Here is a 57,015-nt window from a genome sequence, read left to right as displayed (position 1 = left end):
CCCATGGTCAACATCGAAGGATTATCCGCTGCGGGCAAGGGCTCGGCAGGCGGCTGCTCGGCTTCCTGTTTGTTGCGGCGTCTGCGCTGGGCCAGCAACAGGCCGGACAAACCGATTACCGCTGCACCACCCGCCAGGGCGGCGGTGTTGTCATGCAAGACTGCCAGCACATCATCCACCAGGAAGCTGGCTGGTTTTTCCGCCTCAGGCGCCTTGCTGACGACAGGCTTGGCTGGCGTGGCTGCCTTGCTGGCTTCGGCATGCGGCGCCGAAGCGACTACGGGCTGCGCTACGGCTTGCGGCGCAGATGCGCTTGCATGACTGACCGCAGGCTCGGCCATTGCCTGACTGGCAACCGGTTTGTTCTGGGCTGCAATGGCTGCAGCACTGGCCTCTGCAGCCTTGGCCAGTTGCATGATGCGGATCTTTTGTTCCAGTTCCTGCGCTTTTTGTTGTGCCTGCTGCAAGACCTGATCCTGACGTTGCAGGATATTTTTCAGCCGTGCCTCCTGCTCATTGATTGCAGCACCCGGACTGACGCCCTTGATGGCGGAAACCTGTGGTGCCGATGCTGCGGAGGCCGATGCAGCTGGCTTGGCCGTTGCTGCCGGTACTTTCACCATGGGCTTGAGACTTACCGCATCGGGCGGCACAACCGGCTTGGCCGGAGCCTCATGCGGCGTGACTGCGGACGTGGCCACCGGTGCCGCTGGCGCAGCCGCCGCCACCGGCTTGCCAAGAGGCTTTTCTTCCCCCTCGGCCTGCTTTAGCGGATGACTGGCCGGTGCTGCTGCCAGATGCCATGCCGCCGGATATTTCAACGCGGTACCGGCACGCAGGCGATTGACATCACCGCCGATGAAGGCATCGGGATTCCCCTCGTACAAACGCCCTGCCGTTTCAACGGCCGAACCGCCACCTTTCATGCGGGAGGCAATGCGCGACAGGGTATCGCCATGGCGCACACGATAAACCTTCAAGGGTTGTACCTGAGTGGCGGCAAGCTTGCTGTCCGGCCCAGGCGTGACGGCATGTTCTTCTACCGTGTAGCCATTGGGATCGAGCAACAGGGTATAGCGCTTCTGGGCATGTACATTGGCAGCCCCTACGTCCAGCCGGAAGGCAAGTACAGGCTCATTCAGCGGACGGGTACTGCGCAGCTGCAATACCGACTTGTCAGCCACGCGGGTCAGCTGGTGCGAGATGGAGGCAATCAGCTGGCTCTGCTCGGCACTGGGGCTGCCTTGCAAGCTGTCGGCGGTGAGCGCCACATGGATATTGTCGGTTTGCCTTGCAGCAGTGCCAAACAACTCCAGCTCGGCCACCAGTGGTTCGCCCAGTTTGGAGTTCACTTTCAGTTGCCCCAGGCCCAGGCTGCCCAGCCGCGGCATCTGGTCCGGTGCCACCACCGACTTCTTGACGGTATCGTCGTGAGCCGGCTGCTTGTCCTTGCGCGGCGGACCATCGCGCAGATAGTCCACTTCAAACTCACGCACCAGACGACCGGCCGGCCAGCTCATTTCCACCGCAAAGCGCAACAAGGGCTCATCGAAATGGCTGGGCCCCTTGACCAGAATCTTCTGAATACTGCCGTCAGGCTTGCGAATGGCCGAGAACTTCAGCACCGGTGCCGACTGGCTATAGGTAGAAACCAAGGGATATTTGTTGCGATCAGCCAGGCCCACCAGCACATTCCCTTGCGGATCTTCGTCCATCACCGGGATTTCTGCCTCGAAGGGCTGGCCTTCGGAAGACAGGACGTGAATGGGCCCCAACCCTGCCAGCGCCGATCCTGCGGCACCCATACCGGCCAGCAACAGGGCCAGCAAGGTCATGCGATATGTTGAAGCCATGATGCGGACTTCCCTGATTCCTGCTCTGGCAGGTTTTATTACGAATGAACTACCCGGCTTAAACGTGCGCTTGCATCAGGCAAACGGAAAGTGCCGGGCGGCACCATGGCACCGCCCGCTACACAAACTAACCAGTCAGTACACTGCAGACATCATGCACTGATCTTGGCCAGCAAAGCCTCGGCTTCCTCTTTCAGGCTTCCTTGCGCCTCACCAACCAGGTCCTGCAGTACCTCACGGGCACCATCGCGGTCGCCCATGTCCAGATATACCTTGGCCAGATCAAGCTTGGTGGACAACGGATCATCCAGCAGCATGCCATCAGCGGCTGGAGCAGGCTCCACCACTGGTGCTGGTGCTGCCGGTGCAGGCGTGGCCGCTACCATGTCCTCATACAAGGATTCAAATCCATCGCTGGCAGGCGAGGCTGCCGGAGCCGCAGCCGGCTGCGGCGCAGCCTTGCTGGCTACTGGCTCGCTAGCCACGCTATCCAGATTGAAATCAAAATCGAGCAGATTGGTCTCGGCTTCCGGTTCCGCTGCCGGCTTTTCGGCCGCTGCAGGTGCCGGTGCTGCCAGCTCGGCGTCCAGATCGAAATCCAGCATATTGGAAACTTCGGCTGGTTTTTCCGCTACTGTTTCTTCTTCAAACAGTGCAGCACGCAAAGGATCTTCCACACCTTGCGGGGCAGCAAGCGGCTCGGGTGCCGGGCTGGCTGCAACAGGCTCGGCAGCGCCAAACAATTCCTGATCCAGATCAATCAATCCATCACTGGCAGGTGCGGGGGTTTCGGCAGGCAGCTCATCAGCGGCCAGTTGATACAGCGCATTGGTCGGGTCGATACCCAGCCCCATGGCCGCAACCTTGGCCCAGGCCTGGCCCTTGCCGTCGGTGCTGGCGTGGAATTCCCGTGCCAGCTTCTCGAAGTTGGCGGTATCAGGACGGGCAGCATACAGTTCCAGCAGTTTTTGCCGCACTTCCTGACGGGACGGATCCTTGGCCAGCGCATCCTTCAGGATTTCCTCAGCCTGCGCATCACGGCCATAAGCCATATACACTTCGGCTTCGGCTACCGGGTCCACTTCGGCCGCATCAATCGCACCGGACGACTGGGTAAAATTGGTCATGAAAGAATGACCGCCACTGACCGAGCTGGGTCCACTACCCACAGCAGAACGGCCCAGCACGGCATTGCTGGCCTGGGTGGAAAGCTGCAGGGAGGAACCGGATGCAGCCTTGCGGCGACGGGAGATCAGCACTCCCAGAGCGCCCAGCAGACCGACACCGGCAACCCCGCCGCCAATCAACGGCAGGTTGTCAATCAGGCCATCCAGCCAGGAACGCTCCGGCGGCGGTGGGGGCGGCGCTACCGGCTTGGGTGCAACCACCGGTTTGGGGGCCGGCGCAGCAACCGGTGCCGGGGCAACAGCCGGCGTGCTTGCAGTTGCATCGACGACGGGAGCGGATGCAGCCGGTACCGCAGCAGCAGCTTGCGATGCCATGGGCTTACCGCTTTGCAGCGACTTGAGTTGTTGTTCCAGGGCAGCAATGCGCGCTTCTGCATCTTTCAGCGACTGTTCGCGCGCAGAAACCTGTTGTTCCAATACCGACAGCTTGCCATCAGGCTGTGCACCGGCAGCCTCGGCAGGCACCAGTTTCAGTACATCACCATTCTTGCCCTTGGCTGCAGCCGGCGCTTTGGCCACTGCTGCAGCAGGCGCGGCAGCCGGAGCAGCCGCAGGTGCAGCAGTGCCATCCGCATGCAGGATGCCATTGACTTGCTCGGCGCTCAGCGCCTTGATCTTGCCGGCAGCGGGCACCTTCATGGTGACACCGGCCTTCAGCTTGTTGGGATTGCCATCATTGAACGCATGCGGATTGGCTTGTACCAGGGCCGCCATGGTTTGTTCAGTCGTGGCGCCAGCCGGCTTGATGCGTGCGGCCATGCCACGCAGGGTGGAGCCGGAGCGGGTTTGTACCACACCGGGGGTGGCGGCAGCGGCATGTGCAGCCTTGGCCTGTTTGCCGGCATAGCGACTGGAAAGATTGTCCTCGGCATACTGCGGCATGTCCTGCACGATGGACTTGGCTTGTGGCGCGTTATAGCTGGCCGGGTCCAGCAGCACCGTGTATTCGCGGACCGAACGGCCAGAACTGGTCTTGGCTTCTACCACAAAACGCAGGTAAGGGTCGTTGATGGGTGTGGCAGAGCTTACCCGGATGACTGCACCACGTGCAGAAGGGACAACATGAAAGCGCAGTGCCGACATGCTGCCGCTGTAATCGACATTCAAGTCCCTGAACGTATCCGGACTGGCCAGCCCGATACGGGCCGTTTCCAGCTCGCTTGCGCGCACGCCGGTCAACTCGATATCTGCGTGAAAGGTCTCCCCGAGGTAGGATCGCACATTGATCCTGCCAAGACCGGCCCATACATTTGCCGAACACACCATGGCTACTGCCAGTACGCTCAGCTTGAATTTTGCCTGATTATTCACAGTCTACCTTCCGGCACTCATTTATCTTGATTTTATATCGCCTGCTCTACCCGCACAGGCACAAAACTGGCAACTAGTGCCATATTAGGCCCTAGCCAAGCTTTTAGCTAGATAACATAACAAGAAAACCCCGGATAACCCGGGGCTTTACATTTATTCAAACAGTCCTGCTTTATACAAGGACTCGGCCAGCAGAACACAGTTGAGTGCGGCCCCCACCCGGACATTGTCGGCAGCCAGCCAGAAACTGATGGAATTTCCGGTTTGGCGCAAACGGCTAATCCAGACGCCATCATTACCGGTTGCTTCCATCGGGGTAATGTAACCGCCGTGCTGATCTGCCGAAATCAATTGCAAGCCGGCTGCCAGCAAACGATTACGTACCTGGGCCAGATCAATATCACCCGCCACTTCCAGGTTTACCGACCAGGCATGGCCAAAGAATACCGGCACGCGAATACAACTGGCCTCCACTTGCAGTTCGGGTTGCTGCAGCAGACGGCGCAATTCGGCACTCAATGAGCGTTCTTCATCCGAATGACCATCGGCATCGACATCGCCAATCTGCGGCAACACATTAAAAGCAATGCGCTTGGCAAAAACGGTATTTTCGGAATCCCGCTGTGAAAACAGCGCGGTGGTTTGCTCGGCCAGTTCTTCCAGCGCCTTCTGCCCTGCGCCGGATACCGACTGATAGGTGGAAACAGTCAGACGACGCGGCTGCAATGGCAGCAAGGGTTGCAGCGCCATGGCCAGCGGGGTGACGGTGCAATTGGGCGCAGCCACCAGCGCGCCGGCCTCCAGCCCTTCCAGCTGGCTGCCATTGACCGAGGGCACCACCAGCGGCACTTCCGCATCCAGCCGGTAGGCATCGCTGAAATCAATCACGGTCACGCCTGCGGCGCGGGCTTGCGGGACATACTCGCGCGCAACAGCGCTGCCGGCGACAAAAATGGCCAGCGCCACATTCTCGAAACCGAATTCATCAAGCTGGCGGATGTCCAGTTCCAGATTGCCATAAGCAACGGTAGACGCCTCATGTTCCAGGCCATCAACGGCAAACACACGCTCTGCCGGGAACTGGCGTTCGGCCAGCAGTTCGAGAACAGATTGGCCAACCAGGCCAGCGGCACCTACTACAGCAAGCTGCATCATCCGAATAAATCCTTACATTCCTGAAAAGGCTGATATTACCTCAGCCAATAGCAAAGGGCGCATGAAGCGCCCTTTGCAGTGTAGTCGACAACGGCAGATTACCGTCTGAAAAAAAGCGTTGCGACTATTTTAACCCGAATCAGCGTTCGATGAGGATACGCAACATGCGGCGCAGCGGTTCGGCCGCACCCCACAGCAGCTGGTCACCAATCACGAAAGCGGACAGGTACTCACCACCCATGTTCAGTTTGCGTACACGGCCGACGCCCACTTCCAGGCCACCGGTGATGGCGGCCGGGGTCAGTTCCTTGACGCTGATTTCGCGGTCGTTCGGCACCCATTTCACCCAGTCGTTGCCAGACTTGATGATGGCTTCGATCTCTTCCAGCGGCAGGTCTTTCTTCAGCTTCACGGTCAGTGCCAGGCTATGGCAGCGCATGGCACCGATACGTACGCACAGGCCGTCAACCGGAATGGTGGCGTCGGTACCCAGAATCTTGTTGACCTCAGCCTGACCCTTCCATTCTTCCTTGGACTGGCCGTTGTCCAGCTGCTTGTCGATCCAGGGGATCAGACCACCGGCCAGCGGGGCCCCGAAGAATTCGGTCGGCACATCTTCGCGGATGGCAGCAGCCACCTTGCGGTCGATTTCCAGAATGGCGGACGACGGGGTAGCCAGTTCGTCAGCCACGGCAGCGTGTACCACGCCCATGCCCTTGATCAGTTCGCGCATGTGGTTGGCGCCACCACCGGAAGCAGCCTGGTAGGTCATGGAGGAAACCCACTCCACCAGACCTTCACGGAACAGACCGCCCATGCCCATCAGCATGATGGAGTTGGTACAGTTGCCGCCGATGTAATCCTTCACGCCCTTGGCCAGTGCGCTGTCGATCACATTGCGGTTGACCGGGTCCAGCACGATGACGGCATCGTCAGCCATGCGCAGGGTGGAAGCGGCGTCGATCCAGTAGCCAGTCCAGCCGGCGGCACGCAGTTTCGGATAGATGTCGCTGGTGTAATCGCCGCCCTGACAGGTGACAATGGCGTCCATTGCCTTCAGTTCGTCGATGTTCTTGGCGTCTTTCAGCGCCGGTACATCACGGCCGATGTCCGGGCCTTTGCCGCCGACATTGGAAGTGGTGAAGAACACCGGTTCGTTGATGACAGCGAAATCGTTCTCTTCACGCATACGTTGCATCAGCACGGAACCAACCATGCCACGCCAGCCTACAAAGCCTACTTTCACGGGTTTCTCCTGGGATCTGTCTCTAAAGTTGCGATTGGCCCGTTAACGCAAGCGCCAGCGGGCCAAGTATTTTTATTACCCCATTGTGCAGCGCGATAGCGCAGGTGGCAATGGGGTCAACCCTATCAGGGTGAAGTTTTTTTTACAGCGCTGCCACCACTGCGTCACCCATGCCGGAGCAACTGACTTTCTGGCAGCCTTCCTCATAGATGTCACCGGTACGGTAGCCTTGGGCCAATACTTTCTTGACCGCATTTTCCACGCGCTGGGCTGCTTCTTCCTGGGCAAAGGTGTAGCGCAGCATCATGGCGGCAGACAGGATGGTGGCCAGCGGGTTGGCCAGGTTCTTGCCGGCGATGTCCGGGGCGGAACCATGCGAAGGCTCGTACAGACCCTTGTTGTTCTGGTCCAGCGAGGCCGACGGCAGCATGCCGATGGAGCCGGTGAGCATGGAGGCTTCGTCGGACAGGATGTCGCCAAAGATGTTGCCGGTCACCATCACGTCGAACTGCTTGGGGTTGCGCACCAGCTGCATGGCGGCGTTGTCCACATACATGTGGCTCAGCTCTACCTGCGGGTATTCGCGCGCCACGTCGATCATGATTTCTTTCCAGAACTCGGTGGTTTCCAGCACATTGGCCTTGTCCACCGAACACAGTTTCTTGTTGCGCTTCATGGCAATGCCAAAGGCAACGTGAGCGATGCGGCGCACTTCGCTTTCGCTGTAGCGCATGGTGTTGAAGGCTTCGCGTTCGCCCTGCTCGTTCACACCCATGCCACGCGGCTGACCGAAGTAGATGTCACCGGTAAGTTCGCGCACGATCATGATGTCCAGACCCGACACTACTTCCGGCTTCAGGGTGGAGGCATTGGCCAGTTCCGGGTACAGGATGGCCGGACGCAGGTTGGCAAACAGGTTCAGGTCCTTGCGGATGGCCAGCAGACCGCGCTCGGGACGCAGCGGGCGATCCAGGGTGTCGTATTGCGGGCCGCCTACCGCGCCCAGCAATACGGCGTCGGCTGCACGGCACAGCTTCTGGGTGAATTCCGGATACGGCACGCCATAGGCGTCGTAGCCGGCACCGCCCAGCGGGGCTTCTTCCAGCTCGATCGGCAGGCCGTCCTGACGCAGTACATCCAGCACGCGACGTGCCTGGGCAATGATTTCCGGACCAATGCCGTCACCCGGCAATACGGCGATTTTCATGATTTATCCTTTGCTGTCTCTGATTACTGAGTATTTTGAAATCTTCACGCCGCCCACAGCACAATCACGTCGACGGTAAAGCTGCCATCGGCCTCGATGGCGTAGTAGTCGCGCACTTCCTGCCCCACCGACTGCTGCAACAGGCGAATGGCCTCGCGCAGGGTTTGCGGTGTGCGCATGCGCTCCACCCACACGCCAAATTCCAGCCGCAGCTTTTGCCGCGTCACCTGCTGTACTTGCCAGCCGGCACCGCTTAACGCAGCCAGCCATTCGGCCATGGCGTAGTTGTGGACATGGCTGGTATCGCGCAGCACTTCCACTGCTTGCAGATAGGTATCCAGCAGCGGCTGGCCGGGCGACATCACGTCGATGAAGGCAAGCTTGCCACCGGGTTTGAGTACCCGGCGCGCCTCGCGCAGCGCGAGGCCCAGATCACCCCAGTGGTGGGCGGAGTAGCGGCTGAACACGAAGTCGAACTCACCATCGGCAAACGGGAGTTGTTCGGCCGCGCCTTGCCGGGTGGTGAGCGTGCCCAGGCCACGGGATGCCGCCTCGTCTGCCACTACTTGCAGCATGCTGGCGGACAAGTCGTAGGCCACTACGCTGGCAGCATGTTCGGCCACCTGGAAGCTGACATGGCCGGCACCGCAGCCCAGGTCCAGCACCCGTGCAGCACCGTGCTCGCGCACGGCTTGCTGTAGCTGGGCAAACTCCGCGCCCTGGGCGTGTACCTGGCTGTGCAGGTAGGCTGCCGCCTGGGCACCGAATTGTTGCTGGACGTGTTCTGCGTGTGCGCTCTGGCTCATGTCATTCTCCTGTTCAGGCCTGGTGGAACAACCAGGGCTGGGACTGGCGGCGGGCCGCCTCGTAAGACTTGATTTCTTCCGCGTGCTGCAAGGTGAGGCCGATTTCATCCAGACCACCCAGCAGGCAGTGCTTGCGGTGCTCGGTGATGTCAAAGGCAAACGACTGGCCGGACGGGGTTGTGATGGTCTGCGCTTGCAGATCCACCGTCAGGCGGTAGCCTTCGCTGGCTTCGCATTCGCGGAACAGCTGATCCACCACCTCAGCCGGCTGCACGATGGGCAACAGGCCGTTCTTGTAGCAGTTGTTGAAGAAGATGTCGGCAAAGCTGGGGGCGATCACCACACGGAAGCCTTGGTCGTCCAGTGCCCACGGCGCGTGTTCGCGGCTGGAACCACAGCCGAAGTTTTCACGTGCCAGCAGCACTTGCGCACCGGCGTAGCGCGGGAAGTTGAGCACGAAGTCCGGATTGAGCGGACGTACGCTGTTGTCCATACCCGGTTCGCCATGGTCCAGATAGCGCCACTCGTCGAACAGGTTGGGGCCAAAGCCGGAGCGCTTGATCGACTTGAGAAACTGCTTGGGGATGATCGCGTCGGTATCGACATTGGCGCGATCGAGCGGGCACACCAGCCCGTCAAGTTTGTTGAATGCTTTCATGAGATTCTTTCCGAATCAGGCTGCCCTTACTGGGCAGCGTTTTCGATGGCCTGACCGGCCTTCTGGATGCCATGGCCGACAGCCTGGCCGCCTTGTCTGAGGTCTTCACCCGCGCCGTGTAAGGTATTGCAGGCAGACAGCAGGATGGTCACAAACAGGCTGAGTGCAATTTTTTTCATGGATGAATTCCTTTCGCAGAATTAAAGCTGACGGATGTCAACAAAATGGCCGGTCACCCCTGCCGCTGCTGCCATGGCCGGGCTCACCAGATGGGTACGCCCACCCTGCCCCTGACGGCCTTCGAAGTTGCGGTTGGAGGTGGAGGCGCAGCGCTCGCCCGGTTGCAGACGGTCGGCATTCATGGCCAGACACATGGAGCAACCCGGCTCGCGCCATTCGAAACCTGCCGCGATGAAAATCTTGTCCAGCCCTTCGGCCTCGGCCTGCGCCTTCACCAGACCGGAACCCGGCACCACCAGCACTTGCTTCACACTGGCTGCCTTTTTACGGCCACGCGCTACCGCAGCGGCTTCGCGCAGGTCTTCGATGCGGGAATTGGTACAGGAGCCGATAAACACGATGTCGACCGGAATGTCTTTCACCGGGGTATTGGCAGTCAGACCCATATAGGCCAGCGCGCGTTCAATACTGCCCTTCTTCACCGGGTCGGCTTCGGCAGCCGGGTCCGGCACGATGCCGTCGATATCGGTCACCATTTCCGGCGAGGTGCCCCAGGTCACTTGCGGCTTGATGTCGCTGGCGTCCAGCTCCACCACGGCGTCGAAATGCGCGCCTTCATCGGAATGCAGGGTGTTCCAGTAAGCCACGGCAGCATCCCACTGTGCGCCGGTGGGGGCAAACGGGCGGCCCTTGACGTAGTCGATGGTCTTTTCATCCACCGCCACCATGCCGGAACGGGCACCGGCTTCGATGGCCATATTGCACAAGGTCATGCGGCCTTCCATCGACAGGCTGCGAATAGCCTCGCCACCGAATTCGATGGCATAGCCGGTACCGCCGGCAGTGCCGATTTTTCCAATAATCGCCAGCGCCACGTCCTTGCCGGTAATGCCGGCAGGCAGCGGGCCATTCACCTTCACCAGCATATTCTTGGACTTCTTGGCTACCAGGCACTGGGTGGCCATCACGTGCTCCACTTCCGAAGTGCCGATGCCGTGTGCCAGCGCACCAAAGGCACCGTGGGTGGAGGTGTGGCTGTCACCACAGACCACGGTCATGCCCGGCAGAGTGGCGCCTTGTTCCGGCCCCATCACATGCACAATGCCCTGCCCCTTGTCCTTGAACGGGAAGTAAGCCAGCGCGCCAAAGGACTTGATGTTGGCGTCCAGGGTTTCCACCTGCTGACGGGAGATCGGGTCCTTGATGCCTTCGTCCCAGTGGTCGGTCGGGGTGTTGTGGTCGGCGGTAGATACCACCGAATCCACACGCCACAGGCCGCGACCGGCCAGTTTCAGGCCTTCAAAGGCTTGCGGGCTGGTGACTTCGTGCACCAGATGGCGGTCGATATAAAGAAGAACCGTGCCGTCGGCCTCTTCCCGCACTACATGGCTGGACCAGAGCTTGTCGTAAAGAGTTTGTGCTGTCATGGCTTCCTGCTCGTGAAATGGCGGTTGCAACACCGCCGGTTTGCCGGATACAAGGCAGCCATTCTGTCACGCTGATCATTACCGCCACAAGGCTGTCCTGCTTGCCCTGGCCGTTGTGCGCCACAGTGTTTGGCTGCTGTTGGCACACATCATCGCGCAGCTTTTTTCCTAGTACAAGATAAGCATTTATACTAGTACTGGCACTACCACGTTAAAGTGGAAATTCAATCAGGAATCAACATGAGCCAGAGCAAAACCACCAGCCAGCTGGGCGAATTCATCCGCGCCCATCGCGAACGGGTCAGCCCGCAACAGGCTGGCTTGCCAGCAGGCAGCCGACGCCGCGCCAAAGGCTTGCGGCGCGAAGAAGTGGCCGCACTGTGCGGCATCAGCCCCACTTGGCTGACCTGGATTGAACAGGGACGCAGTCAGTCGGTATCCGCCTCCACCCTGTCACGGCTGGCCGATGCGCTGTTGCTGACCCATGCCGAGCGCGATTACCTGTTCAAGCTGGCTGGACTGAAAAACCCGCAGGACAGGCCTGTCGAGCGCAATCCGCAATCGCGTCAGGCCTTGCGTGACGCGGTAAATGTCATCGGCGCACCGGCTTATGTACTGGATGCCAACTGGGATGCGCTGGCCTGGAATACACTGGCTGCGGAATTGTTCAGCGGCTGGCTGGATCAGCCACTGGCACGGCACAATTTGCTGGATTTCATGTTTTTGCGCGCCGAGTCACGCCAGCTGGTAGAGGACTGGCCGGTACGGGCGCGGCGCATGGTGGCAGAGTTTCGCGCCGATGCGGGTGAGCGGCTGGAGGAAAACAACATCCGGCAATGGCTGGACACCCTGCGTCAGGGCAGTGCGGAATTCGATACGCTGTGGCAGCAGCATGACGTACAAGGCCGCGAAGGCGGCGAGCGCGCCTTCAACCATCCGCAGCGCGGACGACTGGTGTATCAGCAGCTGACGCTGAATCTGGCTGCAGCACCGGAACTGAAGCTGATCATGCTGCTGTAGGCTTGGCGCAGGGTTCCGGCCGCAACCAGCGCAAGCACACCAGCACGCCCAGCACTGCCGCCACTACCGACATGCCAAACGTCGGCAACATGCCGCCATGCGGCCACAACAAGCCGCCGACCAGTCCGCCGGAACTACCGCCCACACCAAACGAGGCGATGATGTACAAGCCCTGCGCCCGGCCCTGGTGCTGCTGGGCAAACAGGCGGTGAATCAGCCCCACCGAAGTGGCATGGTGCAGGCCGAAGGTCAGCGCATGCATGCTTTGCGCCAGCACCGCCAGCACTGGCTGCTCCACCGCGCAGGCAATCAGCACAAAGCGTAATACGGCGGTCAACAGTGAGGCCAGCATCAGCCGCTCCAGCGAAAAGCGGCCCATGATGCGCGGCATCAGCAGGAACACCAGGATTTCGCTGATCACCCCCACCGACCACAACAAGCCGATGGCACCCTTGTCATAACCAGCATGGCGCAGGCCGATGGAATAAAAGGTGTAATAAGGCCCGTGGGCATAAGCCATCAGGAAGCAACAGGCAAACAAGGCCAGCACCCGTGGCTGGCGCAAGGTCTGCCAGATCGGCCCGGCCGCTTGATGATGACGAGGATTGCTGACATCCGGCACGAACCAGCCAGCCAACACGATGAATGCCAGCAGCAGCAACAAGGCCCAGGGCAGATTGGCCAGATGGATCAAGTCCAGCACATAACCACCCACCATGGACAGGCAGACAAAGCCGATGGAGCCCCACACCCGTACCCGACTGTAGCGGCCCGGCTGGGCACGCGTGAGGTAGGCCGTGCTGGCTTCCACCAGCGGCAAGGCCCCGGCCCAGAAGAAATGCGATACCGCCAGACTGGTGAAAATCCACCAGAAGCCATTACCCAGCCCCACCAGCGCAAAGGCCAGCGCCGAACACAATGAAGTACTGATGATGATGGCCCGTCGCCGCCCTTGCCGGTCCGCCAGCCAGCCCCAGAAGCCGGGTGCCACGATACGCGCCAGCGTGGACAGTGCCATCAGCACGGAAATCTGCAGGGCAGAGAAAGACAGGGACTCCAGATACAAGCCCCAGAACGGGCCGAACAAGCCCTGAAAGGCGAAATAGGCAAAATAGAACAGCGCAAAAGGACGCAGGGAGGGCGCAGCAACAGCAGATGAGGCAGACATCAATACACAATCAGATAAAGCTGCCACCGGCCGGCATCAGCAACGGTGGCATGGTCATTACAGGGAGCCCTTGAAGCGGGAAATATCGCGCCGGGCCTTTTTGGTGGGGCGGCCTTCGCCATGCGGGAAGCTGGCATGTTCTGCCTTCAGCAGCAACATGCGCTCTTCGCGCTCAGCCTTGCTCGCCTCGTCTTCCTGATACATCAGCACGGCCTCCTTGGCCGGACGACGCTGGGTGGCCAGTTGCAGCACGGTAATGCGGTATTCCAGCTGGTTGATGCGCAGCAACAGTTCATCCCCCTCGCGCACGATGCGCGAAGCCTTCACCCGCTCGCCATTCACCAGCACCCGGCCCAGTTCCAGCGCCTCGTGGGCCAGCTGACGCGTCTTGTAAAAACGCGCCGCCCACAGCCATTTGTCCAGCCGCACCTTGCCGTCGTCTTCGTCCTGCTCGCGCTGGCGGCTCATGCGCTCACCGTCCAGTCGGCACTTACCACACCGTCCAGTTGCAGATGCAGCACATCCCCCGCGTGCAGGGCTGCCACACCTTGCGGCGTACCGGTGTAGATCAGATCGCCTGCAGTCAGGCCGTAAACCTGCGACAGATAACTGATGATGGTGGCCAGCGGATACAGCATCAGGCTGGTATCACCCTGCTGACGGGTTTCACCATTCACTTGCAGGCTGAAGCTGAAGGGCTGGCCAAGATCCACATGGGAACTGCCGACAAAATCGGACACGCAAGCCGCATGGCGAAAGCCCTTGGCCTTGGTCCACGGCGTGCCGCCTTGCTTCGCCTCGCTTTGCACATCACGCGCGGTCAGGTCCAGGCCGATGCCCACGCCCGCAATGTGCGACAAGGCATCCGCAGCGGGAATATCACTGCCATCCTTGCCGATCAGCAGCACCAGCTCGCACTCATGGTGCACATCAGCAGAATAGGCAGGCAAACGCATGGGCTGCCCGCTCAGCGTAAGCGCCGAAGTGGGCTTCAGGAACACCAGCGGCTCTTCCTCCAGCTGATTGCCCAATTCAGCCACATGTGCCGCGTAATTGCGGCCAATGCAGAAAATATTGCTGACTTGCTGCGCTACGCCATCCAGCATGACAACGGCCATGATGCACTCCTTACGATTCAAGCGTCCGATTATCCCAGATGTAACATGCTTGCGGGAGCTGATTGATGATTATACGTATGTCATCACATGGGCATTCCCTGCTACCATGCCGCCCGCCATGACTGACCTGATGGCCTTTACACGCCAAGGCGGGCGGAACTCGCGTTGGTATTGGGTTAAGGACATGGACATGAATTGTGCATTGCCGCAACAGCCCGACTCCCTGCATGGATTTTTTCATGATGGCTTACCGCCTCCCGGTGAAATTGTCATACAGTCCTGTTACAGTCAGCAGGCATCCCGACGGTGGCAACACCAAGAGGCCACCCGGGCAGCACGTATCCACCCACCTCTCACGGCATGTTAAGGAGATGTACCTTGACTCAGGAAACGACCGCTTCTCTGGAGAGTTTCTTCTCCAGCCTCTCCGAGGCCAACCAGCAGTGGATGCAGCAGTTTGTCAATTCGATGACCGCAGGCATGCCGCTGGACGCAGCAGCCAATCCCATTTCCGGCGCCTGGAACCAGATGGTGAGCAACACCAACCAGATGCTGGCCATGCAAACCAATCTTTACCAGCAGCAAATGAACATGTGGCTGCAATTCCTTGGCCAGAAACCGGCCGAGGCCGCCGCAGCGCCTGCCGCCAGCAGCGATCGCCGTTTTGCCGCACCGGAATGGAACGAGCACCCGTTCTACAGCTTCCTGAAACAAAGCTATCTGCAAACATCGAAGTGGATGACAGAGCTGGTTGACCAGTCGCAACTGGAAGACGAGTCCAAGGAGAAACTGGCATTTGCCACCCGCCAGTATCTGGATGCCATGGCACCGACCAACTTCATGCTGACCAACCCCGAAGTCATCAAGCGGGCGCTGGAAACCAAGGGCGAAAGCCTGGTGGAAGGCATGAAGAACATGGCCGAGGACATCCAGAAAGGCCATATCTCGATGTCGGACGAAAGCAAGTTCGAGATCGGCAAGAACATCGCCACTACACCGGGCGAGGTGGTTTTCCGTAACGAGCTGATCGAACTGATCCAGTACACCCCGACCACCACCGAGGTATACGAAAAGCCGCTGCTCATCGTTCCGCCCTGCATCAACAAGTACTACCTGATGGACTTGCAGCCGGACAACTCCATGGTGCGCCACTTCGTCGCCCAGGGTTACAAGGTATTCCTGATCAGCTGGCGTTCGGCTGTCCCGGAAATGAAGCATTTCACCTGGGAAAGCTATATCGAAAAAGGCGTGATTGCCGCAGCCGAAACCGTCAAGAAAATCACCAAGCAACCGAGCATGAACGCCCTGGGCTTCTGCGTTGGTGGCGTCATCCTCAACACCTCCTTGTGTGTGATGCAGGCCAAGGGCATCAAGCTGATTGACAGCGCCACCTTCATGACCTCGCTGGTTGATCATGCCGATCCGGGCGAAATCAAGGTTTTCATCGACGAAAACCTGGTCAAGAGCCGCGAAGCAAAGATCGCCAGCGGCGGCATTGTCAGCGGCAAGGAAATCGGTCGTACCTTTGCCAGCCTGCGCGCCAACGATCTGGTATGGAACTACGTGGTCAACAACTACCTGCTGGGCAAAACCCCGGCACCGTTCGACCTCCTGTACTGGAACAACGACGCCGTCGATCTTCCGTTGCCGATGCACACTTTCTTCCTGCGCCAGTTCTACCTGAACAATGCGCTGGTGAAGAAAAATGCCATCACCCTGTGTGATGTTCCCATCGACATCAGCAAGCTGGACATACCGCTGTATGTTTTTGCCGCCCGTGAAGACCACATCGTGCCGTGGAAATCGGCCTTCTCCGGCATCAAGTACATGACCGGCGCACCGTCGCGCCGCTTCGTGCTGGGCGCTTCCGGCCACATTGCCGGCTCCATCAACCCGGTCACCAAGGACAAGCGCAACTACTGGGTGAATGAAAACCTGGTGGACGACCCGGAAGTCTGGCTGGAAGGCGCAGAAAGCCGTCCGGGCAGCTGGTGGAAGGACTGGGACAGCTGGCTGGCCCCGCAATCCGGCAAAAAGATTGCCGCGCCCAAAGTGGCTGGCAGCAAGGAGTTCCCGGCGCTGGTAGCCGCACCTGGCACTTATGTCCTGGCCAAAGCCATGCCCAGCACGGTAGCCAGCCTGCAATAATCATCCGATGCCCGGCACACGCATGCCGGGCACATGCTCCTGACAGGGGCCCCCACCGCAGAACCATAACGGAGAGTTAGCTATGCAAGAAATCGTGATTGTTGCCGCCCTGCGTACCGCTGTAGGCAGCTTTGGTGGTGCACTGTCCAAAGTTCCGGCCCCCGAACTGGGCGCCACCGTCATCAAGGGCCTGCTGGCCCAGACCGGCGTAAAGCCGGAAGACGTGAGTGAAGTGATTCTGGGTCAGGTACTGACCGCAGGTGTCGGCCAGAACCCGGCCCGCCAGGCCTTGCTCAAGGCAGGCCTGCCGATCACCACCCCGGCCACTACCCTGAACGTGGTATGCGGCTCCGGCCTGCGTGCAGTTCATCTGGCAGCCCAGGCCATTGCCAATGGCGATGCTGAAATCGTGATTGCTGGCGGTCAGGAAAACATGTCTCTGTCCCCGCATATCCTGCCGGGTTCGCGTGATGGTTTCCGCATGGGCAATGCCCAGCTGGTGGACACAATGGTGGCCGACGGCCTGACCGATGTGTACAACCAGTACCACATGGGCATTACTGCGGAAAACGTGGCAGAAAAATACGGCATCAGCCGTGAAGAACAGGATGCGCTGGCTCTGGCATCGCAAAACCGTGCCGAAGCTGCCCAGAAAGCAGGCAAGTTCAAGGACGAAATCGTTCCGGTGCTGGTGCCGCAACGCAAGGGCGACCCGGTTGCCGTTGATGCCGACGAATACATCAAGGCCGGCACCACGGCCGAAACCCTGGCCAAGCTGCGTCCGGCCTTCAAGAAAGACGGCACCGTGACCGCCGGCAATGCCTCGGGCATTAACGATGGCGCTGCTGCCGTGATGCTGATGACCGCTGCCAAGGCAGATCAACTGGGCCTGAAACCGCTGGCTGTGATTCGTGGTTACTCCCTCACCGGCTGCGCTCCGGAAATCATGGGTATCGGCCCGGTTGCAGCCACACGCAAGGCCGTGGAAAAAGCTGGCTGGACCGTGGAAGAGCTGGATCTGGTGGAAGCCAACGAAGCTTTTGCCGCCCAAGCCCTGGGTGTGGCACGCGAGCTGGGCTGGTCTGCCGACAAGGTCAACGTCAACGGTGGTGCCATTGCCCTGGGTCACCCGATTGGCGCATCCGGCTGCCGTGTACTGGTTACCCTGCTGCACGAAATGCAGCGTCGCGATGCCAAGAAAGGCCTGGCTACGCTGTGTATCGGTGGTGGCATGGGCGTGGCGCTGGCAGTGGAACGTCGCTAAGCAAGCACCCTGTGCTGACAACAAAACCGGGCCATGGCCCGGTTTTTTATTGGCACAAAAAAGCCCCGGCATACTGGCCGGGGCAGCTTCGGTCAACCGCCCTGCTGGCTGGCCGAGGTGGAGACAAGACACCAAACAGCGGCTGGATCAGACCGCATGTTCGGTATGGTTTCAGGATAGCTGGTGAAAAATTCTTTCCCAGTCTGAATAGTGGCACTTAGTCCAGTTGCAATGGCGGCAATCCGTTTTGAGCCCGAGCGCGATTACAGGCTTCTTCATACACACCAATGCTGGCACGCGCGCCGAACTCACGACACGGCGAAGGGCGGTCGCTGTAAATGCCACAGCTGACCGACTCACCAACCTTGCCAACCAGAGCAATGCAGCGCGGACGCGCATAGTCGGTTCCACGCATGCGCATGATGGTGGAAGTCTCTTCATCGGCCAGGCGTGCCGGCACACGCCCTCCCGGTTCGGTGTCCAGTTCGGAATAGTGAAAACTCACGCGAAAGGCTGCACAGCACGCACCACAGCGCTGGCAGATGTTTTGCTCGGCTTGGGTCATATGAAGAAACCAGGGATTCAAGTCGGCACAGTATGCCTGTAAGCTGGCTGAATTTCAGCCGTCATGCGAGCCCCCATGCCCTCTGCACTGAGCCGTTTTTGCCCCGGCAGCCATTGGCCCGACTATCAGGGCGGCAGCCTGCTCAACCTGATGACCAGCCTGAGCCATGAGCTTGGCGGGCCGCAGAGCGGACATGCCAGATTATCTGAACCCTGGCTGTCAGGCATCGGCCAGCACAAGCATGTGATTCTGGTGCTCATCGACGGGCTGGGCGAGCAGCAATTGCGCACGCTTGGCCCCGACAGCGTGCTGCAACGCAAGCAGTGCACGACCTTGAGCAGCGTGTTTCCGGCAACCACGGCTGCCGCCATCACCACACTGCTGACCGGCCAGCCCCCCGCCAGCCACGGCTTGATTGGCTGGCATCTGCATTGCCAGACAACACCGGACAGACAGGAGCACATTGTTGCCCCATTGCCCATGTCGGTACGCTGCCCGGATGACAGCACACTGCGACCGGAGCAACTGGCCGAGCAGTTACTGGTCTGCCCGCCTTTGCTGCCACGACTTGGCCGGTCCGCACACATTCTGCAACCGCAGTACATCGCCGATTCACCCTATAGCCTGCACCATGCAGGAAGCGTGCAACGCACCGGCTATCGAGATGTCGATGATGCGTTTGCACAGCTGGCAAGCCGCCTGCAGCAGAGTGATGCGCCGGCTTTCCATTATCTTTACCTGCCTCAGCTTGACAGCCTGATGCATCGCCAGGGCTGTCACTCCCCTGCCGTGCATTCCCTGTTTGACCAGCTGGATACGGCCTTCGCCCAGCTGGTGGACGTGGCGGAGCAGACAGACACTGCCATCATGGTCACCGCCGATCATGGGTTTATCGACACACCGCGCACGCGCATGATCAGCCTGGACCAGGACTTCCCCACGTTATATGCCATGCTGGCACAACCATTGTCCGGCGAGCGCCGGGCCGTGTTCTGTCATGTCAAACCGGGGCTGAAAAACGATTTCATGCGACAAGCCCAGCAACAGCTGCAAGATGCCTGCTGGGTACTGGACAGCAAACTGCTACTGGAAGATGGAGCTTTTGGACCGGGTGAACCACATCCGCAACTGGCCAGCCGTTACGGTGATGTCACCTTGCTGGCGCGCGAGGACTGGAGCATCCGCGACACCCTGCCGCAGGAAAGGCCGCTGCACCTGCCAGGCCAGCATGGTGGGGTAAGCGCTGCCGAAATGACCGTCCCGCTGATCCTGCACCTCCCCCGGAAGAGCTAGGTCGGCTTCCTCTTGCGACGGATACCTTGCTACATGAGATGCGCAGCACAATGGATGCATGACAGCGAACAAATTCCCACTGGTTTACGCCTGTTCCGGCTGCTCCAGCGCCGCGCAGATGGCAAACGACCTTGCATTGCGGCTGGATCGCGAAGGCCTGGCTGAAATGTCGTGCATTGCCGGCGTGGGTGGCGGCGTGCCCGGCCTGGTGAAACTGGCCCAGTCAGGCCGTCCCATTCTGGCACTGGATGGCTGTCGCCTATCCTGCGTCCAGGCTTGCCTGCGTCAGGCGGGGGTGCAGGCAAACCGGATTTTGCTACTGTCAGACCAAGGCGTGGTGAAGTACAAGCATCAGCCTTATGCGGTAAGCCAGGCTGAGGAAGTCTGGCCACGCGTCAAGCTGAGTGCCGAGGTGCTGGCAAGCGGCCAATCAGAATAAACCGCCCTGCATTTGTTGCTGCTGCAACGCTGCCAGCTCATCGGCAAACTGCTGCTCCAGCTCTTGCACCTGCTGACGCTGGACCTGCACCGGCATCAGCACACGGGAGATGGGTTGCAACTGCCCCATCACCACCTGCTCGAACTGCAAGGCGGTGACATCATCCGCATCCTGGCGTTCATGCAATACACCCATGCGGTTGAGGTAAATGGTTTGTGCTTCAACATGAAAAAAGCGGGCTGGCTGCTCCAGTACTTCGCATACCACATCCAGAATGCCTTCCAGTTCGGCAAGCCGGGCCAATGGCTGTAATTGCTGCTGAAGCTCCGCTTCGCGCTGGCGCAGGCTTTCGGCGTCCTCTGGCGACAGACTGGCCATGTTGTCCGTGCCGCCCGTTGCGTCAATGATCACTCTGCCGGCATGCCCGAAGGTCGCCAGCTTCAACTGGATTTTCTCCAGTTCGGTCTGCAGGTCCAGCCGCATTTGTTGCAGCAATTTGATGCGCCGGTCTATCACCTCCACCAGTACGGCAAGGCCGCGCCGACGGGCACTCTGTTGCAGGTCTTCGGGTGTGGCGGACGGTTCGATCAGCCTATGCTGGTCGAAACTGACAATCTGCTGGGCAACATCACTGCGGACTTCTCCATTATGTTCCACCATGCCAAAGCGCACGGTTTCGCTGCGGCTCATGCTGAGGATGGCCCAGGCCTGATCGCCCTGACTGGCTGACAGGAAAAATGACTGCAAAGGGTCACTGCTTTTCAGACAAAGCAGCAGGCTGAGCGGGCTGGAAAACAGCAAACCCAGGCGACGGTCGGTGCTGAAACTTCGCAAGGAGAGCTCTAGCGGGTCAATCCGCTGCCAGGGTAATCCGGCAAGATAATCCAGCGTCAGCCGGACACCAGGCAACAGGCGTTGCTGATAAGCGGGTAACAAGCGCAAGCGTCCGTCACAGCCGTCAATCACCATCTCGATGGCGTGCAAGGCAGTTGCCTTCTCTTGCTGGGACGCCTTGTCCAGCCCCAGTTTTTGCCACAACCAGCCCAGCATCGCTCAACTCTCCTTCAAACAGATCACCGCACCTGGCCCGTTCAGGTCTGCGACAGCATCATTGCCAGACAGGCTCCTGCTGCAAGATGGTCTGCAACACGGCTACGGTCTGAGGGGCAGACACAACAGGCAAGACATGGGTTCCACCATCGATGGTGAACAACGGCGCATCCAGAGAACTGGCCAGCCGCTGACCAATGGGCAAGGGGAAAACCTCATCCTGCGTACCCCATACCACAGCTACCGGCATGGCCAGTGGCTGGCTGAGACGCTCAACATGGGCCTGCTGGCTGCTGGCCAGCTCCTGCATCAGGGCACGCAACTGCGGTGCGCGGTCACGGTAATAAAACAGCCAGACATCCTGCAGCAAAAACCGTGGTGCGCGTGCCAGCGGGCTGCCCACCAGTGCCATCATGCGGGCCAGTGCTTGTGCATCATTGGGCACAAACAGTTGTTCTGCAGATTTTACGGCGGCGCGGTCCAGCAGGTCTTGATGGTCGGCCGGGGTGTAGACCATGCCCGGCGAGGCCATGATCACCAGTTGTGCAATTTTTTCCGGCATGCGCCGCGCCAGCTCCAGGGCAACGAAACCACCGTAGGACAAGCCCACCAGTTGCACCTTGTCCGCCACGCGGGCACGGATCAGCGCTTCAAGTGCATCCGCCTGTGCGTGCAGCGAAGGGGCCGTTGCGGCATGGCTGCGACCAAACCAGAGCAAGTCCGGCACCAGCACCTGATGCTGTTTTGCCAATGCCCCCATCACCCTCCCCCAGCTGGTAGGGCCATCACCGCCAAAGCCGTGAATCAGCATGACAGCCAGGCCGGTCCCCGCTTCCAGATATGCCAGTTCACCTGCGGGCAAGGACAGCCGGCGTTGGCGGAACCCGGATAAGCACAAACCGCAGCGCAACAGCCGCTGACCCAATGCGGAGGGATAGGCGCACAGCAAGACGAGGCCAGCCAGCGCAATGAGCAAACAGATCAGCAATAGGTTCATGGCCTTGATGATGTCATGGTGGGCGGACAAATCCAAGTTGTATCGTGCAATGCACAACGGCGACCACTGGTCGCCGTCACACTTTACTGCCCAAGTCTTGCCCGGATGGGTCAGAACATCTCGTCATCACGCAGATAACGCCACTGACCGGTAGGCAAATTGCCCAACTTGATGGTGCCGATACGGATACGCTTGAGGCCCACCACACGCAGACCAACCAGCTCGCACATGCGGCGGATCTGGCGCTTTTTGCCTTCACGCAGCACAAAACGCAGCTGGTCTTCATTCTGCCAGGCCACTTCTGCCGGTTTCAGTGCTTCGCCATCCAGCGACAGGCCATGGTTGAGCAAGGCCAGGCCACGGTCACTCAGTTCACCGGTCACCCGGACCAGATATTCCTTCTCGACCGTGGAGTTCTCACCGATGATGTGCTTGGCCACCCGGCCATCCTGGGTCAGAACCAACAGACCTACCGAATCGATATCCAGTCGGCCAGCCGGTGCCAGACCACGCAAATGCGCCGGAATGAAGCGCTTCTTGCTGGGGTCTTCCGACCAGTGGTTTTCCGGCTTGACCAGCGTGACAGCGGGCAGATAGCCCTTTTCTGCCTGACCGGACACATACCCCACCGGCTTGTTGAGCAGAATGGTCACACGTGACGATTGGGCATCCTGTGCCTTCTTCAGCACTTCAATGGTGTTGTGCGGCAGCACTTTCTGGCCAAGCACGGCAACTTCGCCGTCTACCTTGACCCAGCCTTGTTCGATATAGCTGTCCGCCTCGCGACGGGAGCAAATACCCAGTTCGGCCATCCGCTTGGAAAGGCGTACGGGTTCCATGTAAAGCATCCTGTAATAAAAAAAGCGGATAGCACCGGTTGCACGCTGCCAGTGCAAAATCGTCCCGGGCAGCGCGTCACCACCGGCACAGCCGCTGTTGATCTGGCGCTATTGTAGGGGATAGACCGCAGGCTGACCATGATTACCGCCGCCAAGCGGCCTTGCCTGGTGCGTTTGATGGTACTGACAGGAAGAAAACGGGAAAGACAGACAAGAAAATGCCCGGTGAAACGGGGAGGAATCACCGGGCCGAGCTAAGCCAATACTGAAGAGGAACAAAAGCCAGAGGTACTTCAACTACAAACAAAATTAAGGTTGGCAGGTACTGCGGGAGATCCAATAAGTACGGGCACTGCCAACAATGTGTACTTTAGTGCCGGATGCCGCTTTGCACCATCCGTATAAATCCGTAGTCAACACCGCATCAATCTGCAGTAGACAGCTTCACCGCACTGGCAACACGCCCGGCAGCAGGCTTGCGACTGAGCGAAGACAGCACGATGCCGCCAAAAATCGCCGCCAGGCCAGCCACATGATACCAATGCAGCTCCTCGCCTAGCAGGACAATGGACTGCACCGCACCAAACGCAGGCATCAGGTAAAGAAAGCCTGCAGCTTTGGCCGCCCCCACCTGGGCAATGGCGCGGTTATACATCAGGAAAGCCAAGACCGAAGGGAAGATACCCAGATACAACAAGGCAGCCCCGGCGGACAGCGACAGGGGATGAAAACCGCCAGCCTGCCACGTTTCCCGCACAAAGGCCGGTAGCAACATCAGCTCTCCCACCAGCAACAGGACCATCATCATCACCAGCGCATCCAGCCCTGGCAGCAAGGTACGCAAGCCAAGCGTGTAAACCGCCCAGCACAAGCCTGCGGCCAACACCAGCAGGTCTCCGTGGCTGAACTGGAAAGCGCTCACCCCCAGCACATTGCCCTTCAATACGATCAGCAATGCCCCGGCCATGGCCACCAGCATGCCCAGCCACTGGCGTCGGGCCAGCTTTTGGCGGAAATACAGCGAGCCAAGTACCAGCACCATCATGGGCGTTGCACTATTGAGAATGACGGCGTTGGTGGCAGTCGTGGTGCGCACGGCCACATATACCAGGGTATTGGTCAGTCCGATGCCAAACACACCCAATAGCAGCATTTTGCGCCATTGCTGTCGCAGCAAGGGCCAGGCCCGACCGAGTCGCGGCAGGCCAAATGGCAGCAGGCAGAGCAAGGCGATGGCCCAGCGGCCGAAAGCCAGGCCGAAAGGGCCGATCTGGCCATGGATGGCACGGGCAATGACAAAATTGGTGGACCACAACAGCATGGTCAGCACCAGCAGCAAGTAGGCATTACCTGATGTGGCAGTTGGAGTGGATGCGCTGGATGACATGGCAAAAGTCGGAAAGAATGAATGCGGTTCATTCTATCCAGCTGCAACTTTAACTTAAGCCAAAATTTGCTGCTATTTTGCAATTTTAATGCCATTAAATCTGACAAATAAAAACAAAAAATCACACAAACAGACTTTAAAGCAATCAATACAAAACCAGACAATAAAACCGGCAGCATCCCAAGCTGACCGGCCCGGACCTGAGCGCAAGCGAGCGTCAGCAGCCGGACAGGAAGGCACCAGCCTGCCCGGATACTCAAGCCGCCGGATGCAAGTAGTCCGGATGCGCTGCCATCTCAGTGCTGATTTGCCGGCTCAACGCATCCAGCAACTGCTGCTGCGCTGCCACCAGCGCCGCATTGCCCTGCACAGTCACCGCTTGCTGCTGGTTGAAATAACCTTGCAGCAGCACCTTGTGCGAGGCGTTCTGTACCAGACGCCATGCCCCAGCCAGCGACGCGCCCTGCCCATGCCGCAAGCGGAATTCTCGAATATCCAGTTGCAAGCTGAGGTCCGTCCGCCCCAGGCTCAGTTGCGGTGCTGCATAGATGGTGGACAAGCCCAGTTGCGTGGCCAGATTGCCTGCCACTGCCTGGGTCAACAGGCGGCTCAGGCTGGCAGTCCAGTAATCCTGCTCTTGCAGCTGCGGGCGACCTTCGGCGTTCTCCAGCAATAATTGTGGTCTGTCCATCCCGGCCGGCAGCGTAACCTGCTCCACCAGCAATACTGCTCCGGGCCGCTGGTTCTGGCCCGGCATGCTGGTGGCCTGCAACTGGTAGAAGCGGGATGGCACCGAGGTGCAGGCCGTCAGCAATACGGCGCACAAACACATACCACGGGCAAGATTACGCATTTTCATGGCTTGCTCTCCTGTTTGCCACGGATCAGGGCTTCCGGGTGACGGTCCAGATAATCACTCAGCGCACGGAAGCTGCGCGCTGTTTCCGTGACTTCCTGCGCGGCTTTGCGCACATCCTGCTGCAATGGCGAGTTGGCTTGCAGGGCCTGGCTGGCACTGTCCAGCGTCTGCTGCAACTGCTGCAGGGTTTGCAGGGTTTGTGGAACCACCTTGCCATCCAGGCTGTTGCCCAGCTGTTGCATGGTATTCAGGGTGGCGTGCAATTCCTTGATGGTGCCATCCAGCTCCTGGCCTATGCTGTCGAACGGCACCTTGTCCAGCTTGCGGGCAATGCGTTGCAACACGCCTTGCAGCTCTTCCAGGTCGCCCGGAATGGTAGGCAGCACATCCATGCCCTGACGGTGGAGCAACTGGGCCGGCTTGGCATCGCGGAAGAAATCCAGCGCCACATACAGCTGGCCGGTGAGCAAGCTGCCGGAACGCAGCTGCGCCCGCATGCCGTGCTCCACCATCTTGTCCAGTTTCAGCTGGTGCAGTTTTTCGGCGGTCAGATTGCGCGACAGGCTGAGCAGGCGGCTGGGGAAGATACGGATGCTCACCAGCATGTTGAAGTCCTTGCGTGGTGCATCGTATTCCATGCCGATGCTGGTGACATCGCCAATCACGATGCCGCGGAAATCCACCGGCGCACCAACAGTGAGCCCGCGCACCGATTGCTGGAACTTCAGCAGCAGTGGCACCACTTCATGATCCGGCGATTGCATGGCCAGTTCGCGGGTATTGGACAAGGTAAACACCGAGCCAGCCGTGGCCGGTTTGTCCTCGGCCGGACTGACCGGCGTTTCGAAAGCCACACCGCCCAGCATGATGGCGCTGAGTGATTGGGTGTTCACCTTCAGCCCGTTGGCAGAAATGGACAAATCGATACCACTGGCGTGCCAGAAGCGGCTATCCGCCGTGACAAAGTGGTCGTATGGTGCGTTGATGAACACCGTGATGTCGACATTGCTGCCACTCTTGTCCAGCTGATATGCCACCACCTGCCCTACCGGCACCCGGCGGAAATACACCGGCGCACCGATATCCAGCGAACCCAGCTCTGCCGCCTTGAGCACGAACTGCCGACCGGGCAAATCACCGGTAATGATGGGCGGGACATCCAGGCCAGTAAAATGCTGGCTCATTTCGCTGCTTTTGCCGGCATCCATGCCGACATAGGCACCGGACAACAGGGTACCAAGGCCGGACACGCTGCCACCGGCAATGCGTGGCCGCACAATCCAGAAGCGGCTGTCACGCGCTAGGAAGCGCTCGGCTTCCTTGCTCAGCTGGGCCGTGGCTTCAATATTCTTGCTGTCCGGACTGATGCGTACCGCAGTCACCTCACCGATATCCACATCCTTGTACTTGATACGGGTCTTGCCGGCCTCCAGCCCCTCGCCACTGCGAAAGGTAATGGTAATGGTGGGCCCGCGCGACAAAATGGCCTGCACCGCCAGATAACCGCCGATCAAGGCAGCCAACAGCGGTATCAGCCATACCAGCGAGGGCGACCAGCGGCTTTGCCGTGCCGGGCTGGCAACGGCCATCGGCAGGGCCTCCTGCGCGCCATCATTCTGCGGTGGGCGGTTTTGTTCTGTTTGTGCTGAAGGCTTATCGCTCATCATCTTCCTCGAATACATCCCAGATCAGTCTGGGATCAAAATGCATGGCAGAAAGCATGGTCAGTACCACCACGGCGCCAAAGGCAATGGCACCTGGCCCGGCCTTGATGGTGGCCAGGGATTGCAGCTGCACCAGGGCCACCAGCAAGCCCACCACGTAGATATCCAGCATCGACCACGGCCCCACCACTTCCAGCAACCGGTACAGCCGGGTGCGCTGGCGGGGTGCCCAGCGCGAACGCCAGTGCACGGTGAGCAGCAGCAACAACATGGACAGTATTTTCAGCAAAGGCACCAGCACGCTGGCCACAAACACCACCAGCGCCAGCGGCCAGGAACCGCTGCGCCACAAGTAGGCCACGCCGCTCATGATGGTATCGCGCTGGGTGCCGGACAGCATTTCCGTCAGCATGATGGGCATCAGGTTAGCCGGGATGTAACACAACATGGCGGCCAGCAAAAAAGCCCAGGCATATTGCAGACTGTGCGGTTTGCGCCGGTGCAGGCTGCCGCCGCAGCGCGGGCAGTTGACTGCCGTTGCCGCCGGGGAGCTGACCCGGCTGAGCTGGCCACAGGCGTGGCAGCGCCACACCCCCTGGCTGGCTGCGCTCTTCAAGTGCGGTCGCGACATGCCTGATAGCGCTCCCACAGCATGCCCGGATCAAAACGGCTGGCATTACCGGCCAGCAGCACGATCAGGGCAAAAAACGACCACAAGCCAATACCGGGATGCACCTCGGCCATATGCGCCAGCTTCACCAGCGACACCAGAACACCCAGCAGGAAGACTTCCACCATGCCCCAGGGATGCAGCACATGCACCAGCCGCATCACCCGCGCAAAGCCGCGCGGCGCATGGCCAAGTGACAAGGGTAACAGCAGGTAGAGCAGGCAGAGCAGCTCCAGCCCCGGCGTCAGTACCCCGGTGAGCAACACCAGCAAGGCCACCGGCTCCATCTGCTGCTGGGACAGCTGCCAGGCCGTCCCCAACAGGGTAGTGGCCGTCTTGACTCCGTTGGCCTCCAGCCCCACCACGGGAAAGGCATTGGCCAGCACAAACACCAGCAGGCCGGCCAGCACCAGGGCCAGCGAGGTACTGGGCCGATAGGCAGGCCCGGGTAATAATTGACCGCCGCAGCGGCAACAGCTCACCCCCTGCACACTATTGGCAGGTGCAGCTTGCAGCAGGTCGCACTCATGGCAAGCAAGCAAGGGGCTGGCCGCATCCGGCCGGGAGGGCTGTAGCTTCATGGTGCTTCATTGTACAGAGGGATGGCAGCGGCGGCATCTCTGCTCCGCATCGCCTGCATTCCGCCCGACAACGCCGTAGCGGCTTGTGGAGGATGACCAAGCTTGATGGGGCGTGTAGTCAGGCAAAGTTCATGGCTTACAGAGGGGTAGTCGATGCCGATTTTCTTATCCTGACTCAAGGATGGGCCATGCCGGATGGCGACAAAATCCGGGCTTCACCACCCTCAAGCAGGAATACATCATGACCACGCTCTCTCCACAGCTCAATACCAGCTACCTGTTCGACGCCCGCGGCATTGCCAAGCGCTTTCGCCATGCGGCCATTTTTGGCGCACTCGAATCACTGCACGATGGTGAAGTGATGCGCTTCGTCAACGACCACGACCCCCTGCCCTTGCTGGAACAGGTGCGCCAGCGTTATGGCCAGCAAGTCACCTTCCACTATGCCGAGCGCCAGCCGGAGATGATCGTAATCGAATTTCGCATCAGCCTGAGCCAAGTACAGGAAGCCGCACCGGCCAGCGGTGGTGGCTGTGGTGGCGGCGGCGGTTGCGGCTGTTCCGGGCAGTGATGTACAGCCTGACTGGCAGCGACAGACTGGCGGCATGACAATGGCTGTTGCAGGGTCGGGCGGTTTACCCGGCCTGACTCTGTAACAGATTGTTATAAAACCACCACCAAAACATGGGATAAATAATCAATAAAATTCAATAGTTTACAATCTGAAAATCACCGATTATTGCAACCATCATTCCATGGCAAACGCTTTTCAATACTTGCTAACATTTCATCACTTGTCCGATTTGCCCCGCCATTACTAGACTGCCGCCACTAACTTAGTGAAAGCAGCAAACCATGCAAATGAACAAATGGATTTCGGTCATTACCCTCTGCCTGGCAGCCACTGCCGCTCAGGCCGGCTCGACAACTGATGCGATTCTTGGTGGTGCAGTAGGCGGTGCAGCAGGTGCCGCAGTTGGTAATGCAGTAGGTGGCCGCAATGGCGCCATCATCGGCAGCGCGGTTGGCGGGGCCACCGGCGTGGCCATCACCACCAAGAACCAGCGTGAAGAGAGCCCGGCAGCCCCGGCGCGTGATGAAGGACGTCACCATCATCGCCACCACCACCACGACAATGGCCGTCACCGCGGCTGGTACAAGCACGACTGAGCCCCCAGCCCACATCAAGACAAAAAAGACCACGCAATACGACGTGGTCTTTTTCATTTCAGCCAGCAAAACCCGTTCAGCCATGCAACCAGGGCTGCAGCATGTCCCAGGCCAGTTTGCCGATCAGCACCGTGGTGAGCAGCAGGAACAGGATACGGACAAAACCTGCCCCCTTCTTCATGGCCACCCAGGAACCGGTCATCGCGCCCAGCACATTGAAACCGGCCATCGGGATGGCGTACTGGAACAGCACATTGCCGGTAGGAATGAAAAAGGCCAGCGCCGCCACATTGGTGGTGAGGTTCACCACCTTGGCTGCTGCCGAGGCATGCAGGAAATCGAAGGCAAAAAAGCGGATGAACAGGAAGATCAGGAAGCTGCCCGTGCCCGGCCCGAACAAGCCATCGTAAAAGCCGATGGCCCCGCCAATGGCCATGCCGACAGCCATTTCACGGCGACCTATCGTCACCGGCTTGTGCAACTTGCCAAAGTCCTTTTTCCACAGCGTGTACATGGCCATCAGCACCAGCAGTACCAGTACCAGCGGGCGGATCACCGACTTCGGGATGGCGTTCACCGTGGCAGCACCGGCAAACGACATCACGAAGGCCGTGATGGCCGCCGGAATCACCAGCTTCCACGGCAGGCGCACCCGCTGCAAATACGAGCGTGTGGCGGACAAGGTGCCCACGGCCGAGGACATCTTGTTGGTGCCAAACAGCGTGGCAGCAGAATACTGCGGCAAGAAATTGAACAGTGCCGGGGTCTGGATCAGGCCACCGCCACCCACGGCCGCGTCAATCAGACCGGCCATGAAAGAAAAGAAACACAGAAATCCCAAAGTCAACAACATGCCTGCCTCCCAGTAATGCTTGCCATTGTAGGACTTGCACTGCCCTTGCTGTTGCAATACCGTATTGCAGTTTTTGCAATACAAGAAGCGGGCATCATGAAACTGTTATGGGAACTGCAGGTATTCTGCGCCGTGGTGGAGCGCAAGAGCTTTGTCTCGGCAGCCCGTCAGTTGGGCACCTCGCCCAGTACTGCGACCCGTGCGGTGCAGGCGCTGGAAGAAAACCTGGGCACCAGCCTGCTGGCCCGCTCGCAAAAGCAGGTCAGCCTCACCATGGCGGGCGAAGCCTACTACGATACCGCGCGGCAAATCCTGCAATTGCAGGAAGAAGTGGAAGACGACCTGGCGGCGCTGGGTAGTGCGCCACGCGGCTGGCTGCGCTTTTCCGCACCCGAGGTGATGGCCAGCCATTTCCTGCCGCCCATCCTGCAGCAACTGGCCGAGCACAATCCGCAGTTGCGCTTTGACATCCTGTACAGCGACACCATTCTGGAGCCCATCCGCGAGAAGCTGGACTTCAGCATCCGCGGTGCCTATCCCGCCTCCAGCGAACTGATCGGCTTTCCGCTGTGGCCTTATCAACGCCGCCTGTACGCCAGCCCGGCTTATGTGGCACGCCATGGCCTGCCTGCCGAACCGGAAGCACTGAGCGAACATGCCATCCTGATTCATGCCGCGCCACGCATCCTCAAAGCCTGGAATTTCGTTTCGGACCGCCATCAGGTCAGCCTGAACCTGAATGCCAGCCATCGAGTGAGTTCCGGCAATGCAGTGCTACAGGCCGCCCTGGCTGGCTGGGGCGTGGCACGCATGGGCGACTGGCTGGCCGAGCCACTGGTGGCCAAGGGTCAGCTGGTGCGGCTATGCCCGGATTACCGCATTGTGTCCAGCCGGGGGGAGGATGCGCAGATGCACGCGGTATTCGCCAGCCGGCGTATCCCGCGCAAGGCCCGGCTGGTGCTGGAAGCCATCCGCAGCGCCGCCACTGTCGCAGGTTTTGCCAGCCGCTGAAATGAACAAGAGCCGGCAAAGCCGGCTCTTGTCGCTGAACAACAGGCCAGACAGGGTTTACATGGCGGCACGGTAGATGGCGCAGATTTCCTCGTGCGTGGCCTGAACCGGATTGGTAAAGCCGCACGCGTCTTTCAGGGCATTGGTAGCCAGTACCGGGATATCCTCTTCTTTCACGCCCAGCTGGGTCAAACCAGCCGGAATGCCCACGCGGGCAGCCAGTTGGCGAATGGCTGCAATTGCCTCCGCCGCTTCTGCCTTCGCACCCAGAGCCACCGCAACATCAGCCAGCCGGGCAGCAGCCACCTTGCTGTTGAACACTTGCACATGCGGCAGCAACACGGCATTGCACACCCCGTGCGGCAGGTCGTAGAAACCACCCAGCTGGTGCGCCATGGCATGCACATAACCCAGCGAAGCGTTGTTGAAAGCCATTCCCGCCAGGAACTGGGCATAGGCCATCTGTTCGCGCGCTTCCATGTCCTGGCCGTTTTCCACGGCACGCGGCAGGTAGGCCACGATCAGGCTGATGGCCTTCAGCGCGCAGGCGTCGGTAATCGGCGTGGCAATGGTCGATACATACGCTTCGATAGCGTGAGTGAGCGCATCCATGCCGGTGGCGGCCGTCAGCGAAGGCGGCATGCCGGCCATGGTTTCCGGGTCGTTCACCGACAGAATCGGCGTGGTGTGCTTGTCGACAATGGCCATCTTGATGTGGCGTGCCTCGTCAGTGATGATGCAAAAACGCGTCATTTCACTGGCAGTACCGGCGGTGGTATTGATGGCCACCAGCGGCAGCTGCGGCTTGGCCGACTTGTCCACGCCTTCGTAGTCCTGGATCTTGCCGCCATTGATCGCTACCAGCGCAATACCTTTGGCGCAGTCGTGCGGCGAACCGCCACCCAGCGAAATCACCACATCACATTGTTTTTCCTGCAGCAGCGCGAGGCCGGCGTTGACGTTGGCGCTGGTCGGGTTGGGATGCACACCGTCGAAAACGACAGACTGGATATCCGCCGCAGCCAGCAACGCTGCTACCTTGTCAGCCAGACCGGTCTTGACCAGGCCGGCATCGGTGACGATCAGCGCACGTTTGAAGCCCTGGGCCTGCATGCTGTCGACGGCCTGTTGCAGGCAGCCGGCACCCATCAGGTTGACGGAAGGAATGAAGAAAGCACTGGTAGCCATGATGATCTCCTTAAGGTGGGGTGGCACAGGCAGCATTGCTGATTTGGCAAGCTGCTCTCAGGAGAGCCTTCCGGCCCTGCCTGCTGCGCCTGTAAGGTTTGATGCCATCTTGGCACTACAGTGGAATGGCATATTGCGGCAGATCAAGTGGATTTGTTTGTAGTTGCCGCACTACAAAAACCAGCCATAACAAGAGCTTGCCAGCATGACCGCCAGACAGCAGATGCACATGCCGAAGCATGGGGGGATAATCGCGCTTTTACCAGCCAGAGACTGCCATGCACATCCTGTCAGCCTGCGACTACCCCACCACAGCGTGGAAAAACGGTGGCGGCACCACGCGCCAGATCCTGATTGCGCCCCCCAGCGCCACGCTGGAAGATTTCGACTACCGCATCAGCATGGCCAGTGTGGCCAGCGATGGCCCGTTCTCCCATTTTGCTGGGGTGGATCGCCAGCTATTGCTGCTGGATGGCAAGGGCCTGCTCCTGCAACGCGGCGATGGCAGCAACAGCCTGCTGCAGCAAAACAGCCAGCCGCTGGCCTTTGCCGGGGAAGAATCCATCACCAGCCAGTTGCAGGACGGGCCGGTGACCGACTTCAACGTGATGACCCGCCGCGGCCGTTACCGTCAACAAACAGAACGTTTGGCCGTGCAAGGCAAACTGCATGTGCACAGTGATGATGAAGTATTGCTGGTGATGCTGGCCGCCGGCAGCACGCTGGACGTATACCGGGAAGATGGCCGGCACTGCCAGCTGCGGACACATGATGCCGTGTGGCAAGCGCTGGCCGTGGGCCTCACCCTGTTCAGCGCAGAAGGAGCTGACGTTATCGTGGTAAGGCTCAACCGCCAGGGTGCCGCATGAACTACCTGGCCCACCTGCATCTGGCACCGGACAATCCGGCGGCGCGGGTGGGGAATCTGCTGGGTGACTTCCTCAAGCCATCCAGGGCCGGGCACCTGCCCGTTCCCTTGCAGCAGGGCATGTTGCTGCACCGACAGATCGACAGCCACACCGACAGCCACCCGCTGGTGATGCAAAGCAAGAACCGCATTGCGCCGATACGCCGCCGCTATGCCGGCATTCTGGTGGACATTTTTTACGACCACTTCCTGGCACGGCACTGGACGTCCTTTTCCAGCATGCCGCTGACCGACTTCACCGCGCGCAGCTACGCAGAACTGCAGGCGCATCGCCAATGGCTGCCGCCCCGCCTGCTGGAAATCCTGCCGCGCATGCAGGCACAGGACTGGCTGGGTTCTTATGCAGAAACCGAAGGAATCGCCGCCGTGCTGTGCGGTTTTTCCCGTCACCGTATCAAGCGTGACAACCCGGTTGCCAATGGCATTGACGACCTGCTACAGCACTACGCTGCGCTGGAAACAGACTTCCTGGCGTTTTATCCGCAACTGCAGCAAGCCGTGGCGCAAGGCCTTGACCTAGCGATGCAGTAGGTTGGCGTTGTTCTGGATCAGCTCGACAAACAGCTGCTCCACCCCTTCCCACATGATTTGCACCCCCAGACACATCAGGATGAAGGCCGACAGACGCAGGAAGACCACCGAGCCGGTCTGCCCCAGATAGCCCAGCAGCTTGTCAGCGTGGCGATAACACATGTACACCAGTACGGCGAGGGACAACACGGCGGCCAGGCTGGCCATCGGCACCAGCATGTACTTGACCATCGGCTTGCCGGCAACCGACATCGACGCACCCAGGGTGATGGACACCGAAATGGAACCCGGCCCCACGGTCAGCGGGAAAGTCAGCGGATAAAAGGCCCGCTGCTTGAGTTCATCCCGGTTTTCCTGACGGGCCGTTTCGGTAGAAGGCTGGTTACCCTCCGCCGGGTTGTCATTGAGCATGCGCCAGGCGGCCAGCGAAATCAGCAAACCACCGGACAACTGCACCACTGGCAGCGAAACACCGAAAAACTCCAGCACAAAGCTGCCCACATACATGCTGCCCAGCAGCAGCAAAAAGCAGTACAAGGCAATGCGGCGCGCCAGAAAAGCCCGCTGCTGCTTGCTGTTGCGTGCGGTCATCGAAATGAAAATGGGTACCAATCCCGGTGGATTGATGATGGGGAGCAAGGCAGCCAGTACAAACAGGTACTTGCTGAAAAAAAGAGACATCAGGGCCATGTTGTTGTTCTCCGGGCAGGTTTGGCCTGCTTGGTGGGGGTGGTGTATCGCGTGTCTTGCATCTTGTCGTGCAGTGCCATGCGCGGCGATTGTAACTTGCCCCTTGTCACTGCACAGCGCCGTCAGACAAAAAATATGCCGAGGCAGGCCGCCAACATGCAAAAGGCCCGGCAGAACCGGGCCTCGTCTGGCGGCAAACGCTTATCAGTCTGCCATCTGTCCGGCCAGTCGCGCCTTCGGCTCGGCACGCTCCAGCTGGGCGTGGGCTTCTGCCAGAGCAATCTTGTCCAGCGCAATCAGCTTGCTGCCATGCTTCCATTTGTAGCCCAGCCACAGGATGAGGAACAGCGGAATGCCGATATAGGTAGCCACCACACCGTTCCAGTCCACCTTGGCACTGGTAAAGGCGGCATAGTTCTGCCCCAGCATGATCAGCATGCACAGCGCAAAGGCAAACAGCGGCCCCAGCGGGAACCAGCGCGCACGGTAAGGCAGGTCCGCCAGGCTGTAACCTTGTTGCACATAGGCGCGGCGGAAACGGTAATGGCAGACCGCAATGCCCAGCCAGGCAATGAAGCCGGTCATGCCGGAAGAATTGAGCAGCCACAGGTAAACCGCATTGCTTTCAAACAGCGAAGAAAGAAAGCACAAGGCCGCCACCAGCGTGGTGGCATACAGGGCATTGCGCGGCACGCCACTATCCGACAGTTTGCCGAACCAGGCCGGAGCCATCTTGTTGTGTGCCATCACGTACAGCATGCGGGTGGAGGCATACATGCCGGAATTACCCGCCGACAGGATGGCCGACAGGATGACGGCATTCATCAGGCTGGCAGACAGCGCCAGACCGGCACGGCTGAACACCAGGGTGAACGGGCTGGCACCCACATCCTGCACATCGTTCTTCAGCAGCATCGGGTCGTTGTACGGCAGGATGAAACCGATGATCAGGATGGACAGCATGTAGAACATCAGGATGCGCCAGAAGATCTGCTTCACCGCACGCGGAATGGTTTTGGCCGGGTGGCTGGATTCCCCCGCAGCCACGCCGATCAGCTCGGTACCCTGGAAGGAAAAGCCCACAATCATCGACACGCTGACAAAGGCCGCCATGCCGCCGACAAAGGGGCCGTCACCATGCATGAACACATTCAGACCCGGCGAATAACGGCTGCTGTCCGGATTGGTCATGATGCCGAAAATCATCATGAAACCCACGATGATGAAGGCGATGATGGTGACCACCTTGAGCATGGAGCACCAGAACTCCGCCTCGCCAAAACCTTTCACCGAGAAATAGTTGAGGGCAAAGATGATGGCCAGGAACATCGCACTCCACACCACGCCCGGCACGTGCGGAAACCAGTAATGCATCACGATGGCTGCCGCAGCCAGCTCCACCGCAATGGTGACGGCCCAGTTATACCAATAGTTCCAGCCCTGGGCGAAACCGAAGGACGCATCAACAAAGCGCGAACCGTATACCTGGAAAGAACCGGACACCGGCATGAATGCCGCCATTTCCCCCAGGCTGGTCATCAGGAAATACACCATCAGCCCGATCAGGGCATATGACAGCAAGGCCCCGCCCGGCCCGGCCGAGGCTACCGTGGCGCCGGATGCCAGAAACAGCCCGGTGCCGATGGAGCCGCCAATGGCGATCATGGACAAGTGACGCGCCTGCAGGCTGCGCCGGAGTCCTTCGCCTTCTCTATTGTTTTCCATAAGTCTGTCCTACTGCAGAGTTTACAACTGGTGACGTTTTGCCCGGATCAAATATCAGCAAAACGTGATAATCGAAATCCTACAGGATGTCAGCTCGAGAAAGAATAATCCAGTGCATTTTTGTATTGAATTGTAAGAATATGAATATAGAATTTTCCTTTTGTGACATAAATCAATAATTTGTCTGTGCCAGCCTGTCACAACCGACTCGCACCAGAGCTGCCGGAAACATGCGGCCCGGCCCGGCCCAAAGCCCTTTCCCGCGGTCAGTGCGGCATGCAAGCAACAGCGGCTAAGCTGCGGATGCATAAGTGTTTTTGCCGCCAACACCGCACATACCGCAGCAAATACAGCTTCACTGTTCATTTATGCTGACAAATCAGCCATTTAGCCGTATAATGCGCGCTGCCTCCTTCCGGACCGTTCCCCAAACCGGGGTTTCAATCCGTCTGCCTTGCCTTGGTAACGGCACATTAGCGTGTGTGCTGCCAGTCTTACCTGCTTGGTTATCGATAGAAGCAATCTGTTATCACAGATCATGCGGCGCTCCGTGAGGGACTGCCGCATGGGCTATTGGCCCACCCCGTTACACTGAAAGGAATCGTTAATGTCCAAAGAAGACATGATCGAACTGCAAGGCGTCGTAATTGAAATGCTGCCGGAATCGCGTTTTCGCGTTCGTCTGGACAACAATGTTGAAATCCTGGCCTATGGCTCGGGCAAGATGAAAATGCACCGCATCCGCGTACTGGTGGGTGACCGTGTGACCGTGGAAATGTCGCCGTACGACCTGACCAAGGGTCGCATCAACTTCCGCCACCCGACCGCTCCGGTCGGCGGCCAGGCACCGCAGCACTTCAAGCGTCGCTAAGCAAGCCATCACGTCTCGCGACCTTCAGCCCACCTGAGCAGGTCGCGTAGTCTTTTGCCGCTGGTTAGCGGGCACAAAGCCCGCCAAGGCAACAGCATCGCATCACGCACTGCCCGGAATCATTCGCCCCACCCTGGTGGCGACATGCCGGGCGTACGTCATTTCATCCGCTACCCATCCCGCATTACCCCCTCTGCATAAACACAATTGCGTTGCTGCCAATGCCATCTTTGCCTGGTTTTCAGTTGAAAAGTGCGCAATAAAAATCAAGATATGCTTACAGGAGCCGAACTTTCATGTTTATTTCACTGGAAAGATCGCATGACACCTGCTTAGATTGAGAAATACCCATTGATGTGCGCGCCTGCCATGACCAGCAAACCGCCAAGACAGATCCTGCTCGCAGAAGACAGTAGTAGTCAGCGCAAGCTACTCAAAGCGCTGTGCCTGCAAATTCCCAATGCCGTCATCCATGAAGCTGCCGATGGCACCTGGGCATTCCAGCTCAGCCGCAAGATACCCAAGCTGGATCTGGTGATCACCGACCTGAACATGCCTGGCATGGATGGCATCGAGCTGGTCGAGCAGTTATCGCGTCAGCCGCATATTCCTTCCTTGCTGCTGATCAGCGGGCACTCGCCCGAGTTGCTGGCCAATAGCGTGCGCGCTGCCCAGGAACTGGGCTTCACCGGCATTGGCCATCTGGCCAAACCGATTGATGACAATCTGTTCCTGACCGAAATCACCCGCTTGCTGGACTTGCCGCAGGACATCATCGACAACAAGAGCAGCCTGCCGCTGATCGACATCATCACCGGGCTGGCACACAACCAGTTCTGTGCGTTTTATCAGCCCATCTATGACCTGCGCCAGGGCAAGGCAGTGCAGATCGAGGCGCTGGCGCGCTGGCGCCACCCCACCATGGGCATTCTGGGACCCAACCAGTTCATCGGCATGCTGGAACACGAGGGCTTCATTTCACTGCTGACCCACCGCATCGTGCAAACCAGCCTGGACCTGCTGATGCGCGGTCCGGAGACACAGGATTTGCGGCTGTCGATCAATCTGTCGCGCCGCTTGCTGGATGACCGGGAGTTTCTGGACTGGCTGGTGGAGCAAGTGGAATCGCGCGGGCTCGCGTTTGACCGCATCGTGCTGGAAATCACCGAAACCATGGCCTTCACCAATTTCGGCCACACGCTGGCAACCCTGCTACGCCTGCGCATGCGCGGCTTCGAGTTGTCTCTGGATGACTTCGGCACCGGCCACACTACGCTGGAACACATCAAGAACCTGCCGCTGACCGAGCTGAAGTTCGACCGCATCCTGATCAAGGACATCCATCAGGATGCACGCAGCCAGAGCATCATTGCCGGCATGGCCAATATCGCCCGTGAACTGGGATTGCGCATGGTGGCAGAAGGCATAGACAGCCCGCTGGACCTCGACTATCTGTGCGCGCACCATCCGGATATCGAACTACAAGGCTTTTTGCTGTGCAAACCGGTTCCGGCAGAAGAACTGGCCAGACACATCTACCCCAGCTGCCAATCCAGCCGTCGCGCCTGATCCTTTCCAGCCACCTCAGTCATCCACCCGGCCACGCAGGGCCTTGATACCGCTGCGCCGGGATTTCCCTTCCAGCCTGCGCTGACGTGAACCATAGGTGGGACGGGTGGCCAGCCTGGCCTTGGGCTGGTGCGAGACGGCATCCACCATCGCTTGCAGGCGCGCCAGTGCATCGTCCCGGTTCAACTCCTGCGTCCGGTGCTGCTGCGCCTTGATGATGATGACCCCATCCTTGCTCAGGCGGGCATCAGACATTGCCAGCAGACGCTGCTTGATGTGATCGGGCAGGCTGGAGGCCATCACGTCAAAACGCAGGTGAATGGCAGAAGACACCTTGTTGACGTTCTGGCCACCAGCACCCTGCGCCCGGATGGCCGTCAGTTCAATCTGCTTCGGATCAAGCGGATAACGACTCACTGCCATCCTTCCCTGCTCCCAGGGCCTGCAACACCTGGGCCGTACTGCGCACCCGGCCAAGGCGCGGGAAGATATGCTTGACCGAGAACTGGTGACACTCCAGCACTTGGCAGCTCATGGCGTCTTCGGCCAGCACCACCGCATAATTGCGCTCCCAGGCGGAACGGGCAGTGGAATCCACGCCGATATGGGTGGAGATGCCCGCCAGCACCACGGTGCGAACACCGCGACGGCGCAGCTGCAAATCCAGCTCGGTGCCGTAAAAGGCATTCCATTGCCGCTTGATGATCTGGATATCACTGGCAGCCACCTCCAGCTCGGCCGGTTGCTGCAGCCAGTTGTCCGGCACCGGCGTGGCCGGCGGGACCAGATCGGTCGGCAGCTGCAATGCGTCACCACCATCCGCCGACCAGCCTACCCGCACCAGTACCACCGGCGCACCGGCAGCACGAAATGCCCTGGCCAGTGCAGCAGAATGTTCCAGTACATGTTCCGTGTCATAAGGCTGTTTGGCAAAACCCAGGATGCCCTGCTGCAAATCGATCAGGATCAGGGCGGTGGTGGCGGGGTCCAGACGTTCCGGCATGGCAATCCTCAAACAGTGACAAGACAGGCTCTGACGATACTACTGCCAGTGCCGCTTCAACAAGAAAAATGGCGAAGCGCCGCAGCGATTCGCCATTCTCCACTACCAGTCCAGCCAGACCGGGTTTGTGTAGCTTATCAGTCCGGCAGGGCGACCTTGCCATCCTTGCTGAACTGGTAGTCCTTGAACACGTGTTCGGCGCTGAGAATCTGGTAGCTGCCGTCTTCATTGCGACGGGTCGTATCCTTCAGGCGGTAGGTGTACTGACCGCAGGTCCAGCAATCGAAATTACGCATATGAGTGCACAGACAGGTCTTGTCCATCACCTTGATGCGGCGCTCGCCCGGATGGGCTGCCACTTCGCGGTTGTAAGCCTGGATGTACGAACAGCTGCCATTGGCATCCAGCAGATAGCCGTAAGCCTCGCAATTGGGGCGAATGCCATCGCCGATGGCCGGGCAGGACTTGATCATGCGCATCGGGTAACCGGTCGGCGACAACTGGTTTACCTCGATGTCGTCCTCGGTGGCCTTGAAGTATTCCTGCTGCACTTTTTCCGGCAGGCCGCATTCGCGGGTAACAGTAAAGCGGGTGGCCACTTGCACGGCACCGGCACCGTTTTCCAGAAAGCCGACTGCATCGCTGCCGGTAAAGATGCCGCCAGCCGGAATCAGCGGGATATCCAGTTGTTCGGCCTGCATCCAGGCGCGGATTTCAGCCACGATGGTGGCCAGATCGTACTGCGCCCAGTCCATGCCGAAACCCAGATGGCCGCCAGCCAGCGGGCCTTCCACCACCACGTAGTCCGGCAGACGACCGGTACGGGACGACTTTTTCAGGAACAGCTGCAAGGCGCGCAGGGACGAAACAATGATGCCCAGCTTCACGTCGCGGAAACGCGGGTGATCTTCAATCAGCGAGAAAGAGCCCAGATGCAGACCGGCCGCCAGGGTGATGCCGTCGATACCGGCATCCATGGCGGTTTGCATACGCACGCGCAGGGTTTCCTTGGGCGCGTTCATGGTGAGCTTTTCCATACAGTTGATGAAAATCAGCCCGTCGCCCTTTTTGGCGTCCATGGCGGAGCCTACGTGCAACCTGGTTGCCTCGGCCAGGATGTCCAGGTCGAACTTCACCACCGACTTGTCGGCGTTCTCGACGTTGAATTTGTACTGCTTGAGCTTGTCCTTGACGAACTTGGTGTTGAAGCGACGGTCCGTCACCGTGGGCACCATGGCATCGGAGATATGGCCGATACCACCCAGACGGGCAGCCTCCAGCGACAAGGCGACAGTGGAAATGTCCACACCCATGCCGCCCACCATGATGGGAACCAGTTCATGCTTGCCCAGACGCAGGCGGAAATCGTCAACACACTTCATTTTGATGCACCTCAGTTTGGCTGGGCGGCATTATCCCCCATCCTCCGCCACAAAATCCACTTTTCTAGAGTTTTTGCTCACACCCAAGGTAAGTGGTGCAGGACAGCGGCAATGCAGGACCGGCACGCAAGCATCCACCTGCAGGATAAACCGGCTTTGTTACGCCAAGTGCATGGCTGACCCGGATCAGAGCGGAAGCTGATGGCGGCTGTCTTTCAGGGTTTTCATCACGATGTGCGAGCAGATATCGCGCATGCCCGGCACCTTGTTCAGCCGCTCCACGATAAAGTCGGAAAACGCCGCCAGATTACGGCAACGCAGCTGCAGGATGTAATTGCACGGCCCGGTCACCACATAGGCTGCCGTCACCTCCTCAAAGGCCTGCATCTGCTGCAGGAACTCACCATGCCAATCATCGCGACTGCGGTCCAGCGTCACCTGCACAATGGCTTCCAGCTCGAAGCCCAGCGCCACCGCGTCCAGCTCGGCACGGTAGGCGCGGATCAGTCCCTCCTCTTCCAGCGCCCTGACACGACGCAGGCAGGCCGATGGCGATAACGCCACCTGGTCGGCCAGGTCCTGATTGCTCAGCCGGCCATCATCCTGCAAGGCGCGCAGAATGCGCAGATCAATTGCGTCCAGTTGCATTTGCACGTTTCTTTCATTACCAATCTATAAATTCGAATAATCTGCAAAATATCAGCAAGCAGAAAGCAGAACTTGCAATAATTCACAATAGCACCAGTGCTACCATGTTGTTCACCACCTACCAAGGAGAGAACACCATGCTGACGCGCGAACACTGTCTGGCAGCCGATGCCAGCGACGAACTGGCCAGCCTGCGCCAGCAATTCAGCCTGCCGGAGCATGTCATCTATCTGGATGGCAACTCGCTGGGCGTACTGCCGCGAGCCGCCGAACAACGCAGCCTGCAAGTGCTGCGCGAAGAATGGGGCGAAGGACTGATCCGCAGCTGGAATACGGCCGGCTGGTTCGAGCTGCCGCGTCGGCTGGGCAACAAGCTGGCGGGGCTGATCGGTGCCGGCAGCGACGAAGTGGTCATCACCGACACCACCTCGCTCAATATCTTCAAGGCACTGGCCGCCGCCATCCGCATCCAGCAGCAAACCTTCCCGCAGCGCAAGGTGATTGTGTCCGAGCGCGACAACTTCCCCACCGACCTGTACATGATCCAGGGCATGATGGACCTGCTGCAGCAAGGCTATGAAATGCGGCTGATCGACAACAGCCTGCCGCTGGAACAGGCACTGGACGAAGACGTGGCGGTGCTACTGCTGTCGCACGTCAATTACCGTACCGGTGCCATGCATGACATGGCGGCAGTGACGGCGCAGGCACACCGTCATGGCGCCCTTACCATCTGGGACCTGGCCCATGCGGCCGGTGCCGTACCAGTGGACTTGAATGCCTGCGAGGCCGATTTTGCCGTGGGCTGTACTTATAAATACCTGAATGGCGGACCGGGCTCCCCGGCCTTCATCTGGGTGGCGGCACGCCATCAGGACCGCTTCTGGCAACCGCTATCCGGCTGGTGGGGCCACTCGCGCCCGTTTGACATGGCGGCGGACTACCAGCCTGCCCAGGGCATCCGCCGCTTTTTGTGCGGCACCCAGCCCATCCTGTCGATGGCACTGGTGGAGTGCGGACTGGATGCCACCTTGCAAACCAGCATGACGGCACTGCGCGAAAAATCGCTGGCACTCACCGACCTGTTCATCCAGCTGGTGGAACAACGCTGCGGCCACCATCCGCTGACCCTGATCACCCCGCGGAATCACGCACAGCGCGGCAGCCATGTCAGCTATCGTCACCCGCAAGGCTATGCGGTGATGCAGGCGCTGATCGCCCGTGGGGTGATTGGCGACTACCGCGAACCGGAAGTGTTGCGCTTTGGCATCACCCCGCTCTACCTGCGCCATGTTGACGTGTGGGACGCCGTGGAAACCCTGCGCGACATTCTGGATGGCGCCAGCTGGGATCAGCCGCAGTTCCGGCAGCGCCATGCGGTGACCTGACGCCCTGCCCGTGCGCACAAAAAAGCCACCCCGCAGGGTGGCTTTTCACTTGCACAGCCGAAAACCGATCAGGCGCGCAGGCGGCGCAGCACTTCTTCCTTGCCGATGAGCGCCAGTACGGCATCCACCGACGGAGTCTGGGTGGTGCCACACACCAGTACGCGCAGCGGCATGCCCAGCTGGCCCATCTTGATGCCTTCTTCGGCGCAGAAGGGCTTGAACAGTTCGTGGATGCTTTCTGCCGTCCAGCTGTCCAGTGCTGCCAGCTTGTCGGCAAAGCGGCCCATGCGGGCAATGGCATCACCTGCCAGGTGCTTTTCCACGTCGGCAGCAGCGGCTTCGCGTTTCTTGTAGAAGTAATCCACTTCCAGCGCCAGTGCGTTCAGGTCCTGGATGCGCTCTTTCACCAGCGCAATCACGTCCTCGATAGCCGGGCCGGTGGCGGTATCCACACCGGCGGCAGCCAGACGCGGGGCAATCAGCGCGGCCAGGCGGCTGTTGTCAGCGGCCTTGATGTGCTGGGCGTTCAGCCACAGGAATTTTTCCTGGTTGAAACGGCTGGCCGAGGCGCTGACCGCTTCCAGGCTGAACCATTCGACAAACTGCTTCATGTCGAAGAATTCGTCATCGCCGTGGCCCCAGCCCAGACGGGCCAGGTAGTTGAGCAGCGCTTCCGGCAGGATGCCCTTGTCGGCGTAGTCCACCACGCTCACCGCGTCGCGGCGTTTGGACATCTTCTGGCCGTCCTCATTCAGGATCATCGGCAGATGGCCATACACCGGCAGCGGCGCATTCAGCGCTTTCAGGATGTTGATCTGGCGCGGGGTGTTGTTGACGTGGTCGTCACCGCGAATCACATGGGTGATCTGCATGTCCCAGTCGTCCACCACCACGCAGAAGTTGTAGGTGGGGCTGCCATCCGGGCGGGCGATGATCAGGTCGTCCAGCTCGGTATTGGAGAATTCGATACGGCCCTTCACCGCGTCGTCCCAGGCGACGGTGCCGTCCAGCGGGGTGCGGAAGCGGATTACCGGCTCCACGTCTGCCGGAATGGCCGGCAGGGTCTTGCCCTCTTCCGGACGCCAGCGGCGGTCGTAGCGCGGCTTTTCACCCTTGGCTTCCTGCTCGGCGCGCATGGCTTCCAGCTCTTCCTTGCTGCAATAGCAACGGTAGGCATGGCCGGATTCCAGCAGCTGCTGGATGACTTCCTTGTAGCGGTCAAAACGCTGGGTCTGGTAGAACGGACCTTCGTCATAATCCAGGCCTACCCAGTGCATGCCGTCCATGATGGCCTTGACCGACTCCGGCGTGGAGCGTTCAAGGTCGGTGTCCTCGATGCGCAGCACGAAAACGCCGTTGTTCTTGCGGGCATAGGCCCAGGAAAAGAGTGCGGTACGCACGCCACCAATGTGCAGATAGCCAGTGGGGCTGGGGGCAAAGCGGGTACGGATCATGATGGAATGAGGTCCAGCCGGATGAATAAAGGGGCTATTGTACGCCGCCAACAAAACAGCCCGCAAATGCGGGCTCGGATTATCGGCCACGCCCTCCCGCTTACCAGACTGAGGGAGGGCCGGGGAAGGGATCAGAACAGAACAGATCAGATCAGCGCGCTGACCACCGGCAACATATGAGCAGGCAGCATCTGCGCCATCAGCCAGAAGGCCGTACCGGCCAGCATGGCGGCCATGCCGCAGTTGAAGGCGCGCAAGCGCCGCGGCGAGGCCAGCCAGCGGCGAATGGCCACGCCACTGCCCGCCCACAGCGCAATGCAGGGCAGGCCCACGGCAAAGGTGATGAGGGCAAACAACAGGCCGGCAGCCAGCGGATCCATATGCTTGGGCAAAAACACCACCGCAATATTGAAACCCATCAGCCACACCTTGGGGTTGAGCCAGTTGAACAGCAAGCCGCCACTAAAGCCCATCGGCGCTGTCGCGCCATCAGCCTTGTCCACCGCGCCTGCCCGCGCCATGCCCCAGGACAGCCACAACAGATAACTGCAGCCGGCCAGTGCCAGATACAGCTGCACGCTGCTGATCAGCCCTGCCACCTGCCCCAGGAATACCGTCATCAGGCCGATCTGCACGGCCAGTCCCAGTGCCATGCCCAGCAAGGCCGGCAGCGTGCGGCTGAAACCGTAATTGACGCCGGACGAGGCCAGCACCAGATTGTTGGGGCCGGGGGTGATGGACATCACCAGCAGATAGGTAACCAGGGCAACAAGATTCATGACAACTCCAGGGCAGTGCTGTCGGTGGACAGGCTTGCCGTAATCCGGCTTGTGGCCCGACAGGCAAACCCTGCCACCGCACCATGTTTTTGATGCTGTCATGGTACGTAAAGCGACTGGACAATAACAGATTCAGAAAAATACAATTGAGACCATAACAGTTTTACAATCTACAAACTGTTATGGTCCACTTTGCCAAAAACTGTGCCGGACAGCCGTCCGCCGCCCAAGGAATGCACCATGAATCAGGAGCCGCTCTACCAGCAGCTGGTCAATGAATGGATCACGCTGATCCAGAACGGCGTGATGCAGGCCGGCGAACGGCTGCCTTCTGTCCGCAAGGCCTGTGACATCCACAAGGTCAGCCCGTCCACCATCCTGCTGGCCTACCGCACGCTGGAAGACCGCGGCTTTATCGAAGCACGGCCGCAATCCGGCTTTTATGTCAAAGCCGCTGCCAGCCTGCCCTTGCCACGCATGCGCCGCCAGAGCGAGGCCGCCCCCACCGGCGAAGTGGTGGACCATATCGAAGCGGTGATGCGGGTACAGACGTCTGCCGATTTCATCGACCTGTCGCTGGCCAGCCCGCGCGGCAGCGACTTCTACCCCACCAACCGCTTCAAGCACATCATGGGGCGCTTGTTACGCCAGCAACCGGAGCTGACCACCGACTACCCCTTCCCGCCCGGCTCGGCCCGCTTGCGCCGCCAGATTGCCCAGCGCGCCGTCAGCTGGGGCTGCGTGCTGGCACCGGACGATATCGTCATCACCAATGGCTGCTCCGAAGCGCTGCAACTAGCCTTGCGCGCCGTGTGCAAGCCGGGTGATACGGTGGGGCTGGAATCACCCACCTATTTTTACCTGCTGCCCTTGCTCAAAAGCCTGGGCCTGTCGGTGATCGAGATTCCCACCCACCCCAATAGCGGGCTGTCGCTGGATGCACTGGAATTGCTGCTGTCGGAAAAGCGGCTGCAAGCCATCGTGGCCATGCCCACCGTGCACAATCCGCTGGGCAGCACCATGCCGCCGGAAGCCAAGCGCCGGCTGGCGCAACTGGTCAACGACTACCGCATTCCGCTGATCGAGGACGCACCACACGCCGACCTGCACTACGGCAGCCAAACGCCGGATGCGGTGAGGGCCTTCGACCGCGATGGCTGGGTGCTGCTGTGCTCCAGCTACAGCAAGACACTGGCACCGGGTTTTCGTATTGGCTGGATTGCCGCCGGGCGCTTTGCCCGCGAAGTGTTGCAACTGAAATGCGCCAGCTCGCTGGGGCAGCCACGGCTGCTGGAAGAAACCCTGGCCGAATATCTGGAAAGCGGCGGTTACGACCATCACCTGCGGCTGATCCGCCGCCATTTCATGAGCCAGATGGAACGACTGCGTGGCACGGTGGCCAGCCGCTTTCCCCAAGGTACCCGCGCCACCCTGCCCTCCGGCGGCTGCCTGCTGTGGGTGGAACTGCCCGCCGGGGTGGATACGCTGGAGCTGTTTCACGCCGCGCTGGCCGAACGCATTACCGTGGTGCCCGGGGTGATGTATTCGGCACGTGGCCGCTACCGCAACTGCCTGCGGCTGTCCTGCTGCTATCCGTGGAACGAAGCCTACGAGCGGGCGCTGGTGCGGGTGGGAGAGCTGGCCTCCGACATGGGGGCCAACCTGGGAGAAAACGGCCTGGTGACACTGGGGGAGTGAACCCTCAGCATGTCTGATCCTGATCAGAGCCTGTTGTCCACCGCATGGCTAAGCTGCCCGGCCCGGTGTCGGACAATTGTCGCTGCGGGATGAATCGACTATGCTCGGAACACCCCGGACGCCAGGACAGCCCGGCCGACACCCCCGAAACACCCCATAGCAGCGAGTGATGACCCCATGTGCCAGCTATTAGGCATGAATTGCAACACCCCCACCGACATCCTGTTTTCCTTTGAAGGCTTCCACCGCCGTGGCGGCCTCACCGACCACCATGCCGATGGCTGGGGCATTGCCTTTTTTGAAGGCAAGGGTTGCCGCATCTTTCTGGACGACAAGCCCTCGGTGGAATCCGCCGTCGCCCATCTGGTACGCAATTACCCGATCAAGTCGCAAAACGTCATCGCCCACATCCGCAAGGCCACCCAAGGCGAGGTGAATCTGGCCAATACCCACCCCTTCATGCGCGAGATGTGGGGCCAGTACTGGATTTTCGCCCATAATGGCGACCTGAAAACCTTCCAGCCCGAAGCCGGCTGCCACTTCAACCCAGTGGGCACCACCGACTCGGAACGCGCCTTTTGCTACCTGCTGGAGCAATTGCGCAGCAAGTGGTGCAGCGCACCGCAGCTGGATGAGCTGTTTGCCGAAATCGACCGGCTGGCGGCTGAAATCCGCCAGCACGGCGTATTCAACTTCATGCTGAGCAATGGCGAAGTGCTGTTTGCCCACTGCGCCACCAATCTGCACTACATCATCCGCCAGGCGCCGTTCAACAAGGCCCATCTGGTGGACGACGATGTCACCGTGGATTTTTCCACCGTCACCACGCCGTACGACCGCGTGGCCGTGGTAGCCACCCAGCCGCTGACCGACAACGAAAGCTGGACCCAGCTACAGCCCGGCCAGCTGTTGCTGTTCCGTGACGGCGCACCGCTGCTGACCAGCGGCAACTGAAGACAAGGGGTTTATCGCAATGCTCGGCCGTTTCCAGTGGAAACGGCTTTTTCGTTTGCGGCCCGTCACTTCCGCGTTATGCTGTTTGAAAGGCCACTTCTGCAAGATGGATAACAATAGCGCCACCGGAGAGACATCATGAGCCGTTTTGACTTCAGCCATCCGCCCTTCGACACCCTGACGCCCGGCGAACAGCAAACGCTGGAAAAACACGCCGACATCCAGTTTTTTGCCGAGGAAGAATGCCTGCTCGGCCCCAGCGACCGGGTAGATGCCCTGTACGTGGTGCTCAAGGGCAGCGTGCGTGAAATGGCAGGCGACGAAGTCATCACCCTCTACCGCGAACGCGATACCTTCGACGCACGAGCCATGGTGGCCGGGCAGACGCCGCACCGCTTTGTGGTACATGAGGAAGCCCTGCTCTACACCCTGCCACGCGACGTGGTGCTGGCATTGACCGAACAGAACCCGCGTTTTGGCGCGTACTTTTATGCCAGCGTGTCGGAAAAATTCGGCAGCATGGCGCAGCGCGCCGGCAACCGCGAACTGCAAACCCTGCTCACCGCCACGGTGCGCGACGTCGGCAGCCGCACCCCGGTATTCGTGGACGGCAGCACCAGCGTGCGCGAAGCGGCGCGGGTGATGAAGGACAAGAAGGTCAAATCGGTACTGGTACGCCATGAGGGCAAGCTGGGCATTTTCACCACCACCGATTTTCGCGACATCGTGCTGAACGAGGTTCCCGGCAGCACGCCACTGGCCACGCTGTGCCGCTTCGAACTGCTGACCGTCGATGTCGGTGACTTCCTGTTCAACGCCCTGCTGATCATGACCCGGCGCAATATCCGCCGCCTGGTGGTCACCGACAATGGCCAGGCCATCGGCATTTTGTCGCAGGTGGACATCCTGTCCTACTTCTCCAACCACTCGCACCTGATTGCCCAGCGGCTGGAGCGCGCCGACACGCTGGACGAGCTGGCGGAAATCGCCGGGCAGATCACCCGTCTGGTGCAAATCCTGTTCAGCCACGGTGTGAAAGCGCCGCAACTGGGACGGCTGGTGCAAACGCTCAATGCCCGGCTGTTCTCCCGCACCTGGCAGCTATTGGCCCCGGCAGAAGTGCAGGACAACAGCTGTCTGCTGGTAATGGGTTCGGAAGGACGTGGCGAGCAGATTCTCAAGACCGATCAGGACAATGCGCTGATCCTGCGCAACGGCTTCAACCACCCGGAGCTGCCCGCCATCTGCGAAGCCTTTTCCGCCGCACTGGCACGCTTTGGCTACCCGCCCTGCCAGGGCCAGATCATGGTCAACAATGCAGCCTGGCGGCTGACCGAAAGCCAGCTGCAACAGCAGATTCACCAATGGGTGTACCAGCCGGACGGTGCCGCGCTGATGAACCTGGCCATTTACGTGGATGCCGAAGCCGTCGCCGGCGATGCCAGCCTGCTGGAACGCAGCCATGCCTATTTGCTGCAACAATTGCGCGACGATGCCAGCTTTTTCTCCCGCTTTGCCCGCGCCATCGAACAGTTCGATACCCCTTTGGGCTTGTTCTCTCACTTGTTGACCAAGGAGCGTAACGGCAAGGCCATGCTGGACCTGAAAAAAGGCGGCATTTTCCCGCTGGTGCATGGCGTGCGCTCGCTTTCGCTGGAACACGGAATCAGCCAGTGCAACACCTTCGACCGGCTGCACGCACTGGCCGAAGCCGGTCATCTGGACAAGGAACTGGCCATTGAAATTGCCGAATCGCTGTCCTTCCTGCTTACGCTCAAACTGAGCCAGGGTTTGCAGCAGCTGTCGCTGGGCAAACTGCCGGGCAACCAGATTGAACCGGACCAACTCTCCACACTGGAACGCGACCTGCTGAAAGATGCCCTGGCGGTGGTGAAGAAATTCCGCACCCAGCTGCGTCATCACTTCCGCCTGGGGAGCTTCTGATGCTGGGCAATCTCAAACGCCAGTGGCAGCGCCGCATGCTGAAAGACCCGCGCTATGCCAGCCTGTTTGTCGATGACACGCAGGAGGTGGTGAGCGTGGACTGCGAAACCACCAGCCTGAAAGTGCAGGAAGCCGAGCTGTTGTCGATTGGCGCAGTGAAGCTGCGCGGCAACCGCATCCTGTCCAGCCAGTCTTTTTATGTGCTGGTCAAACCCACGCGCAAGCTGGAAAGCCGCAATATCAGCATTCACGGGCTGCGACCCATGGATGTGTCGGAAGGTCTGGATGCTGACGACGCGGTACGGCAATTGCTGGACTTCATCGGCGGGCGACCGCTGGTGGGCTATTACCTGGAATACGATGTGGCCGTGCTCAACAAGTATGTGCGCGGCATCACCGGCATCAGCCTGCCCAACCGGCAGATCGAAGTCTCCGGCCGCTATTACGACTACAAGTTCAAGCAAAACCCCGGTGCCTACATCGACCTGCGGCTGGCCGAGCTGATTGCCGACCTGCAAGTACCGGCCCTGCCACGTCACGACGCGCTCAACGACGCCATTACCGCCGGCATGCTGTACCTGGCCTTGAAACAGCGCGGTTTTGGCTGACAAGCCCCTTATGCCGTGAAATGCAAAAAACCCGGCCGAAGCCGGGTTTGTCTTGCATGCCTGCTGTAAGCGCAGGCTCAGTAGCCCATTTCCTCGTGCTGGGTTTCCACCTGCGTACCAGCGCCCAGTGACATCATCAGCAAGGCGATGCGCTCATGCACGATCACGGTATGGCTATTACCGGAAAACTGCATGAAACGACGCAAATCTTCCCGTACCTTACGCGAACCGGTGACATCAATGATGATGTCCACCTGATCGCCCTGTTCAGCAATCTCGATGAAGTTGCTGGTCACCGGAACACCGCGCTCGCGCGCCAGCGCGATACCGGGCAGACGCAGATCCAGATCAGCCACACCCACCATCTCAACAAACGGCGCATCCAGCAATTGCCGCAACAAAGGAGTGCCAGTGACACCTGCGCCAATCATGCCGATTCGGTATTTTTCCATTTCACCCTCGAAGCCAGGCAGCTGATTATGCCCTTAGAATAAGAGCGCATACTCTAGCAGCTGACTTCGAACCCGGATTTGAGACAAATCAAACAGCAGGCACACGGCAGGAAAACACCTGGCATCCGGACCGGACATGCACACGACCAACAGATTCAATGCAGGCTCTGCCGTGACAGAAAACGCAGATAGCCCACGCCTTCCAGCCAGAATCCACCATCAGCCAGTGGCGTGGCGTCTTCCAGCTCACCCAGCGTCAGGACCAGGTCCTGGCCATCGACATGCGCCTCCAGCACGATGTCGTCTTCGTCGGCAAATTCTTCCGATGCGCCGTGTTGATCGGGTTTGATGAACTGGTTGTTGACCTGAATGTAATCAGACTCATTGAGCAAGCGCAGGATGTTCATGGCAGCCTCCGTGTAATGCAGTTGAGAGACAAGGTCACAGCCGACAGTCACCTGCAGTGATGCAACCGTTTGCCGCCACAGCACTGTCAGGCCGATGCAGCATCAGTACGCACCCTTCATCACAGCCAGCCACGTTCGGCGAACGACACCGCCTGGCTGCCCGTTACCACAAAATGATCAAGCAAACGGCAGTCCACCAGGGCAAGGGTTTGCGTGAGGCTGCCGGTCAGCGCCCGGTCTGCCGCCGAAGGTTCTGCCACCCCGGACGGGTGGTTGTGCGCCACAATCACCGCGGCCGCATTGTGCTGCAGGCAGCGACGCGCCACTTCACGCGGGTAGACCCTGGTTTCCGTCAAGGTACCGCTAGCCACCTCCTCCACCGTAATCACCCGGTGCTGCGCAGTGAGGAACAGCACCACAAATACTTCGATATCACGCCGGCCTATCACCCAGCGCAGATAGTCCTTGACCGCATCCGGGCTGCTCAGCGCATCACTCAGGTTCATTTCTTCGGCCAGTGCGCGGCGCGCCAGTTCCTTGCTGGCCATCAACTGGGCATATTTTGCCGCGCCCAGTCCGGGACAACGCTCAAACGCTGCCAGATCACAATTGAGCAGCGCGGCAAGCGAGCCAAACTCGGCCAGCAAATGCCTGGCCATGTCCACCGCCGTCATTCCCTTGATGCCGGTGCGCAGGAAGATGGCCAGCAACTCGGCATCGCTCAATGCCTGCGGGCCAAACAACAGCAGTCGCTCGCGCGGTCTTTCCTCTTCCGGCCAGTCATTGATCGCCATGCGCCGTCCTTGATTTGGCTATAGCCCGTCTTGGGGCTCAGGGCAATGATCTTATCTTTACCTTCTGTAAACAGCTGCCTGCCAGAGTGGACAGGGCTCCTGTAGCTGCATGGCAGCTATCAGCCTACACCCGATTTCTGCGCTTTTTGCTTTGCTTGCTTCGGATATTCCTGATACTGAAACAAATAAACACAGTAAATTTAATAATTTTCTAATTTAGCATTTAATAACATTTAATGTTTAGCAGAGCAGGCTGCTGCTAGCAGATGAAAAAATGATAAAAAAATATTTAACCGAATTTACATTTGCTATCATTACAACAACTAATAAATACCCATTTATTCAAAATGGGAACAGTACGAATTCAAATAAAACAAAGTCATGTTTGCGGGGAGTGTATACATGCGACGCCATCGTCTCCCGGCCAGTGTCAGCCTGGCCCTTGGAGCTTGTTTTGCCTTTCATCAGCCCGCCAAAGCAGCAAGCGATGCCGATATCGCAGCGCGTCAGGCTGAAATCATCCAGCAACGCCAGCAGCAGCAATTATTGCTAGACCGCGAAGATGCACAGCGGGCGATTGCGCCTGGCGGGGTCAATCTGAAAGCCATTCAGCCAACGGTTCCTGCTGGCAGCCAGAGCGGCAAATGCCACGACATCAGCCGCATCCTGATCGAAAACAGTCCCAAACTTGGTCAGGCTACCCGTCAGGCCATTGATACCCGCTTTGCCGGCCAATGCCTGGGAAGCAAACAAATCAGTGAAATACTTGGCTTGATCACCAAGGACTATATTGATCAAGGTTATATTTCTGCCCGTGCCTATCTGCCCGCACAGGATTTACGCAGCGGTTCCTTGCACATTGTGGTCGTGGAAGGTCGTATTGAATCCATCAAGATCGAGGATGGTGGCAAGCATAGTGTTTCGGTCAACAATACTTTTCCCTTCCTGCAGGGCAAGACGCTGAATTTACGCGATCTGGAGCAGGGCATAGACCAGATAAACCGCCTGCAATCCAACGATGCCAAGCTGGATATCCAGCCTGGCAGTGTGCCCGGTGACAGCGTGGTGCTGGTGCGTAATGCGCCAACCCGCCCGATCCACCTGTTTGCCACTTATGATAATCAGGGCGCGGTCAGCACCGGTGCCAACGAAGGCTCAGCCACGGTCACGCTGGACAGCCTGGCCGGCTTCAACGAACTGTTTTCTTACACACACCGTGAATCGCTGCCGGACAATAACGGCGATCACTTTTCGCTGGCCGACGACTTCAACCTGTCGCTGCCGCTGGGTTATCACACCTTCAGCGTGGATGTGAACCGTTCCAAGTACAACAATGTGCTGACGCTGCCCAGTGGCACCCATGAGACCGCCACCGGCAGTAACAAGACGGCGACTTTCGGCTGGAACCAGGTGGTGTATCGCGACCATGACAGCCGCTTCAGTGTTGGTGCCAGCCTGACCACCAAGGATGCGCGCAATTATTTTGCCGACCAGTACCTGACGGTGAGCAGCCGCAAGCTGAGCGTGCTTGATTTGAAAACCAGCTGGTCCACTACCGTTGGCCGCAGTTATCTGAATGCCGATCTGGACTATGCCCGTGGCCTGGCCGAATTTGGTGCCATGCACGACTCGGGCATTCTGCCTGGCGATCAGCCGCACGCGCAGTTCCAGAAGATGACGCTGGATTTCCGTCTGCATGTTCCGCTGGAACTGGGCAGCCAGCACTTTAGCTATGACGGTGAAATTTTCAGCCAGCAGGCTTTTTCCACCCTTTACGGTTCCGAGCAAGTGATGATTGGCGGTCTGTATTCGGTGCGTGGTTTCGTCAACAACACCTTGTCGGGAGACAACGGTTACTACTGGCGCAACGACCTGTCCTGGCAACATCCCTTCGTCATTGGCACGGAGACATTCAACGGCAAGGTTTATGTTGCGCTGGACACAGGCTGGGTAAGCAACCGCAATGCCGATCTTCAAGGGGGACGCCTGACCGGTGCCGCCGCCGGGCTGCAAGTGCAGTGGCGCGGACTGAGCTGGGATTTGTTCCGCTCCACCCCGATCGCCTTCCCTGAATCCATGACCCGCGAACCGGCACAAACCTGGTTCCGCGTCTCGGCATCGCTGTAAGGAACTTGCCATGAACAAGATTTATCGCCTCGTCTGGAATGCAGGCAAGTCCTGCTGGATGGCCGCCGCCGAAATCGCCCGCAGCAGCGGCCCGCGTTCCGCCACGGTCAGAAGTGCCGCCACCCTGTCCCTGCTGGGTGCCAGTTTGCTGGCACAAGCTGCGCAGCCCTCACCCACGGCCATACCCACCGGCAGCAACACGCGCAGCTATGTCGCACCCAATGGCACCACTGTCGTTGACATTGCCACCGCCAATGCTGCCGGGGTGTCCAACAACCAGTACACCCAGTACAACGTCAACAGCCAGGGCCTGATCCTGAACAATGCCAACACCAGCCAGGTAACGCGTCAGTCGCAGCTGGCCGGTCAGGTGTATGCCAACATCAACTTAAGCAATGAAGCCAGCCTGATTCTCAATCAGGTGGTCAGCAGCAATCGCAGCACCCTGGCAGGTTTTACCGAAGTGCTGGGCAGCCGCGCCGATGTGGTGGTGGCCAACCCCAACGGCATTACCTGCTCCGGCTGCGGTTTCATCAACACCAATCGCGTCACCCTCAGCACCGGCCTGCCGGTACTGGGCGGCAACGGCAGCCTGTCCGGCTTCAACGTCACCCAGGGTGACATCCTGATCAATGGCAGCGGCATCAACGCTTCTGCCCAGCAGATTCTCGACCTGGTCAGCCGCTCGGTCAGCATCAGTGGCCAGGTGAATGTGCCGGACTTTGGCGTTTATGTCGGCCCCAATCGCTGGGACTACGCCAGCCGCAGCATCACCGGCAGCACCACACCGCAGGGCGCAGCGCCTAGCTATGCCATTGATACCGCAGCGTTGGGCGGCATGTACGCCAACCGCATTTTCCTGGTATCGACTGAAGCCGGGGTGGGCGTGCGCATGCTGGGCGATGCCGCGGCCAATAGCGGCGACTTCACCCTGACCGCACAAGGCAGCATCCTGCTGAACAACAAGGTATCGGCCACCGGCAATGTCAATGTCAGCGCCAATGGCAGCGGTTCCTCCCTGCAAGTGAATGCGGGCAGTATCAGCTCGGGCCAGAATCTGACACTGGCAGCCCATGACGACCTGGGTGTGACTGGCAGTGCCATCATCGCAGGACAGGACTTGAGCCTGAGCGGCGCCACACTGACCGATGCGGCCGACAGCAACAGTCAAAGCAATAACAACCGCCGCTACGCCGGTGGTAACTTCACGGCCACCTTCAGCGGTGACAGCAATATCAATGGCACCCAGTGGGGCAGCGCAGGCCAATGGCAGGCAAGCTTCGGCAGTCTGACCATCGGCAGCCTGGGAGCAGTGCTGTACAGCGGCCAGGCACTTCAGCTTGGCACCAGCAGTGGTGATCTTGCTCTTGGCAAGGCCCAGCTGAAAAGCAGCCAGGACATGACACTGTCCGCGACAGGCCAACTGAGCACCGCCAGTGACAGCAACCAGGGCGTGGAAACCACCGGGGGTAATCTTGCGCTGAGCGCAGGCACCAGCATCAGTAATGCAGGCGCAATGAGCGCGGACAGCGGCACGGTCACCGTGCGGGCAGGCAGTGCTGTCAGCAATAGCGGTACCCTGTATGCAGCAGGCAACCTCAGCATTGCCGATGCAGCAGGCAATGCCACCGAATCCTTCAGCAATAGCGGCACCATCCAGTCTGATGCCAGCCTGAACCTGAAGGCCGCTGCCTCTACCAATACCGCCAGCGGCTGGGTACAGGCTGCCACCGGCAGTACCCTCAGCCTTGCCAGCCTCTACAACCAGGGGACCTGGCTGGTGAGTACCGGCGATCACAGCGCCACCGACAGCATTACCTTGTCCGGCGCGCTGACCAATAGCGGCACCCTGCAATCCGCCCAGGCCATGAGCCTGTCCGCCTCCAGCACCACCAACAGTGGCAAGCTGCTGGCCACCAGCGACCTGGGGCTGGCCAATACCGGCAACCTCACCAACCAGAGCGCCAGCTTCATCCAGTCCGGCAGTACTCTTACCTTATCCGGTGCAACAGTCACCAATGCGGGTACGCTGAAGGCCGATTCGCTCAGCCTGACCGCCAGCAACGGCTTTAGCAATAGCGGCACGACCGAGGCAGACAATGGCACGGCCACCGTACGGGCCGACAGTTCTGTCAGCAATAGCGGCACCCTGTATGCAGCGGGCAACCTCAGCATTGCCGATGCAGCAGGCAACGCCACCGAATCCTTCAGCAACAGCGGCACCATCCAGTCCGATGCCAGCCTGAACCTGAAGGCCGCTGCCTCTACCAATACCGCCAGCGGCTGGGTACAGGCTGCCACCGGCAGTACCCTCAGCCTTGCCAGCCTCTACAACCAGGGGACCTGGCTGGTGAGTACCGGCGATCACAGCGCCACCGACAGCATTACCTTGTCCGGCGCGCTGACCAATAGCGGCACCCTGCAATCCGCCCAGGCCATGAGCCTGTCCGCCGCCAGTACCGACAACAGCAGCAAGTTGCTGGCAGCGGGGGATTTGAGCCTGGCTAATTCCGGCAATCTCATCAATGAGAGTGCCAGCTTCATCCAGTCCGGCAGTGCCCTGACATTGTCTGGCTCCGCCGTTACCAATGCGGGTACGCTGAAGGCCGACTCACTCAGCCTGACCGCCAGCAACGGCTTTAGCAATAGCGGCACCACCGAGGCTGACAACGGCACGGCCACCGTGCGGGCCCGCAGTTCTGTCAGCAATAGCGGCACCCTGTATGCAGCGGGCAACCTCAGCATTGCC

General features: G+C 59.6%; 53 protein-coding genes (1 of these 53 running past the window's edge). 19 read left to right on the top strand and 34 right to left on the bottom strand.

Annotation, left to right across the window (positions count from 1 at the left end):
• The 9 genes from ACE3SE_RS00515 to leuC form a co-directional block, all read right to left on the bottom strand.
• A protein-coding gene (locus ACE3SE_RS00515) for a type IV pilus assembly protein FimV (protein WP_374553229.1) crosses the window boundary here: on the bottom strand, positions 1–1,853 show its 5' portion. Its footprint begins 829 nt before the window's first position; 1,853 of the gene's 2,682 nt are visible here — the first part of the coding sequence; its start codon is at positions 1,851–1,853; the stop codon falls past the left edge of the window.
• Between the two features lie 152 nt (positions 1,854–2,005).
• Positions 2,006–4,351 carry a FimV/HubP family polar landmark protein gene (locus tag ACE3SE_RS00510; RefSeq protein WP_374553227.1) on the bottom strand — a complete coding sequence of 782 codons (2,346 nt, stop codon included), beginning with the start codon at positions 4,349–4,351 and terminating at the stop codon, positions 2,006–2,008.
• Positions 4,352–4,504: 153 nt separating this feature from the next.
• Positions 4,505–5,506 carry an aspartate-semialdehyde dehydrogenase gene (locus tag ACE3SE_RS00505; protein WP_374553225.1) on the bottom strand — a complete coding sequence of 334 codons (1,002 nt, stop codon included), beginning with the start codon at positions 5,504–5,506 and terminating at the stop codon, positions 4,505–4,507.
• Positions 5,507–5,645: 139 nt separating this feature from the next.
• Positions 5,646–6,752, bottom strand: a complete 1,107-nt coding sequence (asd, locus tag ACE3SE_RS00500; protein ID WP_082086297.1) for an aspartate-semialdehyde dehydrogenase — start codon at positions 6,750–6,752, stop codon at positions 5,646–5,648.
• 142 nt (positions 6,753–6,894) lie between these two features.
• A complete protein-coding gene (leuB, locus tag ACE3SE_RS00495) occupies positions 6,895–7,959 on the bottom strand; it encodes a 3-isopropylmalate dehydrogenase (RefSeq protein WP_045845218.1) in 1,065 nt (354 codons plus the stop codon).
• A 44-nt stretch (positions 7,960–8,003) separates the two neighbouring features.
• The gene (locus tag ACE3SE_RS00490) at positions 8,004–8,765 is read right to left on the bottom strand and encodes a class I SAM-dependent methyltransferase (protein ID WP_374553222.1); all 762 of its coding nucleotides are present in this window, start codon (positions 8,763–8,765) and stop codon (positions 8,004–8,006) included.
• Positions 8,766–8,778: 13 nt separating this feature from the next.
• Positions 8,779–9,423: a 3-isopropylmalate dehydratase small subunit gene (leuD, locus tag ACE3SE_RS00485; RefSeq protein ID WP_045845220.1), complete on the bottom strand. Its 645-nt coding sequence runs from the start codon at positions 9,421–9,423 to the stop codon at positions 8,779–8,781.
• 26 nt (positions 9,424–9,449) lie between these two features.
• Positions 9,450–9,602, bottom strand: a complete 153-nt coding sequence (locus ACE3SE_RS00480) for an entericidin EcnAB (RefSeq protein WP_131359253.1) — start codon at positions 9,600–9,602, stop codon at positions 9,450–9,452.
• Positions 9,603–9,623: 21 nt separating this feature from the next.
• Positions 9,624–11,030 carry a 3-isopropylmalate dehydratase large subunit gene (gene leuC, locus ACE3SE_RS00475; RefSeq protein WP_131359251.1) on the bottom strand — a complete coding sequence of 469 codons (1,407 nt, stop codon included), beginning with the start codon at positions 11,028–11,030 and terminating at the stop codon, positions 9,624–9,626.
• 240 nt (positions 11,031–11,270) lie between these two features.
• On the opposite strand from leuC, the gene ACE3SE_RS00470 reads away from it, so the two are divergent.
• Positions 11,271–12,050, top strand: coding sequence for a helix-turn-helix transcriptional regulator (locus tag ACE3SE_RS00470; protein WP_374553219.1), 780 nt, complete (start codon positions 11,271–11,273; stop codon positions 12,048–12,050).
• Here ACE3SE_RS00470 and ACE3SE_RS00465 read toward each other — a convergent pair.
• The 3 genes from ACE3SE_RS00465 to ACE3SE_RS00455 are packed head-to-tail and all read right to left on the bottom strand — an operon-like array spanning position 12,037 to position 14,336.
• Positions 12,037–13,218, bottom strand: a complete 1,182-nt coding sequence (locus ACE3SE_RS00465) for an MFS transporter (protein ID WP_131359247.1) — start codon at positions 13,216–13,218, stop codon at positions 12,037–12,039. The genes ACE3SE_RS00470 and ACE3SE_RS00465 overlap by 14 nt on opposite strands.
• A gap of 57 nt (positions 13,219–13,275) precedes the next feature.
• Entirely contained in the window at positions 13,276–13,686 is a 411-nt protein-coding gene (locus ACE3SE_RS00460) for an RNA-binding S4 domain-containing protein (protein ID WP_045845224.1), read from the bottom strand.
• Complete coding sequence (locus ACE3SE_RS00455) at positions 13,683–14,336, bottom strand: fumarylacetoacetate hydrolase family protein (protein WP_374553216.1); 654 nt, start codon at positions 14,334–14,336, stop codon at positions 13,683–13,685. The genes ACE3SE_RS00460 and ACE3SE_RS00455 overlap by 4 nt, the downstream gene beginning before the upstream one ends.
• Positions 14,337–14,783: 447 nt before the next feature.
• Between ACE3SE_RS00455 and ACE3SE_RS00450 the strand changes: the two genes are divergently transcribed.
• Together ACE3SE_RS00450 and ACE3SE_RS00445 are read left to right on the top strand one after the other, a co-directional pair.
• The gene (locus ACE3SE_RS00450) at positions 14,784–16,484 is read left to right on the top strand and encodes a PHA/PHB synthase family protein (protein ID WP_370303009.1); all 1,701 of its coding nucleotides are present in this window, start codon (positions 14,784–14,786) and stop codon (positions 16,482–16,484) included.
• Between the two features lie 82 nt (positions 16,485–16,566).
• A complete protein-coding gene (locus ACE3SE_RS00445; RefSeq protein ID WP_045845227.1) occupies positions 16,567–17,748 on the top strand; it encodes an acetyl-CoA C-acetyltransferase in 1,182 nt (393 codons plus the stop codon).
• A 217-nt stretch (positions 17,749–17,965) separates the two neighbouring features.
• Here ACE3SE_RS00445 and ACE3SE_RS00440 read toward each other — a convergent pair whose 3' ends face one another.
• Positions 17,966–18,313 carry a YkgJ family cysteine cluster protein gene (locus ACE3SE_RS00440; RefSeq protein ID WP_045845228.1) on the bottom strand — a complete coding sequence of 116 codons (348 nt, stop codon included), beginning with the start codon at positions 18,311–18,313 and terminating at the stop codon, positions 17,966–17,968.
• Between the two features lie 75 nt (positions 18,314–18,388).
• On the opposite strand from ACE3SE_RS00440, the gene ACE3SE_RS00435 reads away from it, so the two are divergent.
• On the top strand, positions 18,389–19,606 hold the full coding sequence (locus ACE3SE_RS00435; protein ID WP_374553214.1) for an alkaline phosphatase family protein: 1,218 nt from the start codon (positions 18,389–18,391) through the stop codon (positions 19,604–19,606).
• A gap of 58 nt (positions 19,607–19,664) precedes the next feature.
• The gene (locus ACE3SE_RS00430) at positions 19,665–20,045 is read left to right on the top strand and encodes a putative zinc-binding protein (RefSeq protein WP_374553212.1); all 381 of its coding nucleotides are present in this window, start codon (positions 19,665–19,667) and stop codon (positions 20,043–20,045) included.
• Here the strand turns inward: ACE3SE_RS00430 and ACE3SE_RS00425 are convergent.
• The 8 genes from ACE3SE_RS00425 to ACE3SE_RS00390 form a co-directional block, all read right to left on the bottom strand.
• Complete coding sequence (locus ACE3SE_RS00425; protein WP_374553210.1) at positions 20,037–21,095, bottom strand: hypothetical protein; 1,059 nt, start codon at positions 21,093–21,095, stop codon at positions 20,037–20,039. The genes ACE3SE_RS00430 and ACE3SE_RS00425 overlap by 9 nt on opposite strands.
• 58 nt (positions 21,096–21,153) lie before the next feature.
• Complete coding sequence (locus ACE3SE_RS00420; RefSeq protein WP_374553208.1) at positions 21,154–22,128, bottom strand: alpha/beta fold hydrolase; 975 nt, start codon at positions 22,126–22,128, stop codon at positions 21,154–21,156.
• A 74-nt stretch (positions 22,129–22,202) separates the two neighbouring features.
• A complete protein-coding gene (locus tag ACE3SE_RS00415; protein ID WP_045845232.1) occupies positions 22,203–22,931 on the bottom strand; it encodes a pseudouridine synthase in 729 nt (242 codons plus the stop codon).
• A gap of 424 nt (positions 22,932–23,355) precedes the next feature.
• Positions 23,356–24,318, bottom strand: a complete 963-nt coding sequence (locus ACE3SE_RS00410; RefSeq protein WP_374553205.1) for a DMT family transporter — start codon at positions 24,316–24,318, stop codon at positions 23,356–23,358.
• Positions 24,319–24,574: 256 nt separating this feature from the next.
• Complete coding sequence (locus ACE3SE_RS00405; protein ID WP_374553203.1) at positions 24,575–25,177, bottom strand: PqiC family protein; 603 nt, start codon at positions 25,175–25,177, stop codon at positions 24,575–24,577.
• Entirely contained in the window at positions 25,174–26,766 is a 1,593-nt protein-coding gene (locus tag ACE3SE_RS00400; protein WP_374553201.1) for a PqiB family protein, read from the bottom strand. Before ACE3SE_RS00400 ends, ACE3SE_RS00405 begins: the two co-directional genes overlap by 4 nt.
• A 64-nt stretch (positions 26,767–26,830) precedes the next feature.
• Positions 26,831–27,472: a paraquat-inducible protein A gene (locus tag ACE3SE_RS00395; protein ID WP_045845236.1), complete on the bottom strand. Its 642-nt coding sequence runs from the start codon at positions 27,470–27,472 to the stop codon at positions 26,831–26,833.
• Complete coding sequence (locus tag ACE3SE_RS00390) at positions 27,454–28,092, bottom strand: paraquat-inducible protein A (protein WP_374553199.1); 639 nt, start codon at positions 28,090–28,092, stop codon at positions 27,454–27,456. Before ACE3SE_RS00390 ends, ACE3SE_RS00395 begins: the two co-directional genes overlap by 19 nt.
• 241 nt (positions 28,093–28,333) lie before the next feature.
• On the opposite strand from ACE3SE_RS00390, the gene ACE3SE_RS00385 reads away from it, so the two are divergent.
• Complete coding sequence (locus ACE3SE_RS00385) at positions 28,334–28,663, top strand: DUF2249 domain-containing protein (protein ID WP_045845342.1); 330 nt, start codon at positions 28,334–28,336, stop codon at positions 28,661–28,663.
• A 284-nt stretch (positions 28,664–28,947) separates the two neighbouring features.
• Positions 28,948–29,262, top strand: a complete 315-nt coding sequence (locus ACE3SE_RS00380; protein ID WP_045845239.1) for a glycine zipper domain-containing protein — start codon at positions 28,948–28,950, stop codon at positions 29,260–29,262.
• A 76-nt stretch (positions 29,263–29,338) separates the two neighbouring features.
• Here ACE3SE_RS00380 and ACE3SE_RS00375 read toward each other — a convergent pair whose 3' ends face one another.
• Positions 29,339–30,115: a sulfite exporter TauE/SafE family protein gene (locus tag ACE3SE_RS00375; RefSeq protein ID WP_197077105.1), complete on the bottom strand. Its 777-nt coding sequence runs from the start codon at positions 30,113–30,115 to the stop codon at positions 29,339–29,341.
• A gap of 96 nt (positions 30,116–30,211) precedes the next feature.
• Between ACE3SE_RS00375 and ACE3SE_RS00370 the strand changes: the two genes are divergently transcribed.
• The gene (locus ACE3SE_RS00370) at positions 30,212–31,126 is read left to right on the top strand and encodes a LysR family transcriptional regulator (RefSeq protein ID WP_374553196.1); all 915 of its coding nucleotides are present in this window, start codon (positions 30,212–30,214) and stop codon (positions 31,124–31,126) included.
• A gap of 57 nt (positions 31,127–31,183) precedes the next feature.
• On the opposite strand, the gene yiaY is transcribed toward ACE3SE_RS00370, so the two are convergent.
• On the bottom strand, positions 31,184–32,314 hold the full coding sequence (yiaY, locus tag ACE3SE_RS00365; RefSeq protein ID WP_374553194.1) for an L-threonine dehydrogenase: 1,131 nt from the start codon (positions 32,312–32,314) through the stop codon (positions 31,184–31,186).
• Positions 32,315–32,592: 278 nt separating this feature from the next.
• Here yiaY and ACE3SE_RS00360 point away from each other — a divergent pair, with 278 nt between their 5' ends.
• Positions 32,593–33,183 carry a HutD/Ves family protein gene (locus tag ACE3SE_RS00360; protein ID WP_374553192.1) on the top strand — a complete coding sequence of 197 codons (591 nt, stop codon included), beginning with the start codon at positions 32,593–32,595 and terminating at the stop codon, positions 33,181–33,183.
• The gene (locus ACE3SE_RS00355) at positions 33,180–33,773 is read left to right on the top strand and encodes an acyl carrier protein phosphodiesterase (RefSeq protein ID WP_131359220.1); all 594 of its coding nucleotides are present in this window, start codon (positions 33,180–33,182) and stop codon (positions 33,771–33,773) included. Before ACE3SE_RS00360 ends, ACE3SE_RS00355 begins: the two co-directional genes overlap by 4 nt.
• Here ACE3SE_RS00355 and ACE3SE_RS00350 read toward each other — a convergent pair.
• A complete protein-coding gene (locus ACE3SE_RS00350; RefSeq protein WP_374553189.1) occupies positions 33,759–34,454 on the bottom strand; it encodes a MarC family protein in 696 nt (231 codons plus the stop codon). The genes ACE3SE_RS00355 and ACE3SE_RS00350 overlap by 15 nt on opposite strands.
• A 213-nt stretch (positions 34,455–34,667) precedes the next feature.
• On the bottom strand, positions 34,668–36,188 hold the full coding sequence (locus ACE3SE_RS00345) for an amino acid permease (RefSeq protein ID WP_374553187.1): 1,521 nt from the start codon (positions 36,186–36,188) through the stop codon (positions 34,668–34,670).
• 607 nt (positions 36,189–36,795) lie between these two features.
• Between ACE3SE_RS00345 and infA the strand changes: the two genes are divergently transcribed.
• A complete protein-coding gene (gene infA, locus ACE3SE_RS00340) occupies positions 36,796–37,059 on the top strand; it encodes a translation initiation factor IF-1 (RefSeq protein ID WP_045845245.1) in 264 nt (87 codons plus the stop codon).
• A 369-nt stretch (positions 37,060–37,428) separates the two neighbouring features.
• The gene (locus tag ACE3SE_RS00335) at positions 37,429–38,628 is read left to right on the top strand and encodes an EAL domain-containing response regulator (protein ID WP_165494184.1); all 1,200 of its coding nucleotides are present in this window, start codon (positions 37,429–37,431) and stop codon (positions 38,626–38,628) included.
• Positions 38,629–38,643: 15 nt separating this feature from the next.
• On the opposite strand, the gene arfB is transcribed toward ACE3SE_RS00335, so the two are convergent.
• The 4 genes from arfB to ACE3SE_RS00315 form a co-directional block, all read right to left on the bottom strand.
• The gene (gene arfB, locus ACE3SE_RS00330) at positions 38,644–39,045 is read right to left on the bottom strand and encodes an alternative ribosome rescue aminoacyl-tRNA hydrolase ArfB (protein WP_231588795.1); all 402 of its coding nucleotides are present in this window, start codon (positions 39,043–39,045) and stop codon (positions 38,644–38,646) included.
• A complete protein-coding gene (locus ACE3SE_RS00325) occupies positions 39,026–39,631 on the bottom strand; it encodes a hydrolase (protein WP_374553184.1) in 606 nt (201 codons plus the stop codon). Before ACE3SE_RS00325 ends, arfB begins: the two co-directional genes overlap by 20 nt.
• 137 nt (positions 39,632–39,768) lie before the next feature.
• On the bottom strand, positions 39,769–41,013 hold the full coding sequence (locus ACE3SE_RS00320; protein ID WP_374553182.1) for a nitronate monooxygenase: 1,245 nt from the start codon (positions 41,011–41,013) through the stop codon (positions 39,769–39,771).
• A gap of 186 nt (positions 41,014–41,199) precedes the next feature.
• Positions 41,200–41,661: an Lrp/AsnC family transcriptional regulator gene (locus ACE3SE_RS00315; RefSeq protein WP_045845250.1), complete on the bottom strand. Its 462-nt coding sequence runs from the start codon at positions 41,659–41,661 to the stop codon at positions 41,200–41,202.
• A gap of 137 nt (positions 41,662–41,798) precedes the next feature.
• On the opposite strand from ACE3SE_RS00315, the gene kynU reads away from it, so the two are divergent.
• Positions 41,799–43,049, top strand: a complete 1,251-nt coding sequence (kynU, locus tag ACE3SE_RS00310) for a kynureninase (protein ID WP_374553180.1) — start codon at positions 41,799–41,801, stop codon at positions 43,047–43,049.
• A gap of 68 nt (positions 43,050–43,117) precedes the next feature.
• On the opposite strand, the gene gltX is transcribed toward kynU, so the two are convergent.
• Together gltX and ACE3SE_RS00300 are read right to left on the bottom strand one after the other, a co-directional pair.
• On the bottom strand, positions 43,118–44,503 hold the full coding sequence (gene gltX, locus ACE3SE_RS00305; protein ID WP_374553178.1) for a glutamate--tRNA ligase: 1,386 nt from the start codon (positions 44,501–44,503) through the stop codon (positions 43,118–43,120).
• Positions 44,504–44,649: 146 nt separating this feature from the next.
• Positions 44,650–45,282, bottom strand: coding sequence for a LysE family translocator (locus ACE3SE_RS00300; protein WP_131359209.1), 633 nt, complete (start codon positions 45,280–45,282; stop codon positions 44,650–44,652).
• Positions 45,283–45,522: 240 nt separating this feature from the next.
• Here ACE3SE_RS00300 and ACE3SE_RS00295 point away from each other — a divergent pair, with 240 nt between their 5' ends.
• The 4 genes from ACE3SE_RS00295 to ACE3SE_RS00280 all read left to right on the top strand — a co-directional run bounded on the left by ACE3SE_RS00295 (position 45,523) and on the right by ACE3SE_RS00280 (position 50,486).
• Complete coding sequence (locus ACE3SE_RS00295; protein ID WP_374553176.1) at positions 45,523–46,980, top strand: aminotransferase-like domain-containing protein; 1,458 nt, start codon at positions 45,523–45,525, stop codon at positions 46,978–46,980.
• 177 nt (positions 46,981–47,157) lie between these two features.
• Positions 47,158–47,934 carry a class II glutamine amidotransferase gene (locus tag ACE3SE_RS00290; protein WP_131359207.1) on the top strand — a complete coding sequence of 259 codons (777 nt, stop codon included), beginning with the start codon at positions 47,158–47,160 and terminating at the stop codon, positions 47,932–47,934.
• 138 nt (positions 47,935–48,072) lie between these two features.
• A complete protein-coding gene (locus tag ACE3SE_RS00285; protein ID WP_374553174.1) occupies positions 48,073–49,878 on the top strand; it encodes a putative nucleotidyltransferase substrate binding domain-containing protein in 1,806 nt (601 codons plus the stop codon).
• Positions 49,878–50,486 (top strand): 3'-5' exonuclease, encoded by a 609-nt coding sequence (locus ACE3SE_RS00280; protein ID WP_062791242.1) that lies wholly within the window; start codon positions 49,878–49,880, stop codon positions 50,484–50,486. The genes ACE3SE_RS00285 and ACE3SE_RS00280 overlap by 1 nt, the downstream gene beginning before the upstream one ends.
• Before the next feature lie 77 nt (positions 50,487–50,563).
• Here ACE3SE_RS00280 and ACE3SE_RS00275 read toward each other — a convergent pair whose 3' ends face one another.
• From ACE3SE_RS00275 to radC, 3 genes are all read right to left on the bottom strand, one after another.
• A complete protein-coding gene (locus ACE3SE_RS00275) occupies positions 50,564–50,938 on the bottom strand; it encodes an oxidoreductase (protein WP_045845257.1) in 375 nt (124 codons plus the stop codon).
• Between the two features lie 155 nt (positions 50,939–51,093).
• Positions 51,094–51,345, bottom strand: coding sequence for a hypothetical protein (locus tag ACE3SE_RS00270; protein ID WP_045845258.1), 252 nt, complete (start codon positions 51,343–51,345; stop codon positions 51,094–51,096).
• Between the two features lie 119 nt (positions 51,346–51,464).
• Positions 51,465–52,139: a RadC family protein gene (radC, locus tag ACE3SE_RS00265; protein WP_374553172.1), complete on the bottom strand. Its 675-nt coding sequence runs from the start codon at positions 52,137–52,139 to the stop codon at positions 51,465–51,467.
• Between the two features lie 402 nt (positions 52,140–52,541).
• Between radC and ACE3SE_RS00260 the strand changes: the two genes are divergently transcribed.
• Together ACE3SE_RS00260 and ACE3SE_RS00255 are read left to right on the top strand one after the other, a co-directional pair.
• Positions 52,542–54,266 (top strand): ShlB/FhaC/HecB family hemolysin secretion/activation protein, encoded by a 1,725-nt coding sequence (locus ACE3SE_RS00260; protein ID WP_374553170.1) that lies wholly within the window; start codon positions 52,542–52,544, stop codon positions 54,264–54,266.
• A 10-nt stretch (positions 54,267–54,276) separates the two neighbouring features.
• Positions 54,277–57,015 (top strand): two-partner secretion domain-containing protein (locus ACE3SE_RS00255; protein WP_374553168.1); only part of this gene is annotated, 2,739 nt, incomplete at its 3' end.

It is taken from the genome of Aquitalea pelogenes, assembly GCF_041914625.1.
In the GTDB taxonomy this organism is placed as follows: Bacteria; Pseudomonadota; Gammaproteobacteria; order Burkholderiales; family Chromobacteriaceae; genus Aquitalea; species Aquitalea pelogenes.
This window is presented reverse-complemented; position numbering and strand designations above follow the sequence as displayed.

Excerpts from the sequence above, each read along its gene's own strand:
- ACE3SE_RS00505 (WP_374553225.1), bottom strand. The coding sequence starts at position 5,506 with ATGATGCAGCTTGCTGTAGTAGGTGCCGCTGGCCTGGTTGGCCAATCT.
- leuB (WP_045845218.1), bottom strand. The coding sequence starts at position 7,959 with ATGAAAATCGCCGTATTGCCGGGTGACGGCATTGGTCCGGAAATCATT.
- ACE3SE_RS00490 (WP_374553222.1), bottom strand. The coding sequence starts at position 8,765 with ATGAGCCAGAGCGCACACGCAGAACACGTCCAGCAACAATTCGGTGCC.
- leuD (WP_045845220.1), bottom strand. The coding sequence starts at position 9,423 with ATGAAAGCATTCAACAAACTTGACGGGCTGGTGTGCCCGCTCGATCGC.
- ACE3SE_RS00480 (WP_131359253.1), bottom strand. The coding sequence starts at position 9,602 with ATGAAAAAAATTGCACTCAGCCTGTTTGTGACCATCCTGCTGTCTGCC.
- leuC (WP_131359251.1), bottom strand. The coding sequence starts at position 11,030 with ATGACAGCACAAACTCTTTACGACAAGCTCTGGTCCAGCCATGTAGTG.
- ACE3SE_RS00470 (WP_374553219.1), top strand. The coding sequence starts at position 11,271 with ATGAGCCAGAGCAAAACCACCAGCCAGCTGGGCGAATTCATCCGCGCC.
- ACE3SE_RS00465 (WP_131359247.1), bottom strand. The coding sequence starts at position 13,218 with ATGTCTGCCTCATCTGCTGTTGCTGCGCCCTCCCTGCGTCCTTTTGCG.
- ACE3SE_RS00460 (WP_045845224.1), bottom strand. The coding sequence starts at position 13,686 with ATGAGCCGCCAGCGCGAGCAGGACGAAGACGACGGCAAGGTGCGGCTG.
- ACE3SE_RS00455 (WP_374553216.1), bottom strand. The coding sequence starts at position 14,336 with ATGGCCGTTGTCATGCTGGATGGCGTAGCGCAGCAAGTCAGCAATATT.
- ACE3SE_RS00450 (WP_370303009.1), top strand. The coding sequence starts at position 14,784 with ATGCAGCAGTTTGTCAATTCGATGACCGCAGGCATGCCGCTGGACGCA.
- ACE3SE_RS00445 (WP_045845227.1), top strand. The coding sequence starts at position 16,567 with ATGCAAGAAATCGTGATTGTTGCCGCCCTGCGTACCGCTGTAGGCAGC.
- ACE3SE_RS00440 (WP_045845228.1), bottom strand. The coding sequence starts at position 18,313 with ATGACCCAAGCCGAGCAAAACATCTGCCAGCGCTGTGGTGCGTGCTGT.
- ACE3SE_RS00435 (WP_374553214.1), top strand. The coding sequence starts at position 18,389 with ATGCCCTCTGCACTGAGCCGTTTTTGCCCCGGCAGCCATTGGCCCGAC.
- ACE3SE_RS00430 (WP_374553212.1), top strand. The coding sequence starts at position 19,665 with ATGACAGCGAACAAATTCCCACTGGTTTACGCCTGTTCCGGCTGCTCC.
- ACE3SE_RS00425 (WP_374553210.1), bottom strand. The coding sequence starts at position 21,095 with ATGCTGGGCTGGTTGTGGCAAAAACTGGGGCTGGACAAGGCGTCCCAG.
- ACE3SE_RS00415 (WP_045845232.1), bottom strand. The coding sequence starts at position 22,931 with ATGGAACCCGTACGCCTTTCCAAGCGGATGGCCGAACTGGGTATTTGC.
- ACE3SE_RS00410 (WP_374553205.1), bottom strand. The coding sequence starts at position 24,318 with ATGTCATCCAGCGCATCCACTCCAACTGCCACATCAGGTAATGCCTAC.
- ACE3SE_RS00405 (WP_374553203.1), bottom strand. The coding sequence starts at position 25,177 with ATGAAAATGCGTAATCTTGCCCGTGGTATGTGTTTGTGCGCCGTATTG.
- ACE3SE_RS00400 (WP_374553201.1), bottom strand. The coding sequence starts at position 26,766 with ATGGCCGTTGCCAGCCCGGCACGGCAAAGCCGCTGGTCGCCCTCGCTG.
- ACE3SE_RS00395 (WP_045845236.1), bottom strand. The coding sequence starts at position 27,472 with ATGTCGCGACCGCACTTGAAGAGCGCAGCCAGCCAGGGGGTGTGGCGC.
- ACE3SE_RS00390 (WP_374553199.1), bottom strand. The coding sequence starts at position 28,092 with ATGAAGCTACAGCCCTCCCGGCCGGATGCGGCCAGCCCCTTGCTTGCT.
- ACE3SE_RS00385 (WP_045845342.1), top strand. The coding sequence starts at position 28,334 with ATGACCACGCTCTCTCCACAGCTCAATACCAGCTACCTGTTCGACGCC.
- ACE3SE_RS00380 (WP_045845239.1), top strand. The coding sequence starts at position 28,948 with ATGCAAATGAACAAATGGATTTCGGTCATTACCCTCTGCCTGGCAGCC.
- ACE3SE_RS00375 (WP_197077105.1), bottom strand. The coding sequence starts at position 30,115 with ATGTTGTTGACTTTGGGATTTCTGTGTTTCTTTTCTTTCATGGCCGGT.
- ACE3SE_RS00370 (WP_374553196.1), top strand. The coding sequence starts at position 30,212 with ATGAAACTGTTATGGGAACTGCAGGTATTCTGCGCCGTGGTGGAGCGC.
- yiaY (WP_374553194.1), bottom strand. The coding sequence starts at position 32,314 with ATGGCTACCAGTGCTTTCTTCATTCCTTCCGTCAACCTGATGGGTGCC.
- ACE3SE_RS00360 (WP_374553192.1), top strand. The coding sequence starts at position 32,593 with ATGCACATCCTGTCAGCCTGCGACTACCCCACCACAGCGTGGAAAAAC.
- ACE3SE_RS00355 (WP_131359220.1), top strand. The coding sequence starts at position 33,180 with ATGAACTACCTGGCCCACCTGCATCTGGCACCGGACAATCCGGCGGCG.
- ACE3SE_RS00350 (WP_374553189.1), bottom strand. The coding sequence starts at position 34,454 with ATGTCTCTTTTTTTCAGCAAGTACCTGTTTGTACTGGCTGCCTTGCTC.
- ACE3SE_RS00345 (WP_374553187.1), bottom strand. The coding sequence starts at position 36,188 with ATGGAAAACAATAGAGAAGGCGAAGGACTCCGGCGCAGCCTGCAGGCG.
- infA (WP_045845245.1), top strand. The coding sequence starts at position 36,796 with ATGTCCAAAGAAGACATGATCGAACTGCAAGGCGTCGTAATTGAAATG.
- ACE3SE_RS00335 (WP_165494184.1), top strand. The coding sequence starts at position 37,429 with ATGACCAGCAAACCGCCAAGACAGATCCTGCTCGCAGAAGACAGTAGT.
- ACE3SE_RS00325 (WP_374553184.1), bottom strand. The coding sequence starts at position 39,631 with ATGCCGGAACGTCTGGACCCCGCCACCACCGCCCTGATCCTGATCGAT.
- ACE3SE_RS00320 (WP_374553182.1), bottom strand. The coding sequence starts at position 41,013 with ATGAAGTGTGTTGACGATTTCCGCCTGCGTCTGGGCAAGCATGAACTG.
- ACE3SE_RS00315 (WP_045845250.1), bottom strand. The coding sequence starts at position 41,661 with ATGCAACTGGACGCAATTGATCTGCGCATTCTGCGCGCCTTGCAGGAT.
- kynU (WP_374553180.1), top strand. The coding sequence starts at position 41,799 with ATGCTGACGCGCGAACACTGTCTGGCAGCCGATGCCAGCGACGAACTG.
- gltX (WP_374553178.1), bottom strand. The coding sequence starts at position 44,503 with ATGATCCGTACCCGCTTTGCCCCCAGCCCCACTGGCTATCTGCACATT.
- ACE3SE_RS00300 (WP_131359209.1), bottom strand. The coding sequence starts at position 45,282 with ATGAATCTTGTTGCCCTGGTTACCTATCTGCTGGTGATGTCCATCACC.
- ACE3SE_RS00295 (WP_374553176.1), top strand. The coding sequence starts at position 45,523 with ATGAATCAGGAGCCGCTCTACCAGCAGCTGGTCAATGAATGGATCACG.
- ACE3SE_RS00290 (WP_131359207.1), top strand. The coding sequence starts at position 47,158 with ATGTGCCAGCTATTAGGCATGAATTGCAACACCCCCACCGACATCCTG.
- ACE3SE_RS00285 (WP_374553174.1), top strand. The coding sequence starts at position 48,073 with ATGAGCCGTTTTGACTTCAGCCATCCGCCCTTCGACACCCTGACGCCC.
- ACE3SE_RS00280 (WP_062791242.1), top strand. The coding sequence starts at position 49,878 with ATGCTGGGCAATCTCAAACGCCAGTGGCAGCGCCGCATGCTGAAAGAC.
- ACE3SE_RS00275 (WP_045845257.1), bottom strand. The coding sequence starts at position 50,938 with ATGGAAAAATACCGAATCGGCATGATTGGCGCAGGTGTCACTGGCACT.
- ACE3SE_RS00270 (WP_045845258.1), bottom strand. The coding sequence starts at position 51,345 with ATGAACATCCTGCGCTTGCTCAATGAGTCTGATTACATTCAGGTCAAC.
- radC (WP_374553172.1), bottom strand. The coding sequence starts at position 52,139 with ATGGCGATCAATGACTGGCCGGAAGAGGAAAGACCGCGCGAGCGACTG.
- ACE3SE_RS00260 (WP_374553170.1), top strand. The coding sequence starts at position 52,542 with ATGCGACGCCATCGTCTCCCGGCCAGTGTCAGCCTGGCCCTTGGAGCT.